We start from the raw sequence: 51,180 nt of genomic DNA on the forward strand, positions 1-51,180 counted from the left end.
TTAATGATATTTGAGAGGCATGCGAACTTAAAGTACAAGTACGGCAATAGACATTTCTGGTGCAGAGGCTATTACGTAGACACTGTAGGTAAAAATGCAAAGAAAATAGAGGAGTACATAAAGAATCAGTTAAAAGAGGATTTAGAGTACGACCAAATGACACTAAAAGAGTATATTGACCCGTTCACGGGTGAGCCGGTAAAGCAAAACAAATAAAAATGAGCCCAGGGGGCTCTGTAGGAAAATGATGTTGCGGCTGGCGAACCATTCGGCGAGTCTTTAGACTCAGTGCCGGCAACAGGCCCTTATAGGGCCAGAACAAACCACCGGCTAAGCCGGTGGTTCTGATTAGTCATCCGCTGCCAGTTCACGCTCAATATCTTGTATAAGCGAGTGTTATAGATATTGATAAATTATCTTAAAGCCTCTGTACGATTGATATGCAGGGGCTTTTTTGAAAAAAAGCGATAGTATGTGTCATGGGTGAGAGCATTTCAGACAAAAATGAACGTGAATATTTATGGAAAATCTCGGATAGTCATGCAGTTTCCTTTATTGTACAATGTTAAAAGGAGATTAATTATTTGTTGGAAGGGGATAGAAGGGGATATCTTATGGCTAAAGTAAAGACTATGGCTGATTGGAAAATCGGCGATCCAATGATCAATGAAAATGATTATTGGCAGGATCCTGATTATAAAGCAGAGGATCCGGAAAAAGAGAAACTGGTTCTTGAACTCGCTAAGCTTATTACAGACCGTTATGTAAAAAAACTAACTAATAAGATCAATAATAGAGATCCGGAGTATTGGATGCTTGATCTTATTCTTAATAAGGAACAGGTGAAGTTTCTTTTGAACTTTAAAAAGACACGTGTTCCATATTCTATTGAAGAACTCGCAAACATGAATAATATGAGCGTGGAAGATACAAAGAAGATGGTAGAGCGTCTTAGATGGATGGGCATCATTGAGCAGAATCGTGCTAAGACACCTGATAAACATCTTCAGTATGAACTTCCTATCTTTGTTCCGGGCTCAGCAGAGTTTATGATGATGCAGGAAAAGCTCACTGATGAATTTCCGCAGCTTGCAACTTTCTTTAATCTTATGACACAACTTCCACTTGCTGGAATTACACAGATGGTTCCACCCGGAGGAGCCGGAATAGGAATGCATGTTATTCCTGTTGAGAAGGCTATTTCACTTGAGAATCAGTCAGTTCCTGTTGAGCATCTTTCAAGATGGATCGACATGTACGATAAATACGGTATTTCAGAGTGCTCTTGCCGTAAGCAGCAGGCTATGCGTGGTGAAGGAAGTGGAGAAATCCGAGGAGATTACTGCATAGGTATGGGCGACATGGCTGAGTATATGGATGATCGTGGAATCGGTCACTATATCTCCAAGGAAGAAGTTTATGAGATCCTTGAGAGAGCAGAGAGACATGGATATGTTCACCAGATCACCAATATCGACGGTGAGGGCAAGATTGTTGCTATCTGTAACTGTGCTCCCGGAGTATGTAATGCTCTTAGAACATCCCAGCTCTTTAACACACCTAATATGTCTGCATCTGCATACAGAGCACATGTTGAAAAAGATAAGTGTGTTGCCTGCGGTAAGTGCGTAGAAGTTTGTCCTGTTGGTGCTGCCAAGCTTGGTCAGAAGCTTTGCAAAAAAGACGGATCAGAAGTTAAGTATCCTAAGACAGAGCTTCCTAATGCAAAGAAGTGGGGCCCTGAGAAATGGAACTACAACTACAGAGATGATGCAAAGATTAACTGCTACAATACAGGTACAGCTCCATGTAAGACAGCTTGTCCTGTACACCTTTCAGTTCAGGGCTATATCAAGATGGCTGCAGAGGGCAGATATGAGGATGCACTCAAACTTATAAAGCAGGATAACCCATTCCCATATATCTGCGGTGCTGTATGTAACAGACGTTGTGAGGACGCCTGCACAAGAGGAACTATCGATCAGCCTCTTGCTATCGATGAGATCAAGAAATTCATTGCTTCTTTAGACCTTAAGAGTGACAAAAAGTACATTCCACTTTGCGAGAAGCATGATGGCGGAATGTGGTCTGATGATTATAAGGTTGCTGTTATCGGAGGAGGCCCTGCAGGACTTGCTGCTGCTTACTTTCTTAGAAGAGACGGCTATCCTGTTACAGTTTTTGAAAAAGAAAAGAGACCTGGCGGAATGCTCATGAATGGTATTCCAAGCTATCGTCTTGAAAAAGACATAATCGATGCTGAGATTGATGTTATCCGTCAGATGGGCGTTGAGTTCAAGTGTGGAGTTGAGGTAGGAAAAGACATTACTATACAGAAACTCCGTGAGGAAGGCTACAAGGCATTCTTTATCGCTATTGGTATGCAGGGCGGAAGAAAAGCCGGAGTTCCTGGCGAGGATGCTGAGGGCGTTCAGACAGGTGTTGATTTCCTTAGAAACATAAATCAGGATCATTCCATTAAGTTAAATGGCGACACTGTTGTTATCGGCGGCGGAAATGTTGCTATAGACGTAGCCAGAACAGCTGTAAGAGCAGGAGCATCCAAGGTTACAATGCTTTGCCTTGAGGGTGAAAAAGAGATGCCTGCAGCAGCTGATGAAGTTGCAGAAGCAAAAGAAGAAGGAATTGAAGTTAAGAATGGATGGGGACCAAAGGAAGTTGTTACTGAAAATGGTCATGTTAAGTCCGTTATTTTTAAGAAATGTGTGAGCGTATTTGATTCAGAGCACCGTTTCAGTCCTAAATACAATGAGGAAGAGACAATAGAGATCCCTTGTGAGAATCTTCTTTTGTCAATAGGTCAGTCAGTTCAGTGGGGCGGCCTTCTTGAGGGCACAAAGGTTGAACTAAACAGAAATGGCACAGCAGTTGCTGATAAGCTCACAAGGCAGACAGCTGAACCTGATATCTTCGTTGGCGGTGATGTATTCACAGGTGCGAGGTTTGCTATTGATGCTATCGCCGGCGGCAGAGAAGGAAGTGTTTCTATCAATCGTTTTGTGCATAAAGGAAACCGTCTTGACCTTGCTCGTGACAGAAGAGAATTTATCGAGCTTAATAAGGACGACATAAAGGTTGAAGGCTTCGATGATGCCAAGAGACAGATTCCAGGTAAAAAAGCCGGTGTTGCAAGTAAGACCTTTGATGATCTTCGACTTGTATTTACTGAAGATCAGGTTAAGGCCGAAGCAAACAGATGCCTTGGCTGCGGAGCTACAACTGTAGATGAGAATCGTTGTATTGGATGCGGACTTTGCACAACCAAGTGTGAATTTGATGCTATTCATCTTACAAGAGATATACCTGCTGCAAGTACAATGGTAAGGTCAGAAGACAAGCTTAAAAAAGTTGGACCATATGCCGCTCATAGAGCAGGAAAGATTCTTATCAACAAGATTGTTGGTGACAAAACCAAATAAACTTCAGGGGTAAGTAAAAATGCCAAAGGGTGCCAATCAAAAATTAAAATTGTATTATCTCGCTAAAATAATGGTCAAAATGACAGATGATCAGCATTTTCTGACAATGCCTCAGATAAAAGAGCGTTTGGAAGAGTGCGGAATTACTGCGGATAGAAAGAGTCTCTATGACGATATGGAGGCTCTGCGCACCCTTGGTATAGATGTTATTTTAGAGCAGGTAGGTAGAAATTATTATTATCACGTCGGCAGCAAACATTTTGAAATAGCAGAGCTAAAGCTTTTGGTTGATGCCATACAGTCTTCAAAATTTATTACAGAGAAAAAGTCCAACGAACTTATCAAAAAGCTTACAGGTCTTGTAAGTGAATATGAAGCGATGCAGCTAAAAAGGCAGGTAGAGGTTCAGGGCAGAATAAAGACCATGAACGAGAGTATCTACTACATTGTAGATGAGATACATACTGCCATATCCACTAACAGACGCATACAATTTGAGTACCTTAAATGGAATCTGAATAAAGAACTTGTTCCGAGAAAAGAAGGCTTATATGAAGTGAGTCCATGGGCACTTACCTGGGATGATGAGAATTATTACCTCATTGCATTTGATGCTGAGGCTGATAAGATAAAACATTACCGTGTTGATAAAATGAGAAACATCCGTATTATGGATGACAGGAGACTTGGAAAAGAGCATTTTAAAGCTTTTGATATGGCTTCATATTCCAAGATGAATTTTGGAATGTTCGGGGGAACAGAAACCAAAGTGAAACTGAAGTTTAAAAACGACTTTGTTGGAGTTTTGATAGACAGATTTGGCAAAGATATGAGCATTAGAAAATCAGATGAGGAAGGATGGTCTGAGACAAGTGTTGACGTTGCAGTAAGTGACCAGTTCTTTGGATGGCTCTTTGCCCTGTCGGATGGAGTTATCATAACTTCTCCGGAAGACGTGAAAGACAGGTACAGACAGGAACTTCTTAAGATAACAGAGAAATACTCTTAAACGGCTTAAAGAGTATTCAGATGAATTCGAATTGCATTCGTCTGAATACTCTACCTAAACCTACAGCTAAAAACTAGTAGAATATGTTTTTAGTTAACAATTGCCTGGAAATCTTTGAAGAATGATGGATAGGAGATTCCGACACAGCCTTCATCAAGAATCCTGGTTGTTCCTGTAGCTGCCAGAGATGCTACAGCAAATGTCATTGCAAGACGGTGATCATTATGTGAGTGAATATCAGCACCATGTAGAGGCTTTCCACCATGGATTATCATGCCGTCATCTGTCGCTTCTATGTCACATCCCATAGCTTTTAAGTTATCAACTACAGTGGCTATTCTGTCTGATTCTTTTGCCTTAAGCTCTGCAGCATCTTTAATGATTGTATCAAAATTACCTGTGGCAGCAACAATGGCAACGACAGGAAGCTCATCTATCATAGTAGGGATATCTTTTCCGCCAATTTCAAAAATACCGTTCTCATTACCGTTGAGCTCGCTGTATTTAACAAGTATGTCAGCTCTTGGTTCGCTGTCATTGGTTTCGTTTAGAAGAGTGATATCAGCTCCCATTTGTTTAAGTACTGTTATGATACCGGTTCTGGTCTGATTGATACCAACATTTCTGATAAGGAGTTCAGATTCGGGAACCATTAATGCTGCAGCCATAAAGTAAGCAGCAGAAGAGATATCTCCGGGGACGTTAATCTTAATACCATGTAGAGGCATGCCGGGATGCAGTATTGCGGCTGCACTTCCATCTCTTGCAAGTTCATTATGAATATCAGCTCCAAACATTGTGAGCATAGTCTCCGTGTGATTTCGTGACAGTGCAGGCTCATAAACTACAGTGTCGCCGTCAGCATAAAGACCTGCCAGTACAATAGCAGATTTTACCTGAGCTGAAGCAATTGGATTTCTATAGGTTATGCCTCTAAGGCGCTTACCTCCTTTAATAACGAGAGGAGCGCAGCCATTATCCATAAGAGATGATATATCCGCCCCCATTTGAGAAAGAGGGTTGATAATGCGATTCATGGGACGCTTTTCTATGGACATATCACCTGTGATATTGGAGTCAAATGGCTGAGCTACAAGTATTCCGGACATTAGTCTTGTAGTGGTTCCGCTGTTTCCTGTATATAAAGTCTCTGATGGGGCTTTAAGACCACCAAGACCTTTTCCATGGACTGTTATTGTTGGAACGCCGTTTGTGGGACGCATGGCGTGATCTATATGAATGCCAAGTTTTCTGAAACAATCTATAGTTGAGAGACAATCGGCACTGTTGAGAAAGCCTGTTATTTCAGTTGTTCCTTTTGCAAGTGCACCAAACATGATACTTCTGTGTGATATGGATTTGTCACCGGGGACAAAAACATCTCCTCTTAATGGGTGCATTGCTTTTTCTAACGCTATCATGTTGTTTCTCCTTTTTATTAGCTGTTCCTGATAGGATAGCCGTTTTCATTAAGTATTTTTAACGCGGCGTCTTTTCCGTTCTGATCATGTAGTTCTATGCGAAGGGTTCCACGCTCATATTCTCTGTTATGGACAATGCCGATATTCTTTATGTTTATCTCATTATCAGATAAAAGAGTTGCTACTCTTGCAAGGTTACCGGGCTTATCTGCAATATCAACGTGAATTGTAAAGGCTTGCATTATAGGACCACTGCTGGTTTCTATGAAAGATTCTCTATATTCTTTGGCAGAGTTAAAAAAGTTAAATATTTTATTGCTGTCATGCTCATCAATAGCAAGTTTGATATCGATAAGAGAATCAATATATTTTGAAAGCAAATCTGAAATATTAAAAGAATTTGTAGTACAGATCTGTTGCCACATAACTGGAGAAGAAGAGGAAATTCTGGTTATATCCTTAAATCCACCGGCGGCTATAAGCTTCATCAGCTGATCTTCTGAGTCGTTGTCATGGACAAGATTTACAAGGCTCGCTGATACTACATGAGGAACATGACTTATGGCTGCAGTAATATAATCATGTTGCATGTAAGGGATTACCAGAGGTATTGCACCTATTTCTTTTACCAGATCGTAGTAGTATTTTAGCTTTTTTTCATCTGTATTGTCTGTTTTAGTGAGAATGTAGTAGGCATTTTCAAAAAGAGAAGCCTTGGAATTGCCAAAACCTATGCGCTCAGTACCTGCCATTGGGTGTCCGCCGATAAATTGCTTTTCAAGGCCAAGCTCTTTTACTTTATCATGGATACCGGTTTTAACGCTGCCGATATCGGTAAGTAATGTATTCTCATTTAAAAATGGAACAAGTTTTTCTATATTTTCGTTGTTAATCTCTACCGGGGCACATAGAAAAATGATATCACACTCAGAAAAATCGGCTCCGATTTCGTAAACAGGTTTATCTACAATGCCTTCATCATGAGCCTTGTCTACGGTTTCTTTATGCAATGCATATGCTATTATAAAAGAATCAGGATGATTTTTTTTGATAGCTCTTGCTATAGAACCACCAATAAGACCAAGTCCCAAAAATCCAAATTTACTAAATGACATCTATATAATTCCCCCAAGAAAGCGTCTTTCAATTCACTATAACACTTTAACGTGCGAAAAACAATACTATTCATGCATGATTCTTACTGTTTTTTGATACGGAAACTGTATAAGTACATTATAAGTTACTGTTCAGACAGAAATGCGCACTAAGCTGCGCATTTCGTGAGAACTTGATACGGGAGTGAGCGCATTCCATCGACGAAGTCGATTTGGAATGAATGCGCGAAGGGGTTACTGGAGCGAGCTGTATGCGAGTGAACAGTAACCATTATAATGATATATTTGTGCAAAAAGAACACAAATACTTGTTATAGTGCATTTTTTTTAGTAAAATATCATTATAAATCTTTTGGGGGAATTCATTTTTTTTCACGATTACAAATTAATAGTGTTTTGGGATTTCCTCGGAATAATGCGACTGGAGGACAAGATATGAACGTTTACACAACTGACAAGATTAGAAACGTAGTACTGCTTGGACATGGTGGCGCTGGCAAAACAACTTTAGCAGAGGCTATGGGATATCTTGCCGGACTTACATCAAGGATGGGGAAGGTAGAAGATGGAAACACTTTAAGTGATTTCGATAAGGAAGAACAGAAACGTCACTTCTCAATCAGTACTTCAACTATCCCTCTTGAGTGGGATGGTCACAAGATCAATATTCTGGATACTCCGGGATTCTTTGATTTTGTAGGTGAAGTTGAGGAAGCTATCAGCGTTGCTGATGCAGCAATCATCGTTGTATCAGGTAAGGCCGGTATCGAAGTTGGAACAGAGAAGGCATGGGAAATGTGTGAAAAGTACAAGATTCCACGTATGTTCTTTGTTGCTGATATGGATATCGATGATGTTTCATACAGACAGGTAGTTCAGGATCTTACTGATAAGTATGGTAAGAAGATGGCTCCATTTAACCTGCCAATCCGTGAGAATGAAAAGTTTGTTGGATATGTAAACGTTATTCAGGAAAAGGGATTTAGATGGGAAGGAAAAGAGGTTGTAGAGTGTCCCGTTCCGGAGTATAACCAGGCTAATCTTAAGCTCTTTAGAGATACACTTCTTGAATCTGTTGCTGAGACTTCAGAAGAATTCATGGAGAGATATTTTAATGGTGAAACATTCTCTGAAGCTGAGATAAGAGCAGCTGTTAGAGGTAATGTATGTGATGGAAGTATTGTCCCTATCGAAATGGGATCAAGTACTCTCTGTCAGGGTATTTACACACTTCTTGATGATATTGTTAAGTATATGCCTAGCCCGGAAAACCGTAAGATGGCTGGTATCAATACAAATACCAACGAAATCTTCGAAGCAGATTTCGATTTTTCAAAGCCAAAGACAGCATTTGTATTTAAGACAATGATTGATCCGTTCATCGGTAAGTACTCACTTATCAAGGTTCGTTCAGGTGTTATTAAGCCTGATGATGTTATGTATGTAGCAAATAAGGATGTTGAAGTTAAGATTGGTAAGCTTTATGTCCTTCAGGGCAATAAGACTACCGAAGTTCCTGAGCTTCACGCAGGAGATCTTGGCGCACTCCAGAAGCTTGAGATTGCAACAGGAGATACCCTTTCAACAAAGGCTAATCCTATTCAGTACGCTAAGATGGATATCTCAACTCCATATACAGCTATGAGATATCACGCTCAGAATAAAGCAGATATTGATAAGATTTCTCAGTCTCTTGCTAAGCTTGCTGCTGAGGATCAGACACTTAGAGTAGTCAATGATGCAGAAAACCGTCAGACTCTTCTTTATGGTATCGGCGATATGCATCTTGAAGTTATCCAGAGTAAGCTTCAGAACGTATATAAGGTTGCGATCGACCTTACAAAGCCAAAGGTTGCATTTAGAGAGACAATCAGAAAGAAATCTGACGTTGAATATAAATACAAGAAGCAGACAGGTGGTCACGGACAGTATGGTCATGTAAAGATGCGCTTTGAGCCTTCAGGTGATCCAACAACTCCTTATGTATTTGAGCAGGAAGTTGTCGGAGGAGCTGTTCCAAAGAACTACTTCCCGGCTGTAGAGAAGGGCCTTGCAGAATCAGTCTTAAGAGGACCTCTTGCAGCTTATCCTGTAGTAGGCGTTAAGGCAATTCTTTATGATGGATCATATCATCCGGTAGACTCTTCAGAAATGGCATTTAAAGTAGCTGCATCAGGCGCATTCAAGAAAGGCTTCATGGAGGCTTCTCCTGTACTTCTTGAGCCTATTGTTTCTCTTAAGGTTACAGTTCCGGATTCATATACAGGTGATGTAATGGGAGACCTCAATAAGAGAAGAGGAAGAGTGCTCGGCATGAATCCTTCTCTTACAGGCAAGCAGGTTATTGAAGCAGAAGTTCCTATGATGGAGCTCTTTGGATATAATACACAGCTTCGTTCTATGACAGGTGGCAGTGGCGAGTATGAGTACGAATTTAACAGATACGAGCAGGCACCTTCAGATGTTCAGGCAAAAGAAGTTGCCGACAGAGCAGAGAAAGTTGCTGCAGCAAACTCAGAAGAATAAAGAATGGTAGCATAAAGATTTGGGACTGTGAAAAATGAAAAATCATTTTTTACAGTCCCATTTTTAAAATGATTGACCTTCGCTTTTGTTTTGGATATATTCACGTGGTGAGTGACCATCAACTTTTTTGAACACCTTTGAAAAATAGTATGCCGATTCAAAGCCAAGGGCATCTGCAACTTCATAGATCTTCATGTCACCTGATAAAAGCATTTCTTTTGCTTTATCAATTTTCTTTGTGTAAACATATTCGGAAAAACCTGTGTCTGTTGTCTTTTTGAAAAGAACTGACAGATAAGCGGGCGAAAGCCCGAACACTTCTGCAACTTCATTTAACTGGAGCTTTCCGTTTAAGTTGCCATCTATGTACTGCTGTATGGTGGAAATTAGTTTGTCTTTTCCTGAACGTCTGTTGCTGCCAACTATATGGCTAAATAGTCTTATAGGTGCGGCAGAGTCTGACTGGGACTGGGCTGTTTTTGCCTCGTCAAAAGAAACAGCTATGTCAAGTGGTGTAGATACAGCACTTCCTATACCAAAGGTAAGGTTTGTCTTAAAGTAGCTTGTTATCATTGTTCTGGCATTTTCAAGTGCCTCAGTGATCAGATCCATTATTGAAGCTATTGGCTTTTCCTCATTAAACATGAAGATGATTGCAAAGTGTGTAGGGTCTATGGATACTATCTGGCATGGTGCGTGGCGGGAAATTATCTCTTTTGCCATGCCTATACTTGATGAATAAATTCCGATGGCTTCACTTGACGAGTCAGATGAAGCAGGAGAGGGCGTTTTAATTTCGCCATACACTACAATATTTCTGTTGTAATCAAGTTTAAGACTAAGGGCCTTTGTCTCTTTTGCAAGATCACTTTCAGAGGTGATAAGGTGATTGAACAGCTTTATCAGAAATTTCTGCCTGAGGTCCTCAAGAGAACTTTCGCTGGGAATAGAAGCCTTTCTTACAGGATTTGATTCATCAATTCTTTGAATGGCTTTTTTGAGAGCAGAGTCTAAAGTTTCTGAGTTTAGCTCTATTTTTACAAGGTAGTCAACGGCCTCACATACAAGAGCCTGTCTAACCATTTCAAATTCTTCATAGGCTGTGAGCATGATAAATGCCGGAGTATTTCCATATTTCTTGTGGCTTTTATCAAGAAGTTCAAGCCCTGTCATAACAGGCATTCTTATATCAGCGATGACAATGTCCGGGGGATCATTACAAATTATATTCCAGGCCTCCTGCCCGTTAGATGCAGTTCCAATTATTTCACAGTTGCCGGAGTGGTCCTTGGCAATCATGGTTTTTAGCCCTATCTGCACCAAGGGCTCATCATCTACTATTAGTATTCGGTACATAAAAAACTCCTGATTTCTTTTACATGTATTTAAGTGGAAGAATAAGTGTGGTCGTTGTAAAGGAGCCAACTTCGCTTGTTATGTGCATTCCGTATTCTTCACCGAAGGTATATTTTATCCTCTCATTGACGTTGCTGACTCCAATCTGTTTAAAGAACTCGTTGGATGACTTGGCTTTGCCGCTAAGGACATCATCAATAGTTTCTTTTGTCATGCCAACTCCGTTGTCGGTAACATCAATGATAAGCTTATCGTCATTTTTATAGGTGTGGACTACGATCTTTCCGGCGCTGCCCTTTGGCTCGATTCCATGGAATATGGAATTTTCTATAATGGGCTGGAGTGAGAAACGGTTTATTTTGCATTTTAAAAGATTTTCATCTTCAGTTTCATATTTGAGTTCAATAGTTCCGCCATATCTGTATTTCATTATGGTGAAATAATCATCTAAAAGTGCAAATTCATCCTTTAGTGAAATAATGCTCTCAGTTCCCTTTGCTATATTTTTCATAAGACGGGAGAGGGCAGTTGACATGTCTGCGATGCCTTCAGATCCTTGTATTGTTGCCATCCACTTTATTGTATTTAATGTGTTGTACAAAAAGTGAGGATTTATTTGTGATTGCAGGACCTGGTATTCCAAATCGTGCTTTGTCTTTTCATCAAAGATTCTTTTCTCCATAAGATCAGAGACATTCTGCGATAGACTGTTTATTCCTATTCCAATCTCACCAAGTTCGTTGTGCCACTCAATGGATGGGTCTCTTGAAAAATCTCCAAGTCCTATTTGATCTAGCCTTTCAATCAGCTTTGATACAGGTTTTGTAATTATTCTGTGCAGTGAAAGAGAAAGAACTATTCCTGCAAAAAGAATAACCGTAAATATAAGTATGATCAGTGCCAGATACAGCTTCATTCGGGCTTTGAGGGCACTTTCTGATGGCAGATATGAGAGCTTCCATCCGGTTTCCGGCAAAGTGTAGGTTACAAGATCAGCCGGAAGAGAGGCTTTAACAAAAGACCTGCCATCATAGCGGTATGATACGCCTTCAGTAAATGTGAGAAAAAGAGCATCATCATTTTCAAAGACAAAACTTTTCAGGGAATCATGTATCACAGAAACTGGAATGTCCATATATACCCAGCCCAAAACTTCAGTAGAATCTGCTTTGTATATCGCCCTGATTATGGGAATTATAGGTGGATTGCCACTTTTGGACATTGGATTTTTGCATATTCCATACCAGCTAAAGGACGGGGATGAAATAAGGGAATTGTAAAAATCTGAATTCATGATCATTTGTGGGGGATTTGAACTGCTTGATGCACCGCCTCCTGCAATATCCTGCAGAAAATTTCCTCCATCAATAGTAGAGATCACTACGCGGTCAACGTAATTTCTGACTCCAACTATATTGAATTCATTGTTTAAGTGGTTCCAGGTCAACATGGATAGCTTTCTGCCAAGGATTCTGTCTTTGGCATAGTTCTCATCGACATATTGAATATAGTTATTTATGGTGCTGTCCAGGCATATCCAGTTAGAGAAAGTCATAACTGTATTGATGTCTGAATCTATGTTGTTTCCAAGAACATGGATATTGGTCAGGGCTGATTGATGCTGATTTTCTTTTAAATAACGCATGGAGAGAATATAACTTGTAGTTGCTATAAATAAGGCAAGAACAAGAGATAACCCCACAGCCCATATGACAATTTTAATTCTGATTGAGTGACTATTTTTACGCATAGATATATATTAGAGCAGTGGAAAAATAAATAAAATACAATTTTATATAAAAAAATTGCATTTTTTTACCAATAAGTGTTAAAGAATGTACATTCTTGGAAATAAGTGGCTTTGTTAGAATTTTAATAGAAACAAAAACTGCCAATGGGGTAGCAATGATTAAAAGGGAGGCAAAAAATGAAAAAGAAAATTATCAGTTCTTTACTTGCAGTTTCAATGATCACAGCAAGCATCGTTGGATGCGGAAGTGCTTCACAGGCACCTGAAGCTGAGGCACCTGCACAGGAAGAGACACCGGCAGCAACAGAGGCACCTGCTGCAGAACAGACTACAGAACAGACTACAGAAACAGCAGAGGCTACATCTGACGAGCCTGTAACACTTAAGTGGGCACTTTGGGATGTATCAAGCACAGTTTACTATCAGCCACTTATTGATGCTTTTACAGCTGAGCATCCAAACGTAACAGTTGAGATGGTAGACCTTGGATCTACAGATTACAGCACAGTTCTTGGAACACAGCTTTCAGGTGCTGGTTCAGACTTTGATGTAGTAACAGTTAAGGATGTTCCAGGTTACGTATCACTTGTAAACAAGGGCGTTCTTGAGCCTTTAGGAGATCTTATCTCAAAGGATGGTGTTGATCTTTCTCTTTACAATGGTGTTACAGATCAGGTTACAATCGACGGAAATCTTTATGAACTTCCTTTCCGTTCAGATATCTGGGTTCTATACTACAACAAGGATATCTTTGATAAAGCAGGAGTTGCATATCCTACAAACGATATGACTTGGGAAGAGTATGACAAGCTTGCAAGAAGCGTAACAGACACAACTCCAGGTGCTGAAGTTTATGGTTCTCACTACCACACATGGAGATCAACAATCCAGCTTGATGGTATTCTTGATGGAAAGAACACAATCGTTGATGGCAACTATGATTTCACAAAGCCTTACTACGAGATGGTTCTTGCACAGCAGAAAGATGGTGTCTGCATGGATTATGCAACACTTAAGACACAGGGACTTCACTATTCAGCAGCATTTGCTCAGGGTAACGTAGCTACAATGAACATGGGTTCATGGTTCATCGCAACACTTATCCAGAAGATCAAAGATGGTGAGTACACAGATTGCACTAACTGGGGTATTGTTAAGTATCCACACGCAGAAGGTGTAGAGCCTGGCTCAACTCTTTCAACAATCACAGCTCTTGCAATTCCTACATCAGCTCCTAACAAGGATATGGCTTGGGAATTCGTTAAGTTCGTAAGTGGTGAAAAGGGTGCAGAAGTTATGGCTTCAACAGGTAACATCCCAGCTATGACAAACGAAAAGATCGTTGATCTTATCGCTTCAATGGATGGCTTCCCAACAGATGAAGCTTCAAAGGAAGCTCTTGTAACAAGCCACACATATCTTGAGATGCCTGCAAACGACAAGTCATCTGAGATAGAGACAGTTCTTAACGAACAGCATGACCTTATCATGAATGAAGAAGTAAGCGTAGATGACGCTATCGCAGCTATGAACGAAGGCGTTTCTGCAATCATCGGAAAGTAATTTTTAATCAAAAAAATAAACCGGCACTTGAATTTCAAGGCAGCTTGAGTTCAAGTGCCTTTTTAAGAGGAAAAAGACATGGCAGCACAGTTATCCGCTATGGAAAAAAATATGAAAAAAAGACAGCGTAGAAGGAATCTTGTAGCATATTCCTTTATCGCTCCTAACTTTCTTGGGTTTGCAATATTTACATTGGGACCAATAGTACTTGCACTTCTTATGTCATTCGCTGAATGGGATGGAAGTAATAAGATGAAATTTATAGGTCTTTCGAATTTTGTAGAGATTTTTAAGGATGACAGATTCCTTGCATCATTAAAAAATACAATTGTTTACAGCGTGTTTACAGTGCCTATTACCCTTGTGATAGCACTTGGGCTTGCTATTTTATTAAATCAGAAGATAAAAGGAAGAAATTTCTTTAGAACAGTAACATTCTTCCCTTATGTAGCATCACTGGTTGCAGTAGCAGCAGTTTGGAATATGCTCTTTACACCTGCAAAAGGTGGAATTGTTAACCAGTTTCTTATGAATGTACTTCATGTTGAGCCTTTAAAATGGGCAGCATCTTCAAGTACTGTAATGTTGACTATTATCATGTTCTCCGTATGGAAAAACATGGGATATTATATGGTAATCTACCTTGCCGGACTCCAGGGAATCAGTGAGGACCTCTATGAGGCAGCTTCGCTTGACGGAGCCAATGCATGGCAGAAATTCAGACATATCACTGTTCCTCAGCTTAAACCAACAACATTCTTTGTAACTATCATGCTGACGATCAACTGCTTTAAGGTTTATGACATCGTATACATGTTGGCTGGTGGTTCTAACGGTGTAGTAAATAAGAGTGCAATGGTACTGGTTTACTATATTTATGAAGAGGCTTTCAGAAACTGGAAGCTTGGAAAAGCATCGGCATCAGCACTGGTTCTTTTTGCAATAGTTCTGGTTGTTACCCTTATTCAGTTCAAGGGTGAAAAGAACTATGCTAATGACTGATCGGGAGGATTGAAAAAGTGAAAAGCAAAAAAAGAAACAGAATTATCGGACAGACTATTGTCTATGTGCTGCTCATCCTCCTGGCACTTTTAATGCTAGTGCCTTTTGTATGGATGTTATCAGCATCACTTAAGTTTAATAAAGATGTTTTTGTAATACCTTTTGAGTGGATTCCAAAAGAGCCAAGATGGCAGAATTATCTTGATATCTGGACAAAGATACCTCTTGCAAAGTTCACACTTAATACAGCAAAGCTGACTATCATAGTTACTTTCCTTCAGCTTCTTACATCAAGTTTTGCGGCATATGCCTTTGCCAAACTTGAGTTTAAGGGCCGTAACGTGTTGTTCCTTGCTTATGTAGCCACGATTGCTGTGCCTTGGCAGGTGTACATGGTTCCTCAGTTCATGTTCATGAGAAGCCTTGGACTTGCTGATACACATCTTGCAATTATCATACTTCAGGCTTTTTCTGCGTTTGGAGTATTTATGATGAGACAGTTTTATGAAGGAATACCTGATTCTCTTTGCGAAGCTGCAAGAATTGATGGTATGACAGAGTATGGCATATATGCCAGGATTATGCTTCCTCTTTCCAAACCTGCTCTTTCGACTCTTCTTATATTTACTTTTGTGAATACATGGAACGATTTCCTTGGACCTCTCATTTACCTGACAACAGAGTCCAAGAAAACACTTCAGATCGGACTGAAAATGTTTATATCACAGTATTCAGCTGAGTATGGACTTATTATGGCCGCTTCAGTTCTTTCTCTTATCCCTGTATTTATAGTGTTCATTTCACTTCAGAAATACTTTGTGGCTGGTATCACAACAGGATCAGTTAAAGGGTAATTTATTTTTTTTACCAATATTCTTTACTTTGTGATACTATTAAAATATGTATATTGAATCATTTGTAGAGTATAACTACATAGGTGAAATAGCAGGACTCCTTCTTTCGGGGCTCCTGCTATTTGTGATGTTATATGTAAGACCAAAAAAGACTCTTCTTTTTAAGTATATTTTTAATGGTACCATTCTTTCGATAGTTGCCATTCTTTTTCAGATTTCTATTATCAAAGTAGCCAATAATCCCGATCAGTACTATAACAAAAACTTATTCGGAATACAGCTGATTTCTTTTTTGCTGGTTTATAATGGAATTCTTTACTGCATTTTTTCCTACGTAAATATGATGTCGGTGGTGAGACGCAATCAGCGAAAAGAGTTTATTTTGATGTACGCTGTTCTGTCAATTATCTACGTCATTGGAATTATTATTGAGATAGCTGCCAGTGGTCTCTACACATTTACTTTAGACGGCATTGATATAAGGCATTTCACCAGATACTATATTTCAGCGGGAATTGTCTGCGCTGTTGTATGTTTTATAGCAAGTGCCTTGAACAGGCGAGAGATCAGCAGGATCACCTGGCATGCAGTATGTCTTTTTGTTCCCACAAGCCTTGTTGTCCTGATCGGTCAGATGATATATGTAGTTAAGGCCCATTATATTTTTTCAGCCACCACTTACGTGCCTATTTTTATGATAGGATTCTTGCTGTTCCATAATGTTCCGTATGATGAGCTTTCGGGAACTCAGAGTATCTACGCTTTGGATGCTTATCTTATGAAGAATATGGGCAAAAAGAAAATCTGGGTAGTGTATGTTATCCTTAAGACCTTGGATATTGAGAACTTTATAAAAAAAGACATTGATTCTTTGTACTATGGAATCAGTATTTGCAGAAACCTTGAGAATTTAAGCCCTTCTCTAAGGCTTTATAAAATGTCTGATAATAAATTTGTAAACATTCTTGAGGAGAGTGACCCTGGGAAGGCAAAACTGATCATTCAGGAAATCAGAGGTATATTTGACAAGAGCCGAGTGGATCTCGATGTTCCATTTAATTACACGATCATTGCAGGAGAACTTAGGTCGGAGACAGACACTATTTTGAAGGTGCGTCAGTTCTTTGAATTTATAAGCAAAAGATTTATAGACCATAATAGCAGTCAGTTCTATATTACAAAGGAAAGCGATTATAAAGGCTTTAGTGAGCACTATGAGATATCTTCTGTTATCAGGGATATAAGGCTTAGAGAGAATCTTGATGATGAGAGGATTGTGGTTTATGCTCAGCCTATTTACAGTGTGGGAACAGGTAGTTTTAAATCTGCAGAAGCTCTTATGAGGCTTAAAGTTGGTGATAAACTGATATCTCCTGAAGTGTTTATTCCTATTGCAGAGAGCAGCGGTGCAATACATATGTTGACCTGCATAATACTCAATAAAGTCTGCAGAGCAATAGGCAGTTTTAGTGAGTATTATGATTTTGATGCAATATCAATTAACTGTTCGTCCAAAGAGCTTTCTATGGAAAATCTTAACAGAGATTTTATGGAAATCATTGAAAGATATGATATTGATCCATCCAAGATAAGACTTGAAGTGACTGAAACAGCTATGTTTGAGAATTATGAAAGAGCCAATAAAAATATGGAAAGCCTTTCCTCGGAGGGAATACAGTTTTATTTGGATGATTTTGGTACGGGGTATTCATCGCTTGAAAGAGTTATGAATTGTCCATTTAAGACCATCAAATTTGATAAGACGCTTCTTTATAAGTCACTTCATGACGACAGGATGAATGATATTCTCAGCTATATGATAGAAGTTTTCAAAAAGAACGGATTTATTACTCTTATAGAAGGAGTAGAGGATGAGTCACAGAAAACTTATAGTGTAGACCGTGGCTTTGATTACATTCAGGGATATCTTTATGCTAAGCCGACTCCTATAGAAGAAGTTAAGAAGTTTTTTAACAGAAAGAGCAGTTTTTAAGAAATAACCTCGCCTTGACAGCAATGTATAAAGAATAGTATGATTGTATACAATTATACGAGAGATACATTGTAAGAAGGTGAGGTTATTTTTATGAGTGATACATCCGCGTTTCAAAGTAGACCTGTAACAATGAATGACAAGAATAATCTGCTCAAGATTGAAGAGCACATTTATATTCTTGATGACGTAAAAAAACCAAATGTCTTCAGAAATATGTTTCCTTACGAGGAAATTCCAAAGATTCCCTTCAATGACAGAATTGTTCCCCATAATATGCCAAAAGAAATATGGATAACAGATACCACTTTTCGTGATGGTCAACAGTCCAGAGCGCCCTATACTACTGAGCAGATTGTGAAGATTTATGATATGCTCCATGAGCTTGGCGGGCCCAATGGTCTTATCAGGCAGAGTGAGTTCTTTTTATATAGTAAGAGTGATAGAGATGCAGCTCTAAAATGTATGGAAAGAGGTTATAGATTTCCTGAGGTGACCAGTTGGATAAGGGCAAGCGAAGAGGACTTTAAGCTTGTTAAAGAAATTGGTATGAAGGAAACAGGTATCCTTGTTTCATGTTCTGATTATCATATTTTTCTTAAGCTTAAAATGACCAGAAAGCAGGCTCTTGAGCATTACCTTAGTATTATACGTTCCTGTCTCGAGGCAGGTATTAGCCCAAGATGCCATTTGGAAGACATTACTCGTGCGGATATATATGGTTTTGTAGTCCCATTTTGTATTGAACTTATGAAGCTTAAGGAAGAATACGGCATACCAGTTAAAATTCGTGCTTGCGATACCATGGGATATGGAGTAAACTTCTCAGGTGCCGTTATTCCCAGAAGTGTTCAGGGAATCATTTACGCAATCAACACAAACGCCAGTGTTCCCAGCGAACTCATTGAATGGCACGGACATAACGATTTTTATAAAGCAGTTACAAACTCTACAACTGCATGGCTTTATGGCTGTTCATCTGTTAATACTTCACTGTTTGGAATTGGTGAGAGAACAGGTAACACACCACTGGAGGCCATGGTATTTGAATATGCCCAGCTTAAGGGCACTTTGGATGGTATGAATACTACAGTAATTACTGATCTTGCTGAGTACTATGAGAAAGAGATTGGATTTACTGTTCCTGCCAATACACCATTTGTTGGTAAAAACTTTAACGTTACAAGGGCAGGTATTCATGCTGATGGACTTCTCAAGAACGAAGAGATCTATAACATTTTTGATACAGAAAAATTCTTAAAGCGTCCTCCTGTGAGCGCTGTTTCAAATACATCAGGACTTGCGGGAATTGCTCATTGGATCAATATTCATTACAAATTAAAACAGGAGCATGCCCTCTCAAAAACATCACCACTTGTAACCAAAATCAAGGAGTGGGTTGATAACGAATATGCAAACGGACGAGTTACTGTCATGACTGATAACGAGCTTGTTCGTGAGATAGAAAAAGTTTCAAAAGAACTGGGGATCGTAGTAAAAGAGGGAGAGATAGTAGGGGCTGTATAAACTAAAGGAGAGACATGGAAAATCAAGACTTAAAACAGGAAGTGACAGATAAGTATTCTCTTAGAGGACGTGTTTTTCACAGAATAAGAGAAGACATACTAAACGGCAAATACAAAGACCATGAGGAACTAAAAGAAGTTGCGATCGGCCAGGAACTTGGAGTAAGCAGGACACCTGTAAGAGAGGCTTTCAGACAGCTTGAACTTGAAGGCCTTATTCAGATCATCCCTAATAGAGGAGCTTATGTTACCGGAATCAAGGTAAAGGATATTCAGGATATCTATATGATAAGGTCCAAACTTGAAGGTTTATGCGCAAGATGGGCTTGTGAGAATATCACCAAAGAGCAGCTTGAAGAGATGGAAGAGAATATCTATCTCGCAGAGTTCCATGCTGCTAGAGGCCATATGGAGCAGATGGCTGAGCTTGATAACAGATTCCACAATATTTTATATGAGTCATGTAATTCAAAGATGCTTGAGCATCTTTTAAAGGACTACCATCAGTACGTTTGGAGAGTAAGACAGCAGACTCTTTCAAGCAGCAGAGGAGCTGTTTCAAACGTTGAGCACAAATTTATTATGGAAGCCATTAAAGAGAATAACCCTGATAAAGCAGAAGAACTTGCTAATCAGCATATGATCAATGCCTATGAAAATATGCTGGAAAAGGGGCTTTTAGAGCTTTACGAACAGTAAATAATACTTGAAGGAGAAATGGGATATGAGCAAAATTGTAATGACAACTCCTATCGTTGAGATGGATGGGGATGAGATGACAAGAGTTTTATGGCAAATGATCAAAGATAAGCTGATCTTGCCATATATTGACCTAAAAAGCGAGTATTACGATCTTGGTCTTAAGCACAGAGATGAAACTGATGATCAGGTCACAGTTGATAGTGCAAATGCTACTTTGAAGTACGGAGTTGCCGTAAAGTGCGCAACCATTACTCCTAACAACGAGCGTGTCAAGGAATATAACCTTAAGAAAATGTGGAAGAGTCCTAACGGAACAATCAGAGCAATCCTTGATGGAACAGTTTTCCGTACACCTATAATGGTAAAGGGCATCGAGCCTAACGTAAGAAGCTGGGTAGAACCAATTACACTTGCCCGTCACGCATATGGCGATGTTTATAAGAATGTTGAGATAAGAGTTCCAGGCCCTGGAAAGGCTGAGCTTGTATTCACAGGAGCTGACGGAAAAGAAGTAAGAGAAACAATTCATGAGTTTGACGAGCCTGGTATCATTCAGGGAATCCATAATAAGGATTCATCAATCAAGAGCTTTGCAAGAGCATGCTTTAAATATGCACTTTCTGAGAAGAAGGAACTCTGGCTTGGAACAAAGGATACTATCAGTAAGACCTACGACAGAAGATTTAGAGAGATCTTCGATGAAGTCTATGAGAATGAGTTCAAAGCTGAATTTGAAAAGGAAGGAATAACATACTTCTATACACTTATAGATGATGCTGTTGCCCGTGTTATGAAGTCAAAGGGCGGATTTATCTGGGCCTGCAAGAACTATGACGGTGATGTAATGAGTGATATGGTTTCATCAGCATTCGGTTCACTGGCAATGATGACATCAGTTCTTGTATCACCAACAGGTGTTTATGAATATGAGGCGGCTCATGGAACAGTGCAGCGCCATTACTACAAGTACCTTAAGGGAGAGCCTACATCAACAAACCCTGTTGCTACAATTTTTGCCTGGACAGGTGCTCTTAGAAAGAGAGGAGAGCTTGATGGAATCAAAGCTCTTTGCGATTGGGCTGACAAGATGGAAAGGGCAACGCTTTCAGTTATCGAGTCAGGCCGCATGACCGGAGACCTTGCACTTATCACATCACTTCCAAGCCCGGTAAAACTTGGCAGCGAAGAATTCCTTGATGCAATTGCAGAAGAATTTGAGAAGGCTTGATGATTGGATAAAACACGATGTGAAAAGCTGATTCTTGTTATATTGATTCTAAAGCTGTTAGCTTGACATTTAGACTTGAAATGTTGTTATATAGTTACAGGTGAGTCCTACCTTAAGTGGAAACTATAACAGTTAGTCCTCGCTGATAGCGTGGCTATAAAAAAGCTGTGTGTGTCAAAGCACACGGCTTTTTTCTTGTGATATAGGAAATTTCTCCGAAATACTTATATCATAAAAAATGCTCCGCTATGGATGTGCACCTCGCGCAATTCGAAGACGTTGCATAAATGCAACCGCGCTCGGCGCGAGAATGTCGCAAGCTCCCTGACGGGAGTGACTGGTTTTCCTGCCTCTGGATCCGAATCCAGAAACGGTAGGGTGCTTTCAAGGATACCTGGGATTATTGCGAGATTTACTGAGATGTGGGATAAATGCGAAAGATTTGTAATAATTATCCCATTCTATCTAAGCTGATTTTTAGAGGAGTAGGATAAAACATGAAATTTTATCGTAGTTATCCCACATTTTCAGCCTTCTGAACACTGCGATTGACCGAAAAGTGGGATAATTGTGAAAAAATCAATTGTTTTATCCTACAAACCTGCACAATTCTCAGTCAGAAATTTGAGAATTGTGGGATAAAATGAATAAAAGTCGGTCCTTTATCCTACAAACCAGAAAAAAACTTGTTCAGAACCATGAGAAGTGTAGGATAAAAAGAGAAAAAGTCCAACGTTTATCCTACTCATGAGCAAAATCCATCATCATCTCTGAAAATCGGCATGGATAGAATGGGATAAATTTTACAAATCTTTCTCTCTTATCCTACATCTTCTCCTAGCTCTGGATTGTCACAGTGAAATGGGTATATAGCTATACTTTTTAAGTTACCACACCCCTCGGCAGAATATTCTGGAAGTGAAAATGGGCATATACGAGAAAAAATGGATTGCCACATCCATTGGATGAGTGAACTTTAGACATATGATCTCTATATAATGGTGTGGTAACCTCAAATAAGGCCGTATATGCCCAAAATCACACGTCAAAATCCTTGTCGAATGGTGTTGTAATCTCAAAAATCAGGCTATATTTCCAAAACAGAATCTTCGCTCTCTTTACATTGAAAGACGCAGACATATAGTCACACATATCCTTGAAAGTAGCCACCCCTACTGTTCTCGGAGTCAGAGCCCGAGGCATTTAAAACCAGCCACACCGAAGGTGCTTGCCATTGACGGGGTTCTGAGGAAAACGCTACAATGTTGAATCCGACGGTGCGAAAAAATCTACTGTTCCCATCATCCTCACCGTCGGCTCGCAAACCAAGGCGTTTTCCTCAGGTTCAGTCAATGGTGGCGTATGGTCTCATAACAAACATTCACTTTTTACATTAAATGTGGGACAATTGATAGAGAATATTCCTTAGAAACTTATGGGGATATATTGTGGCATGTGAAAATGGATATGCTGTATGAAATAAGACTGGTTATGTATGTTACTAAGATATGAAAGAAGCATGAGCTATGAAGAATATAATTATTTGTCTTATTGGCGAAGAAGATGAGATACTTTCAAAGCAGATTGCTATGCTTAAGGAAAGGCATAACGCTACTGTAAAAAGGGTAACTTTCGATGAGGCTGAAAGCATAATATCAGCAGGTGCTGAGGATACGTTGTTTATTAGTGACGACGAAGGCTTGGCTAATAAAGCAAGAGAGAAGGGCATGAATGTAAATAGCCCGCAGAAGATGAAAGAATCCTATGAAAAAGCAATGGAAATGTTAAAAACACTTGGAAATATAAAATGATGCTATATACATTGATGATTTATAAATATCATGCGCTCTTCTTTTTTGGTTTCCAGTTATTAACCAAGTGAGTAACAATAATAGTACAAGAAGCATCACCGGTGATATTGAGGGTTGTTCTGCCCATATCAAAGATTCTGTCTACACCGGCAACAAGTGCAATACCATCTACAGGGAGTCCAACTGAAGTAAGAACCATGGCAAGCATTACCATTCCGGCACCTGGAACGCCGGCAGTTCCTACAGAAGCAAGGGTTGCAGTTACTACAATTGTGATTATCTGTGAGAAAGTCAGGTTAATTCCATAGCAGGATGCAATGAATATCGCGCAAACGCCTTGATAAATGGCCGTCCCGTCCATGTTTATGGTTGCGCCAAGGGGAAGAACAAAGCTGGATACTTCTCTTGATGCTCCAAGCTTCTCTGTACATTCCATATTGATAGGAAGGGTTCCAACGGAAGAAGCGCTGGAAAATGCAAATAGGATAGCAGGCATCATACCTTTAAAGAACTTAATTGGACTTATTTTCGCAAGCGTTGAAACTGTCAATGAGTAGACGATAACTGCATGCAAAACATAAGAAATATAAGCTGCCAAAAGAACCTTTGCCAAAGAACCAATTACTACAGCGCCGTTTGCAGCGACAACAGGAGTTAAAAGACAAAATACTCCGATAGGTGAGAGCTTGAGGATAAGCTCCATACACTTCATGAAAACATCATTTAAAACATTGATACCATCAATGGCCTTTTCACCTTTGGGGCCAAGTAAGATAACAGAAAAACCAATAAGTATGGCCATAATGATTACCTGAAGCATGTTTTCCTCAGATACTGGCACCAGAAAATTGGAAGGGAACAGATCTACTAAAACCTCCATTGGTGCAGGCGCCTGACCAGCTTCATAGGACAGGCTTGAAGTAGTCAGCACAGGGAAACTTCCTTTGAAAAAGTTGGCAATAAAAAGACCTGATGAAATAGCAATAGCTGTGGTAAAGAAATAGTATATAAGAGTAATGCCGCCGATAACTCCCACTTTCCTTATGTCTTTCATAGATACAACACCGGACATAATAGAAAAAAGAACTATAGGGCAAATAATGAATTTAACGAGGTTAAGAAAAATTGTACCAAAGGGTTTAATATACTCCTCTGCGAACCAGACTGCATTTTGCAAAAGAAGTCCGGCAACTATTGCAAGAGCAAGAGCAATAAAGATTTGAGTTGCAAGGGATAAGCCTTTTTTTTCTGTTTCAACAATATTTTGTTTGCTATTGTTATCCATACAAAACCACCATTCGCAAAAATGTTACCGCAAATGCGCACATTTATATTATGCTATAATTACTTTTCACCATCAAGAAAAGCACTATAAAAGAAATATAAAAAATCGAACAAGTAGAGGAAAACAATAGATTGTACACAAGACAAAAGTGCAACAGCCCCATTTTTCTCATTCCGACAGTGTTTCCCATTCATCATAGAGAGCAGCAAGTTTATCCTGAATTTCAGTCTGCTCGTCTGAGAGCTTTCTGAGTTTGGCAAGGTCTGTTCCAACTGACGGATCAGCAAGAAGCTCATTTATTTCTCCATCTCTGGCTTCTAACTTGGCGATTTCTTCTTCACATTTTTTGAGTGCAGCTTCCTGTTTGCGCTTTTGAGCCTGAGCTTCTTTCTGGGCTTTCCAATCCATTGCGCCATTTGAGGAGCTTTGAGCTGAAGCAGTAGCAGAGCTTCCATTTGATGAAGATACAGAAGCTGCGGCGCCTGAAGAGAAACCATTCTGCTGCGCGGAGGAATACTTAAAGCTTCCGGATCCAAGGATGCTTCCGTCATTGGAAGAAGTTTCTCCAAAGAGTCTTGAATTCTGTTCATCCGCGTGCTCCATGTAATAATCATAGTTACCTATGTAATTGACTACCTGGCCATGTGTAAGGTCAAGAATCCTTGTGGCTGTTTTATTGATAAAATATCTGTCGTGGCTTACATAGAGGACAGTTCCTTCATAGCCTGATATTGCACTTTCAAGGATTTCCTTACTTGTTATATCAAGGTGGTTTGTAGGCTCATCGAGGATAAGGAAGTTTGCGTCAGAAAGCATGAGCTTTGCTAGAGAAACTCTGCCCTTTTCACCACCTGACAGATCGCCGATCCTCTTAAATACGTCGTCTCCTGTAAAAAGAAAAGCAGCGAGAGTGTTGCGTATTTCTGTATTATTCAAAGTAGGATAAGCATCTGATATCTCTTCGAATAGAGTCTTTTCATCATGAAGAACGTGATGTTCCTGATCGTAGTAGCCAATTTTAACTTTTACACCAAGCTCTATTTTTCCTGAATCAAGGGACTCTATGCCGTTTATCATTTTGAGCATGGTTGTCTTACCGGTTCCGTTGTCTCCGATGATAGCCACATGCTCACCCTTTTTGATCTCAAAGCTGATGTTGGAAAAGAGCTGTTCACTGCCAAATGACTTGGAAATACCTGTAACTGTGAGAACGTCCTTGGCACTTTCGCTGGACGGCTTAAGTGAAATCTTCATTTTGTCATCGATAGTAGTTGGCTTATCAAGTACCTCGATCTTATCAAGCATCTTTTCGCGGCTTTCCGCACGCTTGATGGATTTTTCTCTGTTGAAGCTCTTTAATTTGGTGATGACTTCTTCCTGATGCTTGATTTCCTGCTGCTGTTTGACATATGCTGCAAGCTCAGCGGCGCGCACCTGTTCTTTCTTTACTGCGTAGGTGCTGTAGTTGCCGGTAAAAGAACTAACTTTTGTATTTTCAACTTCGATAATCTTACCTGCGATCTTATCGAGGAAGTATCTGTCGTGGGAGACGATAAGTACTGCACCCTTGTAGTTTAAGAGATAGTTTTCAAGCCATCTGATAGAATTCATATCAAGATGGTTGGTAGGCTCATCCAGGATAATGAGGTCAGGCTTTTGTAATAGGAGTTTTCCCAGAGCAACTCTTGTTTTCTGGCCGCCGGAGAGAGTAGATATTTTTTTATCGAACTCTTCCTGAATAAAGCCAAGGCCTTTAGCAACACCGAGAACTTCACTTTTCCATGCATAGCCCGATTCTCTCTGGAATTTTTCATGCATCTGAGTGTACTTTTCCATGAGCTTTGTAAGGTCATCACCTGTAGTGTGCTTCATAGCTTCTTCAGCGTTTCGAATTTCCTGCTCAAGGTTTATGATGTCTCTTTTTACCTCTGTAAGCTCATCGAGAATAGTATTATCAGAGGTTATGTTCTGATTCTGAGCCAGATATCCCCATGTGGTGTCTTTTGAAAAAGTTACTTCACCTTCGTCGGGAGAGAGCTGACCTATTATCATTTTTATAAGAGTGGTTTTTCCGGCTCCGTTTATACCTACGATAGCAGCCTTTTCATTGTTTTCTATGTGAAAAGACGCACCATTTAAAATATCTTTTCCGTCAAAGGACTTACACAAATTATGTACTGATAAAATCATTATTCCTACTCCATGTTAAAATGCTGTGACAACACATTTTAGCATGATAAGCTAAAAGTTACAAAACTAATAATTAATGAATATTTATGATTGACCTTGCCATAAGCTATATATATAATATGAATTGATTTTTTTGATTGTTTAAAGGAGTTTGCCTTGAAACGAATATATATACCAATAGTGTGGGAAATTATCTTTGTAGTTGCTACAATGATCTGGCCCAAGCAGGCATTTCATTTATTCTTTGCTTTCTATTTTGGATTACTTACATACTTTTATTTCATATATAAGCAGTTTTCATTCAGAAAACTGTACAAGAATTTTGGCAGAGTATTAAGCTTCTGGATTCCGGTTGCAGCTACATTTATTGGCCTTTTGATTGCCGGTAAGCTAAGAATGCTGATTTCCTCCCAGTTTTCTTTTCATATTGATGAAGGTGCTGTAAGTATAATAGTTCACAACGATCTGATTCCAACATTCTTTTATGCACTTATGATGATAGTCATAAAGCCTGTAGCAGAGGAACTTTTCTTTAGAAAGGCTCTCATCAGGTTTGATAATAAAAAGCAGACTATCTGTTTTACTATAATCAGTTTAGTCCTTTGTGCTCTCACAAGAGCGCATGGACCTTTGGGGATTTTGGAATGGGCTATAATGGCTCTTCCTGTTACAATTGCATATATCGCGACTAAGAACATTTATATTTCTGTAATGGCTCACGTATTATTCGAGTTCTACGACAATATATATGAGGTTATTTACACACTCGGCAGGATCTTGAACAGATAAGGCTAAGGTGTTTAATAAACAAATTTATAAATGTCTTTTAAAGGAGAAGAAAAAAGTATGTTGGAGAAGTGTTTCAAACTCAATGAGCATGGCACTACCGTAAAAAGGGAAGTGCTAGCCGGATTAACTACATTCCTTACTATGGCATATATTCTTGCCGTAAACCCTAACATTTTGGGTACAGTAATGAATGCAAACGGCGTATTCGTTGCAACTGCGCTTGCTTCTGCAATTGCAACTTTCGTAATGGCTTTCTTTGCCAATTACCCAATCGGTCTTTCAGCAGGACTTGGACTTAATGCTTATTTTGCATATACGGTTTGTCTTGGTGAACTTGCCGGAGAGGAGAATCCATTCGCAATTGCGCTTACAGCAGTATTTTGTGAAGGTATTATCTTCATCGTTCTTTCATTCTTTAAGTTTCGTGAGCAGATCATCAACAGCATCCCACAGAATCTTAAGTTTGGTATTTCAGCTGGTATCGGTCTTTTCGTAGCATTCATCGGTATGCAGAATGCACACATTATTGTTGCTAATGATGCGACAGTAGTAGGCCTTGGAAGTTTCTCTGATCTTGATATGGTTCTTGCACTTGTAGGACTCATCATCATTGCAGCGCTTGTACACTACAATGTAACAGGTGGCGTTCTTATCGGAATCATTGTTACATGGATCATCGGTATGATTCTTCAGGCAGCCGGTGTTTACACAGCAGCTAATCTCTTCCCGGATTTTTCACAGGGACTTCAGCTTGGCGCTATTTCTGAGACAGCATTTAAGCTTAATTTTGGTTGGGCTGCAACGCATCTTATTCAGTTTATGGCTATTACATTCAGCTTCCTTTATGTTGATCTTTTCGACACAGTTGGAACAGTAGTAGGTGTTGCCGATAAGGCAGGACTTCTTGATAAAGATGGCAACCTTCCAAGAGTTGGTCAGGTATTTATGGCTGACGCTGTAGGAACAACATGTGGCGCTTTACTTGGTACATCAACAGTAACAAGTTTTGTTGAGTCAAGTGCTGGTGTAGCAGCAGGTGGAAGAACTGGTCTTACAGCTCTTACGACTGGTGTAATGTTCCTTGTTTCAATCGTTCTTAGCCCATTGTTCCTTGCTATTCCTTCATTTGCAACAGCTCCAGCTCTTATCTATGTTGGAATGCTTATGCTTATGTCAATTGCTAAAGTTAAGTTCGACGGTGACATCGCTGATTCAGTAGGTGCTTACCTTGCAGTAGTTATGATGCCTCTTGCATATTCAATCGCTACAGGTATCATGTTTGCGGTTCTTGCATGGGTTATCCTTAAAGTTGTTACTAAGAAGGCAAAAGATATCAGCCCAATCATGTGGGTAGTATTCGTTCTCTTTGCACTTAGGATCGTAGCCCTTGTAGCAAACTTCCAGTAATTAAATGAAATATTGAATATATGAAAAATGGCTGGCGTGCTTGCGTGTATGCCAGCCGTTTTTCATTAGTTGTGTTTTTGAGGATTTGGAGAAAAGTATTAATGGGAAAAAATAAAAATGGCTTTGTAAAAAAGAAGATCAGCCTTAAAGTAGTCCTTATAGTTATCGTGGCTCTTTTTGCGCTGACAATAGTAAACGGCAGTTTTTACTCTGTAAAAGAGCAGGAACAGGCGATTCTTACTATGTTTGGTAAGGTTGTGCGTGTTGATACTGCCGGTTTGTATTTTAAGATTCCTTATATTCAGCAGGTACATTTAGTAGATATGACTACTCATGGAATTGGTATCGGATATGTTCTTAAGGATGGACAGAACATAACTGTTGATGATGAAGGCATTATGATAACTTCAGATTTCAATTTTGTAGATATTGATTTCTATTTGGAATATAAAGTAAGCGACCCTGTTGCTGCATATTACAACAGCGAAGATCCTGAGATGATCATGAAAAACATGGCGCTTGCAAGTATCAGAAATACTGTTGTCAATTACCCTGTTGATGATGTTATCACAACTGCAAAGGGACAGATTCAGGCTGAGGTAAAAGAGCGACTTACAACAGAACTTGCTGAAAAGAATATTGGTATGTCTGTTGTTAATATCTCTGTTCAGGATGCTGAGCCACCGACAGAGGAAATTGTACAGGCATTTAAGTCTGTTGAAACAGCCAAGCAGGGAAAAGAAACAGCTGTAAACAATGCAAAAAAGTATCAAAGTGAGGAACTTCCTAAGGCAGAAGCTGCTGCAGATAAGATCCTTCAGGATGCAGAAGCTGCCAAGCAGGCAAGAATAGCAGAAGCTGAAGGTCAGGTTGCAAGATTCAATGAGATGTATGAGCAGTATAAACTTCAGCCTTACATCACAAAGAAGAGACTTTTCTATGAGACAATGGAAGAACTTCTTCCTGATCTGAAGGTTATTATAACAGACGGAAACACTCAGCAGATGCTTCCATTGGACAGTTTTAACGGTTAAGGAGGATTGAAACAATGAATGAGAAAAAAGGTATTTTAGGCTATGTGATCCTTGTTTTTGTTCTCCTTGCAGCAGTATTTGTGGGATCATCAACATACATAGTACATCAGAATGAATATGTTACAGTAAGAAGATTTGGAAAGATCGTAGCAATAGCACAGGATCCAGGACTCCATTTCAAGACACCTTTTATTGACAGCACACAGTCAATTTCAGCGAAGGTCATTTTATATGATATTCCTCAGTCAGATGTTATTACGAAGGATAAAAAGTCAATGATAACAGACACATATGTGCTGTGGAAGGTTGCAGAACCTCTTAAGTTTGTTCAGACACTTAATGCTATTGAGACAAGAGCAGAGGAGAGAATTGAGGCTTCTGTATATAATGCAACAAAGAATGCAATTTCATCTATGACACAGGATGAGGTCATTGAGGCACGAGGCGAGATGCTAACACAGCTTATCACATCGGAAGCTAATTCTGATATGGAAGGCTATGGTATTTCAATCGTTCAGGCTCAGATAAAAGCTCTGGATCTTCCCGATGATAACAAGCAGGCTGTATATGAGAGAATGATTTCAGAGAGAAACAACATTGCTGCTTCTTACACGGCACAGGGAAATGCTGAAGCTCAGAAAATCCAGAATGAAACTGATAAGCAGGTTGCCATCGTAAAGGCTGAGGCTGAAAAAGATGCAGCGGTCCTTGAAGCAGAAGGAGAGGCTGCATATATGGAAACTCTTTCTAAGGCTTATGACACCGAGGATAAAGCTGAGTTTTACAGTTATATCAGAGGCCTTGATGCTCTTAAGGGATCTCTTACAGGCGATAAGACTTTGGTACTTGATAAAAATTCAGAACTTGCCAAGATTCTTTATGGTAATTTTAATTAAATTATGCATTCTTGAATCAACAATTCAAGAATGCATCAACCAAGCCTAATCGACTTCATCGATTAGGCTTGGTTGACTCTTTACTCATATTCTCACGAAATCCGCAGTATATGCGGATTTCTGGAATTTAGTTCAAGAAGTCATACATTTACGCCCCACACTGCCACAGTGTGGGGATTTTTAATATCATAGGAAATTGCTTCCTATGATATTAAAGATCGCTCCGCTAAAATGAGCGTTTTTGGATGATAGATTGCAAAAAATAGTATTTGGTAATTTTAAATGACAAAAAATCCAAAAAATTAGTTGATTTTCTTTTTAGGATGTTGTAATGTAGTTGTGACGTAACGATAGCTTACAGTATGAAGTTATTTCTAATAGGACAGAATTCGTCTATTCGACGTACATCGTTCGAAGATCCCATGTTAATAATTTGTTTATAGGATATAAAGTGTTGTTGTACAGTGCACTATGCACGGAATGGAGTTAATTTGAGAGAAAAATATGAAACTTTAAAACTTAGTGATCTAAGAGAAATAGCAAAGACCAGAGGTATTAAAGGCGCATCATCTATGAAAAAGGCAGAGATCATCGATCTTATGTGCGAAATGGATGAAAAAGCATCAGATAAAAAAAATGAAAGAAGGGAAGAAAAGCCAGCAAAAACTGTAAAGTCAGCTAAACCGGTGAAAGCTGAAAAGACTGAAAAAGCAGAAAAAACAGATACTCCTGCCGAAAAGACCACAGGGCATGATAAGAGTGGAGCTCATAAGAAAAATATCGTAGTAAAAACAGTTAAGAGAGATGAGCAGGCTGAGACTTCCAAAACTGAGCCCAAGAAGGAAGAAACAGTTGCAGAAACTCCGGTTGCAGACGGAGATCCTGCAGATGGAATCCTTGAAGTTATGCAGGATGGATATGGATTTATAAGATGTGAGAATTACTTGCCAGGTGAGAATGACGTCTATGTTGCACCGAGTGTAATCAGAAAATTTAATCTTAAGACTGGTGATATTCTTAAGGGCAGATGCAGAGAGAAAAAAGAATCTGATAAATTTGCAGCCCTTGCAGTACTTGATTCTGTTAATGGATATAAGCCAGAAGTTGCTATGGGAAGATGGAATTTTGAGAACATGACACCTATTTTCCCTAATTCAAGAATTAAGCTTGAGCAGCCGGGGGCATCTGTTGCCATGAGAATCATGGATCTTATTTGCCCAATCGGTAAGGGACAGAGAGGTATGATTGTTTCTCCTCCTAAAGCTGGTAAAACAACACTTCTTAAGGATGTTGCCAAATCAATTTTAAAGAACAGCCCGGATATGCATCTACTTATTTTGCTTATTGACGAGCGTCCTGAAGAAGTTACAGACATCAAGGAGTCAATTGAGGGCTCAAATGTAGAAGTTATCTACTCTACATTCGATGAGCTTCCTGAGCACCATAAGAGAGTAGCTGAAATGGTTATGGAAAGAGCAAAGCGTCTTGTTGAACACGGAAAAGATGTTGTTATTCTCCTTGATTCAATCACACGTCTTACAAGGGCGTATAACATTGTGGTTCCACCATCAGGAAGAACTCTTTCAGGTGGTCTTGATCCTGCAGCTCTTCATATGCCTAAAAAGTTCTTTGGTGCTGCCAGAAACATGAGAGAGGGCGGAAGTCTTACAATCCTTGCTACAGCGCTTATTGAGACTGGTTCCAAGATGGATGATGTTATATACGAGGAATTTAAAGGTACAGGTAACATGGAAATGGTTCTCGATAGAAAACTTCAGGAAAAGAGAATCTTCCCTGCTATCAATATTCCTAAGTCAAGCACCAGAAGAGAAGATCTTCTCCTTTCAAAAGAAGAGCTTGCTGCTATTAACAGCCTGAGAAAGGGATTTAATGGTATGAAGGCAGATGATGCAGTTGATCAGTGTATCAACCTTTTCTCAAAAACAAGAAACAATGTTGAATTTGTTCGCATGGTTGAAAAACAGATTCGTTATTGATTTTATAATTACGAGAGCGGATTCCATTACGGAGAAGTGATCACTGATAATTTTTAGTAATAGTTGTTACAAAATAAAAAGTCATCGCAAATGTGTCAGTATTTGCGATGACTTTCATTTTATATATCTCTAAGATCAAGAAGGTTTTCAATATCCCTTGCCTGCTGAGCCATTTTTTCTTCTTTCTTTTTTTGACGAAGAGATTTGTCGGTTATATGTTCAAGATTGGATGGGTCAAATGGATTTGTGCCATTTGACGTTATGTTAAGAGATTTTTTCTCTGAAGGCGAAATCTCTTTTGCCAGATCTTCTTCGACTTCCTGAATCTGTTGAGCCTGTGAAATATCAGGATTAAGGTTGATTTCAGGATTTTCTGCCACAGCGGTATGTTTCTCATTTCTCTTTGCTGATAAGAGTCCTATTAGATCTACGTTTAGATTGGATATGCTGCAACCAACAGCTTTTTTTCCTTGTATTTCAAAGTTTCTGACCACAACAGTACTAATCTCATAGTTGTGTAATGTTGCACCATATCTGAACATGACATTTAATTTGTCGCCTGGCTTTAAGTTGGTATTTTTGTCGAGTATAAGAGATATTCCCCTTAAAGAAATGTCATGGATCAGGCAGTTCTTCAAAGCAAGGTTATTTCCATTTATAGACATAAGTCCCAGTTTTTCAATGTAGAATCTTTCGGCTTTTCTGGAATTCTCCGGCTCAAGCTTGGAAGATGCCCTTATAAGATGATAATATCCGTATCTTGTTTTGACAGGTGTGATAGTAGTTGACATGAATCTGTAGACACGACCATCACGCTTGTTGAGAACCTGAATCTGCGATGGTTCCAAAAATTGCATATATTTGCCAAAGTATTCCATTGGCTTAACAAGGAGACCTGCTGTCACTCCAAATATTGCCTCAGTCATGAGAACAATACTGTGACCATCGATTGCTGCATATATTTTTATTTCAGAACCATTTGCAATGTCGTTAACATTCATATTGGTTACCCCTCATTACTATGTTTGTTAAAGAATGCGTATTCTTATCCCCTAGAATTATGATATAATAAGCTCCAGAAAAAATAAAGCGGAAAAACGTTTACTGCTACAAACAGGAGCTGTTATGATAAAAGACAATCTTGAATTTGTTGAGAGGAAAATTTGCGAAGCATGTGAGAAAGCCGGAAGAGACAGAAGTGAAGTGACGCTCATAGCAGTCAGCAAGACTAAACCTGTAAGCGATATAAGACAGGCGATGGATTGTGGAATAAGAGTATTTGGCGAGAATAAAGTTCAGGAGATCAGAGATAAACACGAAGCTATAACAGAGAATGTGGATTGGCACATGATAGGTCATCTGCAGGCCAACAAGGTGAAATACCTTCCTGGAATAGTCTGTATGATTCATTCAGTGGATAATGAGAAGCTGGCTCTTGAAATAGAGAAGCAGTTTGCAAAAGCAAACATTGTTGCCGATGTACTTATAGAAGTGAACATGGCTGGCGAAGATACCAAGTTTGGACTTGCACCGGATGATACGATAGAATTTGTAAAGGCTATAAGCAGCCTGGAACATATACGAATCAGAGGACTTATGACCATTGCTCCTTATACTGATGATCCTGAGAGCAATAGAGTGTATTTTAAGGGACTTAGAGAACTTAAAGACAAGATAAATGCAGAAGGTATTCAGGGTGTTAAAATGGATACTCTATCTATGGGAATGACGGGGGATTATCAGGTGGCAATTGAAGAAGGGGCCACGTTTGTGCGTGTTGGAACAGGTATTTTTGGCGAAAGAGATTACTCAAATATTAAATAAACATAAACGAATTTACACTAATAGAGCCAGATAGTATAATTGTTTTATACTATTTGACTCTTATTTTTGTAAGATACCTTGAATTGATGAAGGACGATATGTATGTTGAGAACGATCCCATTAAGCAAGAATTACACGATAGATCAGATAAATCATTTGATTGATACAGGGCATGTTTTTGTTACTCCTTTTGGACTTAACAGAACTGCTTATATAGTAGTTAATCACAAGCCTTTTATGGTTATTACTACTGATATTTCAATCAAAGGAGTTCAGCTTAGTGGTGCATGGTATTCCTGGGAAGATTTGGAAGCCATGGGAGGTGTCTATGAGTCTGAATTTGACGCTCTTAAAGCTATTGCAGGAGGAGCGTGAACCCCAAATTATAAACAATATATAAAATCGAATGGATTTTTGTTACAAGCCTGAGATTTCATGATAAAATTCATTCAATTGTACAATAGCAGCGGAGGTTTGACATTTTGGGGTACGAATTTTACTACATTGAAGCACATCTGGCTTGTTTCTTTCTACTTGGGATAATTCTTTTTAAAATTATAAAAGGCGTTAATAAAGATCTTTCAACAGTCTATCTTGGCAATATAGTTTTTGTTACAATGCTGTATTTTATAGCAGAGATATTTTGGGCACTTGTTGACAGTGGTATTATTAACAACACCAAGCCACTTCTTTATTTATCCAATATTTTTACATATTTGCTTATAAGTGTGGATGCATACCTTTGGTTTATTTTGTCTGAAACCTTACAAAAAGGGAAGTTGGTAGAAAATGATATTGCGAGACTACTAATAAGTATTCCGGTCTGGATTTCAGCAATTTTGTGCATTTCCGCCTATAGAACAGGACTGGTTTTTTATGTTGATGAGAATAATGTTCTGGTAGGTGGAAACCTTTATCTGATCCTTATTGTTGTTCCTTTTGGGTATCTTTTTGCAGCTTCTGCGAAAGCTTTTTACAGGGCACTTGATAAGGACAGATATGCTGAAAGAGGCATGTATTTCATGATAGGAGTATTTCCGTTCATGCCTGTTATTTTAGGTGTTATGCAGGCAATGTACTGGAGAATACCATTCTTGTGTTATGGAATTGTTGCTGCAGTTTTTTATGCGTATATTACACAGACAGAGAACCTTATCTCTTTGGATCCACTTACTCAGCTCAATAACAGGAAACAGATGTTCAGATATCTTGCAAAGAAGATGAGAGAAGAAGAACCGGGGATGTCTCTTTTTATTCTTCTTATCGATATAGACCATTTTAGAACAGTTAATGAAGCCTATGGTCATCTTGAAGGAGACAATGCACTTATCAGAGTATCAGATGCGATAAAAGATGCTTGTCAAGGACCAAGGAGTAGGTTCTTTGTATCAAGATATGGCGGAGATGAGTTCGTGGTGGTGGCAGAGATGTCCTACAGGGCAGAAGCTACGTGGCTTGCAGATCAGATTAGGAATAATGTTAAGCGCATCACAGAAAACTTTGGTACTAACTATGATCTGTCAATTAGTGTTGGAATTGCGCAGTATGATTATGAAACTCCGATTTCACTCCAAGCCTTTATTGCCAGAGCAGATTCAGATCTTTATAAGCAAAAGAAGATCAACTAAAAAAATACTTTCTTGCGAGTGGCATAAAATCCAAAAGTGCCCATACCTTCGGATAGATCTCGTAGTATTCGCAAAGACACAGTAAATATAAAATAATGCGCCCTGTTTTCTTTCATGCTTATTCAGAACAGAAAACAGGGCTTTTATTTTATCTTAACTGTCTCTATTGCTCATACTAAATCGCTCTATCCAAAGTTATGGGCACTTCTGGATTTAAGGTTTACTACACATATAAAGAATAATATTTTTGCGTCTGTTTACAATAAAATATGCATTCTTGAATCAACAATTCAAGAATGCATCAACCAAGCCAATTTAAATCGACTTCGTCGATGAGGCTTGGTTGACTCTTCACTCATATTCTCACGAAATCCGCAGTATATGCGGATTTCTGGAATTTAGTTCAAGATGTCATGCTTTTTTATTCTCAAAATAAAGAACTTACTAAATTGATGAGGACACCTGCAAATATAAGTGCTGCAATAATCGCAATCGCATATATAAACTTCATTCGTGCCATATATTTTATTCCCCTGTGTAAAGTTTTGTTTGCTTATTATTTTTTGAATTATCAGTAAGTATAGCATACACTTTTAGTGATATACTAGTATTGTAGCTATATTTGTGTCTGTAGATAAAAAATATTGAACATAGTGTTATTAGGAGGGGAATATGCAGATTTATGTAGCGGGTAATGTGCTTAGGAGCGGTGACGGAAGCGTCAATCATCCTTTTAAGACTATTCAGGAAGCGGCTGATATGGCAAAGGCTGGTGACACTGTCCTGGTGGCTCCCGGTATATATAGAGAGTGGGTAAAACCTAAAAACTCCGGCACTGAAAAAGAGAGAATTGTCTATAAGAGTACATCAAGGGGCGAAGCTATTATCACTGGTTCTGAGGAACTAAAGGGATTTGAGGCTTTTGAGAATGTTTGGAGAATAAGAATACCAAACAGCTTTTTCGGAGATTACAATCCATATATTTCTGAAGTTGCAGGAGACTGGTTCAAGACTTCGGATAAAAATCCCCACACAGGTGAATTATATTTAAATGGTAGATCAATGACTGAAGTTTTTGATCTGTCTTTTTGCATGCATCCCGATAAGGATAAGCGTTCCTGGGACCCGGATTTTTCTGAGTATGTCTGGTTTACAGCTCAGGAAGATAACAATACAGTCATCTATGCTAATTTCCAGGGAAAAGACCCAAATCAGGAAGATGTAGAGATTTCTGTCAGGAGGGCATGTTTTTTCCCGGAGAAAAAAGGTCTGAATTATATTACATTAAGCGGTTTTACCATCAAAAATGCTGCTACTCAGTGGGCACCGCCTACAGCGATGCAGGAAGGTATGGTCGGCCCTAACTGGTCAAAGGGATGGATCATAGAAGAGTGCGAGATAGCTGAGTCAAAATGTGTTGGAATAAGTCTTGGAAAGTATTATCAGCATGGCAATAACAATAAATGGACTTCTTACTGGCTGAAAGATGGCACACAAACCCAGAGAGATGTGGTATGTCAGGCGGTTAATGATGGCTGGGACAAAGAAACAGTTGGCTCTCACATAGTCAGAAGATGTGATATACATGATTGTGGTCAGGCGGGAATTGTAGGCCACATGGGATGCGCTTTCTCAATTATAGAGGATAACCATATACATCATATAAATAATAAGCATAACATTGAAGGTGCAGAGATAGGAGGTATCAAGTTCCATGCTGCCATAGACACCCAGATCAGAAGAAACCATATCGACCATTGTACTCGGGGAATATGGCTGGACTGGGAAGCGCAGGGAACAAGGGTCACTCAGAACTTCCTTCACGATAATGTTCCGCCAAAAGGAACTATCATAGAAAGCGGGCTCTCGTTGGGAGAAGATATCTTTATCGAAGTTTCCCATGGGCCGACGATTGTTGATCACAACCTGCTTTTGTCTGATATTGCCGCAAGGATCAGCGCTCAGGGAATAGCCTTTGTGCACAACCTTATAGCCGGCTCTTTTACCTATGTTGGAAATGGAACAGACAATGGCGGGAAAAAGTTTGCCACAAACAGATATACCCCATATCATGTGCCGCATTCTACGAAGATTGCAGGCTTTATGACAATACTTCACGGTGATGCGAGATTTTATAACAACATTTTTGTCCAAAAGCCAATAAGACAGGACCTTTTGGACTACTGTGTTTCAAAAGAAGCTGATACCATAGACCGCAACAATTTTATATGCGGAACCATTCCTTACAACACATATCCAAGTCCTTCTGAGTACTTTGGAAGATTTGGCAAAAATGCAAGAAAGACTTTAGGTTCCAATGATCTATATTATGATCATTTGCCGGTTTATTTTGGAGGCAACGCATATTTTAACGGTGCAAGGAGCTGTGATTTTGAGACTTCTGCACACATTGATCAGGGACATAAAATAAGTCTTTATGTGGATGAAGACGAGGGAAGATATACACTTCATACCAACCTTTATGAGTATCTTCCGAGAAACTTTACAGTTCCGGTTAATTCGGATTCTTTAGGTCTTGCCTTTGAACCGGAGGAGAGATTTGAAAATCCTGACGGAAGCTCTATCCTGTTTGATACAGACTATTTTGGAAGGAAAAGAGGGCGCTTCCCTGTTGCAGGACCTTTCGAGGAATGTGGCAGTGACAGGTTTACAGTTCAGACTCCTTTGTTCTATTCCTATAAGATAAAGCATGATGAGAATGCGAGAATAGAAGAAAAGAAAGAAAAAGAGGAAGAAGACATCAGGTATGAGTCAGAGCCTGAGATGGTTGCAGATACCACAGGTTTTGAAACTGACCTGGGTGCCTATGTAGCAGAAGTTAATGCAAATATTCTTTTGACCGGGTGCTCAAATGTGGGTATCAAGTTCCCATTTGAGGGTGAGCTCTTTATAGTAAGCGACATGTTCGTAAAGGGGAACGAGGTGTGGCTTTATGATTCCACTAATGAAAAACTTGTAGAGCTAGACTGCGAGTATGGGATATATCATAGTTTAAAGAAGTGGTCTGTTGGAGCACTGCAATCACTTGATGTAAATGATGACCCAAACGCTGAAGGAATAGTAAGAACAGCTGGAACACTTCTTTGCATTTTAAATAAGAGCCTGGCCCATGACCCTGCTGATACCTGCAGCACAATTGAGGAGAAGGTCAACCTCGGAATTGAGCCAAAGGGCATAAAGATGAGATTTAAACCCAAATATCTCAAATTTATAAGAGGGAAAAAGTTCATTTCACTGGAGGATGTTATCTATAGGATAAGCAGAGCATCTATGGATATAGTGACCGAAAGAATTGAGCATTTATAAAACTATAGGTAAGGATTAAAAGTTTTGATGGAGAGAAAAAATTGGTACAAACTGGATAATGCCGCTAAAATTGTTCCTTCTACGGCGAGAGGAGCAAATACAAGGGTATTCAGACTTACATGTGAGTTAAAAGAAAAAGTTGAAAAGGATATGCTTCAGATAGCTCTTGACGAGACTATCGATGAATTTCCGTTTTTTAACTGTGTCCTTCACAGGGGAATTTTCTGGTATTACCTTGAGGACAGTGATCTAAGGCCTGTTGTTGAGCTTGAGCACACACCAGCCTGCATGCCGCTTTATATTCCGGGGCATAAAAATCTTTTATACAGAGTTAACTATTTTGATAAAAGAATAAATCTTGAAATGTTCCACGTTCTTGCGGATGGAACAGGAGCCTTTATGTTTTTTAAGACTCTTATTATCCGCTATCTTCAGCTCAAACACTCACTTAGCGAAGATATCAAGCCTGTTGATGAGTTTTCTGTTGAGGAAAAGAATGTTGATGCATTCACTGACAATTATAGCAAGCAAAAAGGCCTCAAGCAGCTTAAGGAGATGTCATCTGTTAAGGCGTATCAGGTAAGCGGCGAGCTTGATGAAAACCTGCTTCCGCATCTTCTTGAGGGAACAGTATCAAGCAGCAAATTCCTGGAGCTTGCGCACCAGCATAACACAACAGTTGGTGTTTTGTGCGTTGCAATCTACATTAAGGCTGCGATACTCAGCATGAACCGTGGTCAAAAGAAAAGGCATGTTGTGGTAAGTGTTCCTGTGAATTTAAGACAGTTCTATCACAGCGGAACAGCCAGAAATTTCTTTGGCGTTATCAATATCGATTATGATCCAGCCAATTATGACGGTAATCTGGCTACGATAATAGAGCCTGTTGACAAAGCTTTTAAGGAAAAGCTTTCAGCTGAGAATATTGAAAAGACAATGAATTCTTATTCTGCTCTTGAGCACAACCTGGCCGTAAAAGTGGTTCCACTTCCTATAAAGGATTTCACGATCGGAAGATTTGATGCTGCAGCCAAAAAGGGTGTAACAACTTCCATGTCAAACATTGGAAGGATTAAGATGCCTAAAGAGGTTGAGGAATATATAGACAGATTCAGCGCCTTTATGACCGCATCCTCCCAGCAGGTAACAGTCTGCTCCTTTGGTGATAAGATGACCTTTGGTGAAGCCTCACCATTTAAGACCCACAGAGTAATGCTTAATTTCTTCAGATGTCTGTCAGAACAGGGAATAGAAGTTGAGCTTGGGTCTAACGACTATGATGAGGAGGTAAGTGAATAATGCAGATGTGTCCAAAGTGCAAAGTTAATATACGAGGAAATAAGAGCTGTTGCCCGTTATGTCAGGGGAAACTTAAAAATGTGGAAGGTGAGATAAGCCCTTCTTTTCCAACAATAAGAAGAAAAAAGATCAGTAATATCACATTTTTGAAGGTATGCACGTTTCTTTTTGTTGCTTCTGAAATAGTTTTTGCAACCATCAATATCATGACTGAGAATAAGTTCTCATTTATCAGTCCCGTTATGCTGGGAATTCTGGCAGGATGGATCACGATAATAACCACCATGTATCTTAGAAATAACCTGATAAAGGTAATAACCTGGGAAGTGATAGTGGCGATAGTGGTAGATATTTACGTGGATATTCATACAGGATTTCACGGGTGGAGTTTTGCGTGGATGATCCCGCTGACCCTGATAGGTCTTGCCATTGCAACAATTATTACCGCACTTGTGTTAAAGCTTAGGCTTGATGAGTATATTCTCTACCTTGTGCTTGACCTTGTGATGGTGCTTCTTCAGATTGTGTTCATAAAAAATGGCATGAATAAGGTTCCGTGGCCTGCAGTCAGCAGTGTGATGATATACCTGATCCTTTTTGCAGGAGTTATCATCTTCAGGTTCAATGACCTCAAGAATGCTTCAGAAAAAATGTTTAATATGTGATGATATAGGTGTCACAGATCAAATATGTGTTCATGCTTGTAGGATTGAGAGAGCGAAGCGGAGCAATCCGTATATCATCACAAAGTGTAATAGGTGTTTCATGAGTTTAAAGAACAGACTTAACAAAAACAACTTCAAACGAGGAATCGTCTTTGCAAGCAGAGTGGGAGACTTCGTGGAGAACTCCATTGGAAAGGTAATGGAAGACCGCAACAAACTGGCGGATGAGCTTCCGGAGGATCCCAAGGATATGACCTGGTACAGGGTTTCACTTGACAGGGGGCTTTCGGGAGATGGTTCTGAGTACTATATCTATGTTAAAAAAGCTGATCCGGATAAGCTGTGCGTCTTTTTATCTGGAGGCGGGGTAGCATGGAATGAGTACACTGCAGCAAGACCTGTTACAGGCGGCAAAGTTGCGGCGGGGCTTCCGAATTATTATTGGAACAACTTAAGGCCTTTTACCCAGATTATGAACATTAACGTAGGAATTACTGATATTGTTTCTGATAAAAATCCTTTTAAAGACTGGAGCTTTGTGGTAATAACTTATGCTACGGGAGATTTCCATATCGGAAACAATGATTATCCATATAAATCAGAGGACGGAAAGGATGAAGTCCTTCATTTTCACGGATATGTTAACTTTCTCGAGAGCATGAAGGTGGCTAAAAAGCTCTTTCCATCGCCTTCAAAGCTTTTGATCGCCGGAAATTCAGCAGGTGCCTTTGCGGTTCCTGCACTGGCAGGAGAAATCGTTGATGATTATTATCCAAACGCCAGGAATATCACAGTATTTTCCGACAGTGGACAGCTCCTTTACAAAAACTGGAGAAAAACAGCTAAGAATATCTGGATGACCAAGGAAAGCCTTTGGAAGCCGATAGTCAGCGATAACATAACCCTGGACTGGTATAAAGCTCTTTATGCCAAGTACGGGGACAGGTTTAAATTTTTATATTCAAGTTCTACCAGAGATTATCTCTTAAGTGCTTATTACAACGACATTATCCGCAAGAAGTACGAGACGGATTCTGAAGTGCAGGATGAGTATTATCACCAGCTTATTCAGATGGTAAAAGAGCTAAAGAGTATAACACCACATTTTGGTATTTTCATAAACGATTGGAAATTACCATTTATTACTATGGGAGGAACGGTTCACACCAGTGTGAGAGAGCTTCATTTCACAGCATTTACTCAGAATGGAATATCAATGGCCAACTGGCTTATTGATGCTGTTGAAGGGAAGGTATATGATGTTGGAATGGATCTTTTACAAGAAGATAAAGAGAAAAATAAAAAGGGGAAAGCAAGGACTAGAAAGAAATGACTTACACAGCAGATTGGGATTCACTATCAAATTACAGAGTACCACAGTGGTACTCAGATGCAAGGTTTGGAATATTCATTCATTTTGGAATATATTCAGTTCCTGCATATGCCAATGAATGGTACTCAAGAAATATGTATATTCAGGGTACAAGGGAGTTTGAACATCACGTTAAGACCTACGGCCCTCACAAGGATTTTGGATATAAAGATTTTATTCCAATGTTCAAGGCTGAGAAATTTAATGCTGATGAATGGGCAGATCTTTTCAAAAAGGCGGGAGCAAAATATGTGGTTCCTGTAGCAGAGCACCACGATGGATTTCAGATGTACAAGAGCAAAATATCAAAGTGGAATGCCTTTGAGATGGGACCAAAGATTGATTATCTTGGAGAACTTAAAAAGAGCGTTGAGCAAAAAGGAATGAGATTTGGTGCTTCTTCACACAGAATCGAGCACTGGTTCTTTATGAGTCACGGTAGAGAATTTGAGAGTGATATTAATGACTCTATTACAAAGGACAGCCTCTACTGGCCTGCAATGAAAGAGCCTGAAGATCATTATGACCTCTATGCTGAGCCAACTCCGACCAAAGAATTTATGGAGGATTGGCTTTTAAGGACAAAAGAGATCATTGATAACTATCATCCTGAAGTCCTTTATTTTGACTGGTGGATCCAGGAGGCTTGTTTAAAGCCATACCTTAGAGAGATGGCAGCTTACTACTACAACGAAATGGAGAAGATCGGAAAGGTTGGTGTCATCAATTACAAGCATGATGCATTCCCATTCGGAGTAGCAGTTCCTGATGTTGAAAGAGGACAGATGGCATTGGCACAGCCATTCATCTGGCAGACTGACACGGCAATAGGAAGACGCTCATGGTGCTATACTATCGACAATGAGTACAAAGATTCTGAGGAAATAGTATGCAATCTTATTGATGCTGTTGCCAAGAACGGAAACATGCTCTTAAATGTAGGACCAAAACCTGACGGAACAATTTCTGATGAGGATAAAAAGACATTACTTGGAATAGGTAAGTGGCTCTCAGAAAACAGCGAAGCTATCTATAATTCAAAGCCATACAGAGTAGCAGAAGAAGGGCCAACCAAGATGGCCGGCGGACAGTTTACCGATAAGCAGAAGATTAACTACACTCCTGAAGATATCAGATTCACAGTGGCACATGGTAATATCTATGTACATGTCCTTAAATGTGCTGATAACGGTGAATATGTCGTAAAGAGCCTTGGTACACAAAAAGATGCCGCCAGTTCTACCGGTTTTTCAGGTATAATCAGAGGCATCAAAGTGCTGGCAAACGATAGCCCTGTAACTTTTGAAAGAAAAGAAGATGGTCTTCACTTAAAAACAGATTACAAGAGCGAAATGCCAGTCGTATTTAAGATTGAAATGTTATAACGTATGATCCGGATAGAAGCTTGCTTCAATCAACAAAGCAGGCTTCTATCTGAGCTTCATATTCATCACGAAGATCCTCAGGAATATCATACTCATCCAATGCTTCGGCAACTGACCAGTGCTCGTTGGCCATTGAACGAAGAATGCTACGTACTATTAACAGGTCTGAAGCCTCCAAAGTAGCAACACTATTCATAATCACATCCTCCTCAAAAATAACGAAAATTCATACATTTTCTAACTACAATATATTGTAGTATAAAAAAATATAGATACAAGTATTGACATTCATGTGAGAGTAACTTTTGTACAATGTGCACATAAAATGAGGGGTAATTTCATGCAATTGCTTGTAATTACAATTTTATTATCTGTACTTGGTCTTTTAACATCTTTGGTTTTAGTCGGAATATTTCCTTCAATTATTTCTTTTTGTCTGAGTGTTTATTGTTATTTTCAGGAAAAATCAATAAATACAGTCAGAGCACTTTGCGTGTCTTTTGCAGGAATCTTGCTCCCTATTATCATGTATATTAATTGTTATGGTTTTTCGTTACCTTTTGACAAAGGAACAGGTATGCCTTTTTGGAAACAGATAATATACGAGAATTATTCCAATCTGGGATTTGATATGTCTTTTTTGCAAGGAGAAAAAGATGAGGCTGTTGATGCTGAATATGTAGAGACTGTAAAAAATGAAAAAGAGGATCCGGTGGAGGAAAACGAAAATCTGTATTATTCCGGTGATGAAGCAGTGACGGATAGTTCAGAGGATGTTGCTGAGACTGTTGAAAGCACTGTTGAGGCCAGTGATGACAAAAAGAATTCTATTGATTATATGGACTATCCGGAGAGTATATTTGAGAAGTTTGAAGATATAGAAAAGGATTTTGATATAAAGCCGGAGAGCGGATATGTTGGAGCTTCTGATGACGATATGCCTTCTTATGGTGGACTTCCTGTTGGAACTGAAATTGTCGCTCAGTATTTCAGAGAGGATGATCATAACTGCAATCCTGTTATTGTGCTCCAGAATAAAACAGGAGAAATTTATAGATATGAGTGCATGTTTACTGCAAGGGACGGCGATGGAAATGAACTTGCAGTTTCTGAGAGAACATCTGAAGTTGTTCCAAATGGTGCGAAGTTTGTTATCGAGGGAAGATTTGATAAAAACCTCCTGAACGGACAGATTCCGGCAATGTATGAATTTACCATGACCAAAAGAACTCCCTATGAAAAGGATATGTCTGATCAGGTGCTTGTTTATACAAAGGTTGACGGGAATTCAGTTGTTTTGGCTGCGGATAACACTTCGGATATAAAGGTTAAAGTCGATGCCTATGTTCTGTTTTTTTACGGAGATGAACTCGTGGATTGCATTTGGCTAATCCCAAATAATATTGATGATGTGTGTATAAATCCGGGAAGCCTGGCAACTATAAAAGGGGATGCATATTACAAATTTGACCGTATAGAGACATATTACACAGCTTATGAAGCCATAGAAGTAGATTAGTAGCACAAGAAAACTAAAAAAGATATATTGGTTTCCAACAAAAACCAGTATATCTTTTTGTTAAAATGCTACAAAAATAAGGCTGAAATATTGTGAATGTATTGCAAATAGCACAATATAGACTTATCATAATAGCATGATTTAAGATTTTTTGGGGAAGGGTAGGAGTAATAAATGGCTAAATATGTAATGGCTTTGGACTCTGGAACAACAAGTAACAGATGTATCCTTTTTAATCAAAAGGGAGAAATCTGTTCCTGTGCTCAAAAGGAATTTACACAGTTTTTTCCGGAGCCTGGCTGGGTTGAGCATGATGCCAGCGAAATTTGGCAGACGCAGTTGTCTGTAGCAAGAGAGGCAATGAATAAGATAGATGCCAAATTTGAAGATATAGCATCGATAGGAATAACAAATCAGCGTGAGACTGTTATCGTGTGGGACAGAAAGACGGGACAGCCCATCACACATGCCATTGTATGGCAGTGCCGTAGAACTGCAGATTTTGCAGAAAAAATGAAAGCAGAAAGACCAGGAATCGTAGAGGAATTCCAGTGCAAGACAGGTCTTAAGTTCGATCCTTATTTTTCAGGAACCAAGATCAGATGGATCCTGGATAACGTCGATGGAGCAAGACAGCGAGCAGAAAATGGCGAGCTTTGTTTTGGAACAGTTGATTCCTGGCTTATTTACAAGCTTACAAAGGGAAAGGTTCATGTAACCGATTATTCTAACGCTTCAAGAACACTTCTTTTTAACATCAATACATTGGAATGGGATAAGGAGCTTTGCGAGATTCTTGATATTCCTATGAGCATGCTTCCTGAGGTTAAACCTTCAAGCTGCATCTATGGAGAAACTGATTCTGAGTTTTTTGGAGGGCCAATAAGGATTGCAGGAGCTGCAGGTGACCAGCAGGCGGCGCTTTTTGGACAGACATGTTTTAACAAGGGAGATGCCAAAAACACTTATGGAACCGGCTGCTTTATGCTCATGAATACAGGAGATAAGCCTGTTTATTCCAAGAATGATCTTTTGACAACAATTGCATGGGGCATAGATGGAAAAGTTACATATGCGCTGGAAGGTTCAGTCTATGTTGCAGGAGCAGCAATCCAGTGGCTTAGGGACGAGCTCAGAGCAATTGATTCTGCACCTGATTCAGAATACTTTGCAACAAGAGTTAAAGATACAAACGGATGCTACGTAGTTCCTGCATTTACAGGACTTGGCGCTCCATATTGGGATCCTTATGCAAGGGGCGCAATCGTAGGACTTACACGAGGTGTAAACAAGTATCACATAATAAGGGCGACAGTTGAATCTTTGGCTTTCCAGACTGCAGATGTACTTGCAGCCATGGAGCTTGATACAGGAAATAAGCTCACAAGTCTACGAGTTGACGGTGGAGCTTCTAAAAACAATTTTCTGCTTCAGTTCCAGTCAGACATTATAGATACAGATGTTGTAAGGCCTAGCTGTGTTGAAACTACAGCTATGGGAGCGGCATATCTTGCAGGTCTTGCGGTTGGATACTGGAAAAATAAAGAGGATGTTATAAATAACTGGTCTGTAGACAAAGAGTTCAAAAGCTCAATGGATAAGGAAAAGAGAGAAAAAGAGCTTGCGGGCTGGAAACAGGCTGTTGCTTCAACACGCGGTTGGGCAAAAAACTAATTTAGGAGATGGTAAATATGTACGATTGTCTAATAATAGGCGCAGGGGTTTCAGGAAGCGCCATTGCCAGAGAAGTATCAAAATACAAGGCCAGCGTATGTGTACTTGAAAAATGCGAAGATGTCTGCGAAGGCACATCAAAGGCTAATTCTGCCATAGTTCATGCCGGATTTGACGCTGAAGAAGGCTCTCTTATGGCCAAGCTCAACGTTGAAGGAAATGAGATGATGGATCAGCTTTCAAAGGATCTTGATATTCCATTTAAGAGAAACGGTTCCATGGTTGTGTGCGTTCACAAGGAGGAACTTGATGGCCTTAAGACTCTCTATGAGAGAGGTGTGAAAAATGGAGTTAAGGGTCTTAAAATCCTTTCAAAAGAAGAAGCTTTAGAGATGGAGCCTAATCTCTCAGATAATGTAGAGGGCGCTTTGTTTGCTCCTACAGGCGGAATCATCTGCCCATTTGAGCTTACGATCGCTATGGCTGAAAATGCCAATGTAAACGGAGTTGAGTTTAGATTCAACACTGAAGTTGAAGATATCAAAAAAGGTGAGGATGGCCTTTGGCATTTAAGAACAAACAATGGTGAATATGTGACCCGTATGGTTATAAATGCCGCAGGTGTTCACGCTGATGAGATCCACAACATGGTCAGCAGCGACAAGATGCATATTATTGAGAGACGCGGAGATTACTGCCTTCTTGATAAGCAGGTTGGAGGATATGTGTCACACACTATTTTCCCGCAGCCTACTAAATATGGTAAGGGAGTACTCGTTACACCTACTGTTCACGGCAACCTCCTTGTTGGCCCTACAGCAATCGACCTTGAGAACAAAGAGGGCAACAATACAACAGCACAGGGACTTGATGAAGTTGTTTCTAAGGCAAGTGAAAATGTAAAGAATCTTCCTATGAGGAATGTCATTACTTCTTTTGCAGGACTTCGTGCTCATCTTGAAAGACATGAGTTTGTGATCGAGGAAGTTAAGGATGCACCTGGCTTTATCGATGTTGCAGGTATCGAGTCTCCTGGACTTTCAGCTTCTCCTGCTATTGGAAAGATGGTTGGAGAAATGGTAAAAGAAAAGCTCTCTTTAACTGAAAAAGAGAACTGGATCGGAACAAGAAAAGGAATCACAAAGACAGAGGGACTTTCTGTTGAAGAGATGAATGAGCTCATCAAAAAGAACCCTGCTTATGGAACAATCATATGCAGATGCGAATCCATAACAGAAGGAGAAATCCTTGAGGCAATCCACAGACCTCTTGGCGCCCGCTCACTTGATGGAGTAAAGCGCAGAACAAGAGCAGGAATGGGAAGATGCCAGGCAGGCTTCTGCAGCCCAAGAACAATGGAAATAATCAATAGAGAACTGGGACTCCCTTACGAGAAGATAACCAAGAGTGGTGGCAAATCGTACATTGTCCTTGAGAGAACAAAAGGGGAGGCAAGTTTATCATGAAGACAGTAGATATAGTAATTGTAGGCGGCGGTCCTGCAGGACTTGCAGCCGCAGTAGCAGCAAAAGAGGCAGGAAATGACAGCATCCTTATCCTTGAGAGAGACCATGAACTTGGTGGAATCTTAAATCAGTGCATCCACAATGGTTTTGGCCTTCATACTTTCAAGGAAGAGCTCACAGGCCCTGAATATGCTTATAGATTTATCAAAAAGGCTTTGGATCTTGGTATTGAGTATAAGCTTAATACCATGGTTATGGATATTTCAGCAGATAAGGTTGTAACTGCAATAAATAAAGATGACGGATGCTTCCAGATAGCAGCCAAGGCAGTTATCCTTGCCATGGGATGCAGAGAAAGGCCAAGAGGTGCCCTCAATATTCCAGGGTACAGACCGGCAGGTATCTTTTCAGCAGGAACAGCTCAGAGACTTGTAAATATTGAAGGATACATGCCCGGAAGAGAAGTTGTTATTCTTGGATCAGGCGACATCGGACTTATCATGGCTCGCCGTATGACACTTGAAGGTGCAAAGGTAAAGGTTGTAGCTGAGCTTATGCCTTACTCAGGCGGACTTAAGCGAAACATAGTTCAGTGTCTTGATGACTATGGAATTCCTCTTAAGCTCTCACATACTGTAGTTGACATCGAGGGAAAAGACCATGTGACAGCCGTAACTATCGCAGAAGTTGGCCCGGATAGAAAGCCAATCAAGGGTACAGAAGAGAGATACACTTGCGATACACTTCTTTTATCCTGCGGACTTATCCCTGAGAATGAGCTTTCAAGATCAGCAGGCGTAAAGATGAGCCCTGTTACGTCAGGTCCTGTCGTAAATGAGTCACTTGAGACCAACATCCCGGGCGTATTTGCCTGCGGCAATGTTCTTCACGTTCATGACCTTGTTGACTATGTTTCTGAAGAAGCAAAAAGAGCAGGCCAGAACGCTGTTAAGTATATAAATGATGGCTGCAAGGATGAAAGCGGCGCAGAGACAATTGAGATCACTGCGACAGAGGGCGCGAGATATACAGTTCCAAGTTCAATCAACCCTGAACGTATGGATGATCTTTTGACAGTAAGATTCAGAGTCGGTGATGTTTACAAGAACTCTTTTGTCAGTGTTTACTTTGATGATGAACGCATCATGCATAACCAGAAGAGGATCATGGCTCCCGGTGAAATGGAACAGATCATTTTGAGAAAGAGTCAGATTCAGGAACATAGCGGACTTAAGAAGATAACGGTTAAGATTGAGAACGAATAAGATTAAAAAAGCTTATCTAATAAGATCAGGGAAATAGAGGTATTGGAAATGGAAAAAAGAGAACTTACCTGTATAGGATGTCCTATGGGCTGCCAGCTGACTGTATCTATGGAAAACGGAGAGGTTTTGGAAGTTGCAGGCAATACATGCCCAAAGGGCGATATATATGCAAGAAAAGAAGTTGTTAATCCCACAAGGATTGTTACAAGTACCATCAGAATAACCGGTGGAGATAAAGAGAGAGTATCAGTAAAAACTGCAAGCGATATTCCAAAGGACAAGATCTTTGATGTCATGAAGGATATAGACGCGGCCGTTGTTAGTGCACCTGCGCATATTGGAGATGTACTTATAGAAGATGTTGCAGGAACTGGAGTAAGCGTGATTGCTACGAGAGAGATAGCAGCAGTTTGATATAAGGCTGTAGATTAGGGAGAGGATTCTGATGTTTGCAATTAGCATACATCAGAATCCTCTCTTTTTGTATATGCGTAAGTGAGGTAGAAGTTAGGGGGCAGACATTGCCCAATGTCTGTTGATAAGTCACTTGAAGTGTCCCACTGACTCTATTAGAAAAAGTATAGATTACGTCTGCGTACGCCACCATTGACTGAACCTGAGGAAAACGCCCTGCAGGCTCTGCCGACGGTGAGGATGATGGGAACAGTAGATATTATCTCACCGTCGGATTCAGCATTGTAGCGTTTTCCGCAGAACCCGTCAATGGCAAGCACCTTGCGGTGTGGCTGGGTGTTATTGCCTCGGGCTCTGACTCCGAGAACAGTAGGGATGGCTACTTTCAAGACTCCATGGACGCAGCTTTCGAATGCTGCATACAAATCGTTAAAGAGTTGCTTTGATA

General features: G+C 39.7%; 40 protein-coding genes. 30 read left to right on the forward strand and 10 right to left on the reverse strand.

Annotation, left to right across the window (positions count from 1 at the left end; translation table 11 throughout):
• From BM146_RS14250 to BM146_RS14260, 3 genes are all read left to right on the forward strand, one after another.
• Positions 1-216, forward strand: a 216-nt coding sequence (locus BM146_RS14250) for a transposase (RefSeq protein ID WP_177201682.1), incomplete at its 5' end; no start/stop codon positions are given.
• Positions 217-659: 443 nt separating this feature from the next.
• Positions 660-3,440, forward strand: a complete 2,781-nt coding sequence (locus BM146_RS14255; RefSeq protein ID WP_074890544.1) for an FAD-dependent oxidoreductase — start codon at positions 660-662, stop codon at positions 3,438-3,440.
• Between the two features lie 79 nt (positions 3,441-3,519).
• The gene (locus tag BM146_RS14260) at positions 3,520-4,449 is read left to right on the forward strand and encodes a helix-turn-helix transcriptional regulator (RefSeq protein WP_330391841.1); all 930 of its coding nucleotides are present in this window, start codon (positions 3,520-3,522) and stop codon (positions 4,447-4,449) included.
• Positions 4,450-4,538: 89 nt separating this feature from the next.
• On the opposite strand, the gene aroA is transcribed toward BM146_RS14260, so the two are convergent.
• Positions 4,539-5,870 (reverse strand): 3-phosphoshikimate 1-carboxyvinyltransferase, encoded by a 1,332-nt coding sequence (gene aroA / locus BM146_RS14265; RefSeq protein ID WP_074890470.1) that lies wholly within the window; start codon positions 5,868-5,870, stop codon positions 4,539-4,541.
• A 17-nt stretch (positions 5,871-5,887) separates the two neighbouring features.
• A complete protein-coding gene (locus BM146_RS14270) occupies positions 5,888-6,985 on the reverse strand; it encodes a prephenate dehydrogenase (RefSeq protein WP_074890472.1) in 1,098 nt (365 codons plus the stop codon).
• Between the two features lie 435 nt (positions 6,986-7,420).
• Here BM146_RS14270 and fusA point away from each other — a divergent pair, with 435 nt between their 5' ends.
• On the forward strand, positions 7,421-9,511 hold the full coding sequence (fusA, locus tag BM146_RS14275; RefSeq protein WP_074890474.1) for an elongation factor G: 2,091 nt from the start codon (positions 7,421-7,423) through the stop codon (positions 9,509-9,511).
• A gap of 63 nt (positions 9,512-9,574) precedes the next feature.
• Here fusA and BM146_RS14280 read toward each other — a convergent pair whose 3' ends face one another.
• Positions 9,575-10,867: a response regulator gene (locus BM146_RS14280; RefSeq protein ID WP_074890476.1), complete on the reverse strand. Its 1,293-nt coding sequence runs from the start codon at positions 10,865-10,867 to the stop codon at positions 9,575-9,577.
• A gap of 19 nt (positions 10,868-10,886) precedes the next feature.
• A complete protein-coding gene (locus BM146_RS14285) occupies positions 10,887-12,617 on the reverse strand; it encodes a sensor histidine kinase (protein WP_083413572.1) in 1,731 nt (576 codons plus the stop codon).
• Positions 12,618-12,794: 177 nt separating this feature from the next.
• On the opposite strand from BM146_RS14285, the gene BM146_RS14290 reads away from it, so the two are divergent.
• The 7 genes from BM146_RS14290 to BM146_RS14320 all read left to right on the forward strand — a co-directional run bounded on the left by BM146_RS14290 (position 12,795) and on the right by BM146_RS14320 (position 21,485).
• Entirely contained in the window at positions 12,795-14,180 is a 1,386-nt protein-coding gene (locus BM146_RS14290; protein WP_074890482.1) for an ABC transporter substrate-binding protein, read from the forward strand.
• Positions 14,181-14,258: 78 nt separating this feature from the next.
• Positions 14,259-15,182: a carbohydrate ABC transporter permease gene (locus BM146_RS14295; protein WP_074890484.1), complete on the forward strand. Its 924-nt coding sequence runs from the start codon at positions 14,259-14,261 to the stop codon at positions 15,180-15,182.
• Between the two features lie 17 nt (positions 15,183-15,199).
• Positions 15,200-16,036, forward strand: a complete 837-nt coding sequence (locus tag BM146_RS14300) for a carbohydrate ABC transporter permease (protein ID WP_074890487.1) — start codon at positions 15,200-15,202, stop codon at positions 16,034-16,036.
• A gap of 46 nt (positions 16,037-16,082) precedes the next feature.
• On the forward strand, positions 16,083-18,029 hold the full coding sequence (locus tag BM146_RS14305) for an EAL domain-containing protein (RefSeq protein WP_074890489.1): 1,947 nt from the start codon (positions 16,083-16,085) through the stop codon (positions 18,027-18,029).
• A gap of 93 nt (positions 18,030-18,122) precedes the next feature.
• Positions 18,123-19,556 carry a 2-isopropylmalate synthase gene (locus BM146_RS14310; protein ID WP_074890491.1) on the forward strand — a complete coding sequence of 478 codons (1,434 nt, stop codon included), beginning with the start codon at positions 18,123-18,125 and terminating at the stop codon, positions 19,554-19,556.
• Positions 19,557-19,570: 14 nt separating this feature from the next.
• Positions 19,571-20,254 (forward strand): GntR family transcriptional regulator, encoded by a 684-nt coding sequence (locus BM146_RS14315; protein ID WP_074890494.1) that lies wholly within the window; start codon positions 19,571-19,573, stop codon positions 20,252-20,254.
• A gap of 25 nt (positions 20,255-20,279) precedes the next feature.
• Positions 20,280-21,485 (forward strand): NADP-dependent isocitrate dehydrogenase, encoded by a 1,206-nt coding sequence (locus BM146_RS14320; RefSeq protein WP_074890496.1) that lies wholly within the window; start codon positions 20,280-20,282, stop codon positions 21,483-21,485.
• 1,038 nt (positions 21,486-22,523) lie between these two features.
• Here BM146_RS14320 and BM146_RS20200 read toward each other — a convergent pair.
• Positions 22,524-22,655, reverse strand: a complete 132-nt coding sequence (locus BM146_RS20200) for a hypothetical protein (RefSeq protein ID WP_278308518.1) — start codon at positions 22,653-22,655, stop codon at positions 22,524-22,526.
• A gap of 356 nt (positions 22,656-23,011) precedes the next feature.
• On the opposite strand from BM146_RS20200, the gene BM146_RS14325 reads away from it, so the two are divergent.
• A complete protein-coding gene (locus BM146_RS14325) occupies positions 23,012-23,296 on the forward strand; it encodes a hypothetical protein (RefSeq protein WP_074890498.1) in 285 nt (94 codons plus the stop codon).
• 28 nt (positions 23,297-23,324) lie between these two features.
• Here the strand turns inward: BM146_RS14325 and BM146_RS14330 are convergent, their stop codons facing one another.
• Positions 23,325-24,581: a dicarboxylate/amino acid:cation symporter gene (locus BM146_RS14330; protein WP_074890499.1), complete on the reverse strand. Its 1,257-nt coding sequence runs from the start codon at positions 24,579-24,581 to the stop codon at positions 23,325-23,327.
• A 168-nt stretch (positions 24,582-24,749) separates the two neighbouring features.
• Positions 24,750-26,771 (reverse strand): ABC-F family ATP-binding cassette domain-containing protein, encoded by a 2,022-nt coding sequence (locus BM146_RS14335; protein ID WP_074890501.1) that lies wholly within the window; start codon positions 26,769-26,771, stop codon positions 24,750-24,752.
• 156 nt (positions 26,772-26,927) lie between these two features.
• Between BM146_RS14335 and BM146_RS14340 the strand changes: the two genes are divergently transcribed.
• The 5 genes from BM146_RS14340 (at position 26,928) to rho (ending at position 32,894) form a co-directional block, all read left to right on the forward strand.
• A complete protein-coding gene (locus BM146_RS14340; RefSeq protein WP_143087496.1) occupies positions 26,928-27,560 on the forward strand; it encodes a CPBP family intramembrane glutamic endopeptidase in 633 nt (210 codons plus the stop codon).
• A 60-nt stretch (positions 27,561-27,620) separates the two neighbouring features.
• Positions 27,621-28,967 (forward strand): NCS2 family permease, encoded by a 1,347-nt coding sequence (locus BM146_RS14345; protein ID WP_074890547.1) that lies wholly within the window; start codon positions 27,621-27,623, stop codon positions 28,965-28,967.
• Between the two features lie 101 nt (positions 28,968-29,068).
• Complete coding sequence (gene hflK, locus BM146_RS14350; RefSeq protein ID WP_074890506.1) at positions 29,069-30,001, forward strand: FtsH protease activity modulator HflK; 933 nt, start codon at positions 29,069-29,071, stop codon at positions 29,999-30,001.
• Between the two features lie 14 nt (positions 30,002-30,015).
• Positions 30,016-30,897, forward strand: coding sequence for a protease modulator HflC (hflC, locus tag BM146_RS14355; protein ID WP_074890508.1), 882 nt, complete (start codon positions 30,016-30,018; stop codon positions 30,895-30,897).
• A 491-nt stretch (positions 30,898-31,388) separates the two neighbouring features.
• Positions 31,389-32,894 (forward strand): transcription termination factor Rho, encoded by a 1,506-nt coding sequence (gene rho / locus BM146_RS14360; protein ID WP_074890510.1) that lies wholly within the window; start codon positions 31,389-31,391, stop codon positions 32,892-32,894.
• Between the two features lie 119 nt (positions 32,895-33,013).
• Here rho and BM146_RS14365 read toward each other — a convergent pair whose 3' ends face one another.
• Positions 33,014-33,895 (reverse strand): PilZ domain-containing protein, encoded by an 882-nt coding sequence (locus BM146_RS14365; protein WP_074890512.1) that lies wholly within the window; start codon positions 33,893-33,895, stop codon positions 33,014-33,016.
• Positions 33,896-34,019: 124 nt separating this feature from the next.
• Between BM146_RS14365 and BM146_RS14370 the strand changes: the two genes are divergently transcribed.
• The 8 genes from BM146_RS14370 to BM146_RS14405 all read left to right on the forward strand — a co-directional run bounded on the left by BM146_RS14370 (position 34,020) and on the right by BM146_RS14405 (position 44,394).
• Positions 34,020-34,718 carry a YggS family pyridoxal phosphate-dependent enzyme gene (locus BM146_RS14370; RefSeq protein ID WP_074890514.1) on the forward strand — a complete coding sequence of 233 codons (699 nt, stop codon included), beginning with the start codon at positions 34,020-34,022 and terminating at the stop codon, positions 34,716-34,718.
• Between the two features lie 102 nt (positions 34,719-34,820).
• On the forward strand, positions 34,821-35,093 hold the full coding sequence (locus tag BM146_RS14375) for a hypothetical protein (RefSeq protein WP_074890517.1): 273 nt from the start codon (positions 34,821-34,823) through the stop codon (positions 35,091-35,093).
• A 107-nt stretch (positions 35,094-35,200) separates the two neighbouring features.
• The gene (locus BM146_RS14380) at positions 35,201-36,346 is read left to right on the forward strand and encodes a GGDEF domain-containing protein (RefSeq protein ID WP_074890519.1); all 1,146 of its coding nucleotides are present in this window, start codon (positions 35,201-35,203) and stop codon (positions 36,344-36,346) included.
• 672 nt (positions 36,347-37,018) lie between these two features.
• Positions 37,019-39,673 (forward strand): right-handed parallel beta-helix repeat-containing protein, encoded by a 2,655-nt coding sequence (locus tag BM146_RS14385; RefSeq protein WP_074890521.1) that lies wholly within the window; start codon positions 37,019-37,021, stop codon positions 39,671-39,673.
• Positions 39,674-39,700: 27 nt separating this feature from the next.
• Positions 39,701-40,972 carry a hypothetical protein gene (locus BM146_RS14390; RefSeq protein ID WP_083413573.1) on the forward strand — a complete coding sequence of 424 codons (1,272 nt, stop codon included), beginning with the start codon at positions 39,701-39,703 and terminating at the stop codon, positions 40,970-40,972.
• Positions 40,972-41,637 (forward strand): DUF6320 domain-containing protein, encoded by a 666-nt coding sequence (locus BM146_RS14395; protein ID WP_074890526.1) that lies wholly within the window; start codon positions 40,972-40,974, stop codon positions 41,635-41,637. The genes BM146_RS14390 and BM146_RS14395 overlap by 1 nt, the downstream gene beginning before the upstream one ends.
• A gap of 100 nt (positions 41,638-41,737) precedes the next feature.
• Complete coding sequence (locus BM146_RS14400; protein WP_074890549.1) at positions 41,738-42,970, forward strand: pectin acetylesterase-family hydrolase; 1,233 nt, start codon at positions 41,738-41,740, stop codon at positions 42,968-42,970.
• Positions 42,967-44,394, forward strand: coding sequence for an alpha-L-fucosidase (locus BM146_RS14405; protein WP_074890528.1), 1,428 nt, complete (start codon positions 42,967-42,969; stop codon positions 44,392-44,394). The genes BM146_RS14400 and BM146_RS14405 overlap by 4 nt, the downstream gene beginning before the upstream one ends.
• A 25-nt stretch (positions 44,395-44,419) precedes the next feature.
• Here BM146_RS14405 and BM146_RS19590 read toward each other — a convergent pair whose 3' ends face one another.
• Positions 44,420-44,590 carry a hypothetical protein gene (locus BM146_RS19590; protein ID WP_177201683.1) on the reverse strand — a complete coding sequence of 57 codons (171 nt, stop codon included), beginning with the start codon at positions 44,588-44,590 and terminating at the stop codon, positions 44,420-44,422.
• Between the two features lie 144 nt (positions 44,591-44,734).
• Between BM146_RS19590 and BM146_RS14410 the strand changes: the two genes are divergently transcribed.
• The 5 genes from BM146_RS14410 (at position 44,735) to BM146_RS14430 (ending at position 50,732) form a co-directional block, all read left to right on the forward strand.
• On the forward strand, positions 44,735-45,913 hold the full coding sequence (locus BM146_RS14410; RefSeq protein WP_074890532.1) for a hypothetical protein: 1,179 nt from the start codon (positions 44,735-44,737) through the stop codon (positions 45,911-45,913).
• A gap of 174 nt (positions 45,914-46,087) precedes the next feature.
• The gene (glpK, locus tag BM146_RS14415; protein WP_074890534.1) at positions 46,088-47,587 is read left to right on the forward strand and encodes a glycerol kinase GlpK; all 1,500 of its coding nucleotides are present in this window, start codon (positions 46,088-46,090) and stop codon (positions 47,585-47,587) included.
• 17 nt (positions 47,588-47,604) lie between these two features.
• Positions 47,605-49,053, forward strand: coding sequence for an NAD(P)/FAD-dependent oxidoreductase (locus tag BM146_RS14420; RefSeq protein WP_074890536.1), 1,449 nt, complete (start codon positions 47,605-47,607; stop codon positions 49,051-49,053).
• On the forward strand, positions 49,050-50,318 hold the full coding sequence (locus BM146_RS14425; protein ID WP_074890539.1) for an NAD(P)/FAD-dependent oxidoreductase: 1,269 nt from the start codon (positions 49,050-49,052) through the stop codon (positions 50,316-50,318). Before BM146_RS14420 ends, BM146_RS14425 begins: the two co-directional genes overlap by 4 nt.
• A gap of 48 nt (positions 50,319-50,366) precedes the next feature.
• A complete protein-coding gene (locus tag BM146_RS14430) occupies positions 50,367-50,732 on the forward strand; it encodes a DUF1667 domain-containing protein (protein ID WP_074890542.1) in 366 nt (121 codons plus the stop codon).
• 155 nt (positions 50,733-50,887) lie between these two features.
• Here the strand turns inward: BM146_RS14430 and BM146_RS19875 are convergent.
• On the reverse strand, positions 50,888-51,180 hold a 293-nt coding region (locus BM146_RS19875), incomplete at its 5' end, for a hypothetical protein (protein ID WP_207649935.1).

Origin of the sequence: Butyrivibrio proteoclasticus (assembly GCF_900115735.1) — a bacterium.
GTDB lineage: Bacteria > Bacillota > Clostridia > Lachnospirales > Lachnospiraceae > Butyrivibrio > Butyrivibrio proteoclasticus_B.

What these genes read in the sequence shown, in the direction of transcription:
- BM146_RS14255 (WP_074890544.1), top strand. Translation starts at nt 660, where the DNA reads ATGATCAATGAAAATGATTATTGGCAGGATCCTGATTATAAAGCAGAG.
- BM146_RS14260 (WP_330391841.1), top strand. Translation starts at nt 3,520, where the DNA reads ATGACAGATGATCAGCATTTTCTGACAATGCCTCAGATAAAAGAGCGT.
- aroA (WP_074890470.1), bottom strand. Translation starts at nt 5,870, where the DNA reads ATGATAGCGTTAGAAAAAGCAATGCACCCATTAAGAGGAGATGTTTTT.
- BM146_RS14270 (WP_074890472.1), bottom strand. Translation starts at nt 6,985, where the DNA reads ATGTCATTTAGTAAATTTGGATTTTTGGGACTTGGTCTTATTGGTGGT.
- fusA (WP_074890474.1), top strand. Translation starts at nt 7,421, where the DNA reads ATGAACGTTTACACAACTGACAAGATTAGAAACGTAGTACTGCTTGGA.
- BM146_RS14280 (WP_074890476.1), bottom strand. Translation starts at nt 10,867, where the DNA reads ATGTACCGAATACTAATAGTAGATGATGAGCCCTTGGTGCAGATAGGG.
- BM146_RS14285 (WP_083413572.1), bottom strand. Translation starts at nt 12,617, where the DNA reads ATGCGTAAAAATAGTCACTCAATCAGAATTAAAATTGTCATATGGGCT.
- BM146_RS14290 (WP_074890482.1), top strand. Translation starts at nt 12,795, where the DNA reads ATGAAAAAGAAAATTATCAGTTCTTTACTTGCAGTTTCAATGATCACA.
- BM146_RS14295 (WP_074890484.1), top strand. Translation starts at nt 14,259, where the DNA reads ATGGCAGCACAGTTATCCGCTATGGAAAAAAATATGAAAAAAAGACAG.
- BM146_RS14305 (WP_074890489.1), top strand. Translation starts at nt 16,083, where the DNA reads ATGTATATTGAATCATTTGTAGAGTATAACTACATAGGTGAAATAGCA.
- BM146_RS14310 (WP_074890491.1), top strand. Translation starts at nt 18,123, where the DNA reads ATGAGTGATACATCCGCGTTTCAAAGTAGACCTGTAACAATGAATGAC.
- BM146_RS14315 (WP_074890494.1), top strand. Translation starts at nt 19,571, where the DNA reads ATGGAAAATCAAGACTTAAAACAGGAAGTGACAGATAAGTATTCTCTT.
- BM146_RS14320 (WP_074890496.1), top strand. Translation starts at nt 20,280, where the DNA reads ATGAGCAAAATTGTAATGACAACTCCTATCGTTGAGATGGATGGGGAT.
- BM146_RS14325 (WP_074890498.1), top strand. Translation starts at nt 23,012, where the DNA reads ATGAAGAATATAATTATTTGTCTTATTGGCGAAGAAGATGAGATACTT.
- BM146_RS14330 (WP_074890499.1), bottom strand. Translation starts at nt 24,581, where the DNA reads ATGGATAACAATAGCAAACAAAATATTGTTGAAACAGAAAAAAAAGGC.
- BM146_RS14335 (WP_074890501.1), bottom strand. Translation starts at nt 26,771, where the DNA reads ATGATTTTATCAGTACATAATTTGTGTAAGTCCTTTGACGGAAAAGAT.
- hflK (WP_074890506.1), top strand. Translation starts at nt 29,069, where the DNA reads ATGGGAAAAAATAAAAATGGCTTTGTAAAAAAGAAGATCAGCCTTAAA.
- hflC (WP_074890508.1), top strand. Translation starts at nt 30,016, where the DNA reads ATGAATGAGAAAAAAGGTATTTTAGGCTATGTGATCCTTGTTTTTGTT.
- BM146_RS14365 (WP_074890512.1), bottom strand. Translation starts at nt 33,895, where the DNA reads ATGAATGTTAACGACATTGCAAATGGTTCTGAAATAAAAATATATGCA.
- BM146_RS14370 (WP_074890514.1), top strand. Translation starts at nt 34,020, where the DNA reads ATGATAAAAGACAATCTTGAATTTGTTGAGAGGAAAATTTGCGAAGCA.
- BM146_RS14375 (WP_074890517.1), top strand. Translation starts at nt 34,821, where the DNA reads ATGTTGAGAACGATCCCATTAAGCAAGAATTACACGATAGATCAGATA.
- BM146_RS14385 (WP_074890521.1), top strand. Translation starts at nt 37,019, where the DNA reads ATGCAGATTTATGTAGCGGGTAATGTGCTTAGGAGCGGTGACGGAAGC.
- BM146_RS14390 (WP_083413573.1), top strand. Translation starts at nt 39,701, where the DNA reads ATGGAGAGAAAAAATTGGTACAAACTGGATAATGCCGCTAAAATTGTT.
- BM146_RS14395 (WP_074890526.1), top strand. Translation starts at nt 40,972, where the DNA reads ATGCAGATGTGTCCAAAGTGCAAAGTTAATATACGAGGAAATAAGAGC.
- BM146_RS14400 (WP_074890549.1), top strand. Translation starts at nt 41,738, where the DNA reads ATGAGTTTAAAGAACAGACTTAACAAAAACAACTTCAAACGAGGAATC.
- BM146_RS14405 (WP_074890528.1), top strand. Translation starts at nt 42,967, where the DNA reads ATGACTTACACAGCAGATTGGGATTCACTATCAAATTACAGAGTACCA.
- BM146_RS19590 (WP_177201683.1), bottom strand. Translation starts at nt 44,590, where the DNA reads ATGAATAGTGTTGCTACTTTGGAGGCTTCAGACCTGTTAATAGTACGT.
- BM146_RS14410 (WP_074890532.1), top strand. Translation starts at nt 44,735, where the DNA reads ATGCAATTGCTTGTAATTACAATTTTATTATCTGTACTTGGTCTTTTA.
- glpK (WP_074890534.1), top strand. Translation starts at nt 46,088, where the DNA reads ATGGCTAAATATGTAATGGCTTTGGACTCTGGAACAACAAGTAACAGA.
- BM146_RS14420 (WP_074890536.1), top strand. Translation starts at nt 47,605, where the DNA reads ATGTACGATTGTCTAATAATAGGCGCAGGGGTTTCAGGAAGCGCCATT.
- BM146_RS14425 (WP_074890539.1), top strand. Translation starts at nt 49,050, where the DNA reads ATGAAGACAGTAGATATAGTAATTGTAGGCGGCGGTCCTGCAGGACTT.
- BM146_RS14430 (WP_074890542.1), top strand. Translation starts at nt 50,367, where the DNA reads ATGGAAAAAAGAGAACTTACCTGTATAGGATGTCCTATGGGCTGCCAG.